At 71.7% G+C, this 54,972-nt stretch carries 54 protein-coding genes and 3 pseudogenes (1 of these 57 running past the window's edge); 28 read left to right on the top strand and 29 right to left on the bottom strand.

What is annotated here, in order from left to right; all coding sequences use genetic code 11:
- Positions 1 to 207 precede the first annotated feature (207 nt).
- The 6 genes from ACIQVL_RS07280 to iolC form a co-directional block, all read right to left on the bottom strand.
- On the bottom strand, positions 208 to 1,605 hold the full coding sequence (locus ACIQVL_RS07280) for an APC family permease (RefSeq protein ID WP_403474669.1): 1,398 nt from the start codon (positions 1,603 to 1,605) through the stop codon (positions 208 to 210).
- A 330-nt stretch (positions 1,606 to 1,935) separates the two neighbouring features.
- Positions 1,936 to 3,438: a CoA-acylating methylmalonate-semialdehyde dehydrogenase gene (gene mmsA, locus ACIQVL_RS07285; RefSeq protein ID WP_403474670.1), complete on the bottom strand. Its 1,503-nt coding sequence runs from the start codon at positions 3,436 to 3,438 to the stop codon at positions 1,936 to 1,938.
- Between the two features lie 14 nt (positions 3,439 to 3,452).
- Entirely contained in the window at positions 3,453 to 5,324 is a 1,872-nt protein-coding gene (gene iolD / locus ACIQVL_RS07290; protein ID WP_403474671.1) for a 3D-(3,5/4)-trihydroxycyclohexane-1,2-dione acylhydrolase (decyclizing), read from the bottom strand.
- Positions 5,321 to 6,136, bottom strand: coding sequence for a 5-deoxy-glucuronate isomerase (iolB, locus tag ACIQVL_RS07295; RefSeq protein WP_403427386.1), 816 nt, complete (start codon positions 6,134 to 6,136; stop codon positions 5,321 to 5,323). The genes iolD and iolB overlap by 4 nt, the downstream gene beginning before the upstream one ends.
- A gap of 10 nt (positions 6,137 to 6,146) precedes the next feature.
- Positions 6,147 to 7,028 carry a deoxyribose-phosphate aldolase gene (locus tag ACIQVL_RS07300; RefSeq protein ID WP_403474801.1) on the bottom strand — a complete coding sequence of 294 codons (882 nt, stop codon included), beginning with the start codon at positions 7,026 to 7,028 and terminating at the stop codon, positions 6,147 to 6,149.
- Between the two features lie 59 nt (positions 7,029 to 7,087).
- Positions 7,088 to 8,038 carry a 5-dehydro-2-deoxygluconokinase gene (gene iolC, locus ACIQVL_RS07305; protein ID WP_403427384.1) on the bottom strand — a complete coding sequence of 317 codons (951 nt, stop codon included), beginning with the start codon at positions 8,036 to 8,038 and terminating at the stop codon, positions 7,088 to 7,090.
- Positions 8,039 to 8,507: 469 nt separating this feature from the next.
- Here iolC and ACIQVL_RS07310 point away from each other — a divergent pair, with 469 nt between their 5' ends.
- On the top strand, positions 8,508 to 8,708 hold the full coding sequence (locus ACIQVL_RS07310) for an AlpA family transcriptional regulator (RefSeq protein ID WP_037649824.1): 201 nt from the start codon (positions 8,508 to 8,510) through the stop codon (positions 8,706 to 8,708).
- Between the two features lie 17 nt (positions 8,709 to 8,725).
- Here the strand turns inward: ACIQVL_RS07310 and ACIQVL_RS07315 are convergent, their stop codons facing one another.
- Both ACIQVL_RS07315 and ACIQVL_RS07320 read right to left on the bottom strand, forming a co-directional pair.
- Positions 8,726 to 9,769, bottom strand: coding sequence for a zinc-dependent alcohol dehydrogenase family protein (locus ACIQVL_RS07315; protein WP_403427383.1), 1,044 nt, complete (start codon positions 9,767 to 9,769; stop codon positions 8,726 to 8,728).
- Positions 9,770 to 9,886: 117 nt separating this feature from the next.
- The gene (locus tag ACIQVL_RS07320) at positions 9,887 to 12,121 is read right to left on the bottom strand and encodes an MMPL family transporter (RefSeq protein ID WP_403427380.1); all 2,235 of its coding nucleotides are present in this window, start codon (positions 12,119 to 12,121) and stop codon (positions 9,887 to 9,889) included.
- Between the two features lie 198 nt (positions 12,122 to 12,319).
- Here ACIQVL_RS07320 and ACIQVL_RS07325 point away from each other — a divergent pair, with 198 nt between their 5' ends.
- The 4 genes from ACIQVL_RS07325 to ACIQVL_RS07340 all read left to right on the top strand — a co-directional run bounded on the left by ACIQVL_RS07325 (position 12,320) and on the right by ACIQVL_RS07340 (position 16,877).
- On the top strand, positions 12,320 to 13,000 hold the full coding sequence (locus ACIQVL_RS07325) for a TetR/AcrR family transcriptional regulator (protein ID WP_403474672.1): 681 nt from the start codon (positions 12,320 to 12,322) through the stop codon (positions 12,998 to 13,000).
- Between the two features lie 205 nt (positions 13,001 to 13,205).
- On the top strand, positions 13,206 to 14,156 hold the full coding sequence (locus tag ACIQVL_RS07330; protein WP_403474673.1) for a PrsW family intramembrane metalloprotease: 951 nt from the start codon (positions 13,206 to 13,208) through the stop codon (positions 14,154 to 14,156).
- A 73-nt stretch (positions 14,157 to 14,229) separates the two neighbouring features.
- Positions 14,230 to 14,469: a heavy-metal-associated domain-containing protein gene (locus ACIQVL_RS07335; RefSeq protein ID WP_403474674.1), complete on the top strand. Its 240-nt coding sequence runs from the start codon at positions 14,230 to 14,232 to the stop codon at positions 14,467 to 14,469.
- A gap of 128 nt (positions 14,470 to 14,597) precedes the next feature.
- Complete coding sequence (locus ACIQVL_RS07340; protein ID WP_403474675.1) at positions 14,598 to 16,877, top strand: heavy metal translocating P-type ATPase; 2,280 nt, start codon at positions 14,598 to 14,600, stop codon at positions 16,875 to 16,877.
- Positions 16,878 to 17,433: 556 nt separating this feature from the next.
- Here the strand turns inward: ACIQVL_RS07340 and ACIQVL_RS07345 are convergent.
- Both ACIQVL_RS07345 and ACIQVL_RS07350 read right to left on the bottom strand, forming a co-directional pair.
- Positions 17,434 to 18,723, bottom strand: a complete 1,290-nt coding sequence (locus tag ACIQVL_RS07345) for a citrate synthase (RefSeq protein ID WP_093502790.1) — start codon at positions 18,721 to 18,723, stop codon at positions 17,434 to 17,436.
- A gap of 178 nt (positions 18,724 to 18,901) precedes the next feature.
- On the bottom strand, positions 18,902 to 21,190 hold the full coding sequence (locus ACIQVL_RS07350) for an ATP-dependent RecD-like DNA helicase (RefSeq protein WP_403427369.1): 2,289 nt from the start codon (positions 21,188 to 21,190) through the stop codon (positions 18,902 to 18,904).
- 74 nt (positions 21,191 to 21,264) lie between these two features.
- Here ACIQVL_RS07350 and ACIQVL_RS07355 point away from each other — a divergent pair, with 74 nt between their 5' ends.
- Positions 21,265 to 21,909 (top strand): CatB-related O-acetyltransferase, encoded by a 645-nt coding sequence (locus ACIQVL_RS07355; RefSeq protein WP_403427367.1) that lies wholly within the window; start codon positions 21,265 to 21,267, stop codon positions 21,907 to 21,909.
- A 121-nt stretch (positions 21,910 to 22,030) separates the two neighbouring features.
- Entirely contained in the window at positions 22,031 to 22,627 is a 597-nt protein-coding gene (locus ACIQVL_RS07360; RefSeq protein WP_403474676.1) for a DUF4328 domain-containing protein, read from the top strand.
- Here the strand turns inward: ACIQVL_RS07360 and ACIQVL_RS07365 are convergent.
- The 3 genes and pseudogenes from ACIQVL_RS07365 to ACIQVL_RS07375 all read right to left on the bottom strand — a co-directional run.
- Positions 22,596 to 22,805, bottom strand: coding sequence for a DUF397 domain-containing protein (locus tag ACIQVL_RS07365; protein ID WP_403474802.1), 210 nt, complete (start codon positions 22,803 to 22,805; stop codon positions 22,596 to 22,598). The two genes, ACIQVL_RS07360 and ACIQVL_RS07365, sit on opposite strands and share 32 nt — an antisense overlap.
- Positions 22,791 to 22,970, bottom strand: a pseudogene (locus ACIQVL_RS07370) (DUF397 domain-containing protein); the annotation flags it as partial. The gene ACIQVL_RS07365 and the pseudogene ACIQVL_RS07370, both read right to left, overlap by 15 nt.
- Positions 22,967 to 23,152: pseudogene (locus tag ACIQVL_RS07375) on the bottom strand (transcriptional regulator); the annotation flags it as partial. The pseudogenes ACIQVL_RS07370 and ACIQVL_RS07375, both read right to left, overlap by 4 nt.
- Here ACIQVL_RS07375 and ACIQVL_RS07380 point away from each other — a divergent pair.
- The 5 genes from ACIQVL_RS07380 to ACIQVL_RS07400 all read left to right on the top strand — a co-directional run bounded on the left by ACIQVL_RS07380 (position 23,118) and on the right by ACIQVL_RS07400 (position 25,777).
- On the top strand, positions 23,118 to 23,534 hold the full coding sequence (locus ACIQVL_RS07380) for an ATP-binding protein (RefSeq protein ID WP_403474677.1): 417 nt from the start codon (positions 23,118 to 23,120) through the stop codon (positions 23,532 to 23,534). The pseudogene ACIQVL_RS07375 and the gene ACIQVL_RS07380 overlap by 35 nt on opposite strands.
- A gap of 91 nt (positions 23,535 to 23,625) precedes the next feature.
- A complete protein-coding gene (locus tag ACIQVL_RS07385) occupies positions 23,626 to 23,949 on the top strand; it encodes a hypothetical protein (protein ID WP_403428145.1) in 324 nt (107 codons plus the stop codon).
- Positions 23,950 to 24,042: 93 nt separating this feature from the next.
- Positions 24,043 to 24,777 (top strand): VOC family protein, encoded by a 735-nt coding sequence (locus ACIQVL_RS07390; protein WP_403474678.1) that lies wholly within the window; start codon positions 24,043 to 24,045, stop codon positions 24,775 to 24,777.
- Positions 24,774 to 24,908, top strand: a complete 135-nt coding sequence (locus tag ACIQVL_RS07395) for a hypothetical protein (protein ID WP_403474679.1) — start codon at positions 24,774 to 24,776, stop codon at positions 24,906 to 24,908. Before ACIQVL_RS07390 ends, ACIQVL_RS07395 begins: the two co-directional genes overlap by 4 nt.
- 86 nt (positions 24,909 to 24,994) lie before the next feature.
- The gene (locus ACIQVL_RS07400; protein ID WP_403474680.1) at positions 24,995 to 25,777 is read left to right on the top strand and encodes a VOC family protein; all 783 of its coding nucleotides are present in this window, start codon (positions 24,995 to 24,997) and stop codon (positions 25,775 to 25,777) included.
- 44 nt (positions 25,778 to 25,821) lie between these two features.
- Here the strand turns inward: ACIQVL_RS07400 and ACIQVL_RS07405 are convergent, their stop codons facing one another.
- Positions 25,822 to 26,391: a TetR/AcrR family transcriptional regulator gene (locus tag ACIQVL_RS07405; RefSeq protein ID WP_403427356.1), complete on the bottom strand. Its 570-nt coding sequence runs from the start codon at positions 26,389 to 26,391 to the stop codon at positions 25,822 to 25,824.
- Positions 26,392 to 26,514: 123 nt separating this feature from the next.
- Here ACIQVL_RS07405 and ACIQVL_RS07410 point away from each other — a divergent pair, with 123 nt between their 5' ends.
- Both ACIQVL_RS07410 and ACIQVL_RS07415 read left to right on the top strand, forming a co-directional pair.
- Entirely contained in the window at positions 26,515 to 27,231 is a 717-nt protein-coding gene (locus ACIQVL_RS07410; protein ID WP_403427353.1) for an alpha/beta fold hydrolase, read from the top strand.
- A 188-nt stretch (positions 27,232 to 27,419) separates the two neighbouring features.
- Positions 27,420 to 28,193 (top strand): DUF5995 family protein, encoded by a 774-nt coding sequence (locus ACIQVL_RS07415; RefSeq protein ID WP_403427352.1) that lies wholly within the window; start codon positions 27,420 to 27,422, stop codon positions 28,191 to 28,193.
- Here the strand turns inward: ACIQVL_RS07415 and ACIQVL_RS07420 are convergent, their stop codons facing one another.
- On the bottom strand, positions 28,194 to 28,451 hold the full coding sequence (locus ACIQVL_RS07420; RefSeq protein WP_403474681.1) for a hypothetical protein: 258 nt from the start codon (positions 28,449 to 28,451) through the stop codon (positions 28,194 to 28,196).
- Between the two features lie 107 nt (positions 28,452 to 28,558).
- Between ACIQVL_RS07420 and ACIQVL_RS07425 the strand changes: the two genes are divergently transcribed.
- From ACIQVL_RS07425 to rbsD, 5 genes are all read left to right on the top strand, one after another.
- Positions 28,559 to 29,677 (top strand): LacI family DNA-binding transcriptional regulator, encoded by a 1,119-nt coding sequence (locus ACIQVL_RS07425; protein WP_403474682.1) that lies wholly within the window; start codon positions 28,559 to 28,561, stop codon positions 29,675 to 29,677.
- Entirely contained in the window at positions 29,674 to 31,200 is a 1,527-nt protein-coding gene (locus ACIQVL_RS07430; RefSeq protein WP_403474683.1) for a sugar ABC transporter ATP-binding protein, read from the top strand. Before ACIQVL_RS07425 ends, ACIQVL_RS07430 begins: the two co-directional genes overlap by 4 nt.
- Positions 31,190 to 33,136, top strand: coding sequence for a substrate-binding domain-containing protein (locus ACIQVL_RS07435; protein WP_403474684.1), 1,947 nt, complete (start codon positions 31,190 to 31,192; stop codon positions 33,134 to 33,136). Before ACIQVL_RS07430 ends, ACIQVL_RS07435 begins: the two co-directional genes overlap by 11 nt.
- Positions 33,137 to 33,210: 74 nt before the next feature.
- Positions 33,211 to 34,113: a ribokinase gene (locus ACIQVL_RS07440; RefSeq protein WP_403427341.1), complete on the top strand. Its 903-nt coding sequence runs from the start codon at positions 33,211 to 33,213 to the stop codon at positions 34,111 to 34,113.
- The gene (gene rbsD, locus ACIQVL_RS07445) at positions 34,110 to 34,499 is read left to right on the top strand and encodes a D-ribose pyranase (protein ID WP_403427339.1); all 390 of its coding nucleotides are present in this window, start codon (positions 34,110 to 34,112) and stop codon (positions 34,497 to 34,499) included. The genes ACIQVL_RS07440 and rbsD overlap by 4 nt, the downstream gene beginning before the upstream one ends.
- 39 nt (positions 34,500 to 34,538) lie before the next feature.
- Here the strand turns inward: rbsD and ACIQVL_RS07450 are convergent, their stop codons facing one another.
- The 7 genes from ACIQVL_RS07450 to ACIQVL_RS07480 all read right to left on the bottom strand — a co-directional run bounded on the left by ACIQVL_RS07450 (position 34,539) and on the right by ACIQVL_RS07480 (position 39,847).
- The gene (locus tag ACIQVL_RS07450; protein ID WP_403427337.1) at positions 34,539 to 35,414 is read right to left on the bottom strand and encodes a hypothetical protein; all 876 of its coding nucleotides are present in this window, start codon (positions 35,412 to 35,414) and stop codon (positions 34,539 to 34,541) included.
- A 130-nt stretch (positions 35,415 to 35,544) separates the two neighbouring features.
- Complete coding sequence (locus tag ACIQVL_RS07455; protein WP_403427335.1) at positions 35,545 to 35,958, bottom strand: hypothetical protein; 414 nt, start codon at positions 35,956 to 35,958, stop codon at positions 35,545 to 35,547.
- Between the two features lie 148 nt (positions 35,959 to 36,106).
- Positions 36,107 to 37,147 carry an ArsR/SmtB family transcription factor gene (locus ACIQVL_RS07460; protein WP_403427334.1) on the bottom strand — a complete coding sequence of 347 codons (1,041 nt, stop codon included), beginning with the start codon at positions 37,145 to 37,147 and terminating at the stop codon, positions 36,107 to 36,109.
- 514 nt (positions 37,148 to 37,661) lie between these two features.
- Positions 37,662 to 38,012, bottom strand: coding sequence for a hypothetical protein (locus ACIQVL_RS07465; RefSeq protein ID WP_403428143.1), 351 nt, complete (start codon positions 38,010 to 38,012; stop codon positions 37,662 to 37,664).
- A gap of 233 nt (positions 38,013 to 38,245) precedes the next feature.
- Complete coding sequence (locus ACIQVL_RS07470) at positions 38,246 to 39,328, bottom strand: MerR family transcriptional regulator (protein WP_403474685.1); 1,083 nt, start codon at positions 39,326 to 39,328, stop codon at positions 38,246 to 38,248.
- Positions 39,329 to 39,374: 46 nt separating this feature from the next.
- The gene (locus tag ACIQVL_RS07475; RefSeq protein ID WP_403427330.1) at positions 39,375 to 39,647 is read right to left on the bottom strand and encodes a hypothetical protein; all 273 of its coding nucleotides are present in this window, start codon (positions 39,645 to 39,647) and stop codon (positions 39,375 to 39,377) included.
- The gene (locus ACIQVL_RS07480) at positions 39,644 to 39,847 is read right to left on the bottom strand and encodes a hypothetical protein (protein ID WP_403427328.1); all 204 of its coding nucleotides are present in this window, start codon (positions 39,845 to 39,847) and stop codon (positions 39,644 to 39,646) included. The genes ACIQVL_RS07475 and ACIQVL_RS07480 overlap by 4 nt, the downstream gene beginning before the upstream one ends.
- Before the next feature lie 129 nt (positions 39,848 to 39,976).
- Here ACIQVL_RS07480 and ACIQVL_RS07485 point away from each other — a divergent pair.
- The 4 genes and pseudogenes from ACIQVL_RS07485 (at position 39,977) to ACIQVL_RS07500 (ending at position 41,867) form a co-directional block, all read left to right on the top strand.
- Positions 39,977 to 40,799: pseudogene (locus ACIQVL_RS07485) on the top strand (Scr1 family TA system antitoxin-like transcriptional regulator).
- The gene (locus ACIQVL_RS07490; RefSeq protein ID WP_403427327.1) at positions 40,786 to 41,013 is read left to right on the top strand and encodes a DUF397 domain-containing protein; all 228 of its coding nucleotides are present in this window, start codon (positions 40,786 to 40,788) and stop codon (positions 41,011 to 41,013) included. Before ACIQVL_RS07485 ends, ACIQVL_RS07490 begins: the two are co-directional and overlap by 14 nt.
- A gap of 108 nt (positions 41,014 to 41,121) precedes the next feature.
- Complete coding sequence (locus tag ACIQVL_RS07495; protein ID WP_403427325.1) at positions 41,122 to 41,544, top strand: hypothetical protein; 423 nt, start codon at positions 41,122 to 41,124, stop codon at positions 41,542 to 41,544.
- A complete protein-coding gene (locus tag ACIQVL_RS07500) occupies positions 41,535 to 41,867 on the top strand; it encodes a hypothetical protein (RefSeq protein ID WP_403427323.1) in 333 nt (110 codons plus the stop codon). The genes ACIQVL_RS07495 and ACIQVL_RS07500 overlap by 10 nt, the downstream gene beginning before the upstream one ends.
- 81 nt (positions 41,868 to 41,948) lie before the next feature.
- Here the strand turns inward: ACIQVL_RS07500 and ACIQVL_RS07505 are convergent, their stop codons facing one another.
- Genes ACIQVL_RS07505 through ACIQVL_RS07515 form a run of 3 tightly spaced genes read right to left on the bottom strand, consistent with a single transcriptional unit; the run spans position 41,949 to position 45,081 of the window.
- Complete coding sequence (locus ACIQVL_RS07505; protein WP_403427321.1) at positions 41,949 to 42,779, bottom strand: sugar phosphate isomerase/epimerase family protein; 831 nt, start codon at positions 42,777 to 42,779, stop codon at positions 41,949 to 41,951.
- Positions 42,776 to 43,927 carry a dihydrodipicolinate synthase family protein gene (locus ACIQVL_RS07510; protein ID WP_403427318.1) on the bottom strand — a complete coding sequence of 384 codons (1,152 nt, stop codon included), beginning with the start codon at positions 43,925 to 43,927 and terminating at the stop codon, positions 42,776 to 42,778. The genes ACIQVL_RS07505 and ACIQVL_RS07510 overlap by 4 nt, the downstream gene beginning before the upstream one ends.
- On the bottom strand, positions 43,924 to 45,081 hold the full coding sequence (locus tag ACIQVL_RS07515; RefSeq protein WP_403427316.1) for a Gfo/Idh/MocA family protein: 1,158 nt from the start codon (positions 45,079 to 45,081) through the stop codon (positions 43,924 to 43,926). Before ACIQVL_RS07515 ends, ACIQVL_RS07510 begins: the two co-directional genes overlap by 4 nt.
- 251 nt (positions 45,082 to 45,332) lie before the next feature.
- Here ACIQVL_RS07515 and ACIQVL_RS07520 point away from each other — a divergent pair, with 251 nt between their 5' ends.
- Entirely contained in the window at positions 45,333 to 46,379 is a 1,047-nt protein-coding gene (locus tag ACIQVL_RS07520) for a LacI family DNA-binding transcriptional regulator (RefSeq protein ID WP_403427314.1), read from the top strand.
- 217 nt (positions 46,380 to 46,596) lie between these two features.
- Here the strand turns inward: ACIQVL_RS07520 and ACIQVL_RS07525 are convergent, their stop codons facing one another.
- On the bottom strand, positions 46,597 to 47,100 hold the full coding sequence (locus tag ACIQVL_RS07525; RefSeq protein ID WP_403427311.1) for a hypothetical protein: 504 nt from the start codon (positions 47,098 to 47,100) through the stop codon (positions 46,597 to 46,599).
- 363 nt (positions 47,101 to 47,463) lie between these two features.
- On the opposite strand from ACIQVL_RS07525, the gene ACIQVL_RS07530 reads away from it, so the two are divergent.
- Positions 47,464 to 48,399 (top strand): GNAT family N-acetyltransferase, encoded by a 936-nt coding sequence (locus ACIQVL_RS07530; RefSeq protein ID WP_403474686.1) that lies wholly within the window; start codon positions 47,464 to 47,466, stop codon positions 48,397 to 48,399.
- Positions 48,400 to 48,416: 17 nt separating this feature from the next.
- Positions 48,417 to 49,217 carry a sugar phosphate isomerase/epimerase family protein gene (locus tag ACIQVL_RS07535; RefSeq protein WP_403427308.1) on the top strand — a complete coding sequence of 267 codons (801 nt, stop codon included), beginning with the start codon at positions 48,417 to 48,419 and terminating at the stop codon, positions 49,215 to 49,217.
- Between the two features lie 37 nt (positions 49,218 to 49,254).
- Here ACIQVL_RS07535 and aroA read toward each other — a convergent pair whose 3' ends face one another.
- A complete protein-coding gene (aroA, locus tag ACIQVL_RS07540) occupies positions 49,255 to 50,505 on the bottom strand; it encodes a 3-phosphoshikimate 1-carboxyvinyltransferase (protein ID WP_403427307.1) in 1,251 nt (416 codons plus the stop codon).
- Between the two features lie 473 nt (positions 50,506 to 50,978).
- Between aroA and ACIQVL_RS07545 the strand changes: the two genes are divergently transcribed.
- Together ACIQVL_RS07545 and ACIQVL_RS07550 are read left to right on the top strand one after the other, a co-directional pair.
- Positions 50,979 to 52,793, top strand: a complete 1,815-nt coding sequence (locus ACIQVL_RS07545; protein ID WP_403427305.1) for a glycoside hydrolase family 3 protein — start codon at positions 50,979 to 50,981, stop codon at positions 52,791 to 52,793.
- 102 nt (positions 52,794 to 52,895) lie between these two features.
- Positions 52,896 to 53,513, top strand: coding sequence for a hypothetical protein (locus ACIQVL_RS07550; protein ID WP_403474687.1), 618 nt, complete (start codon positions 52,896 to 52,898; stop codon positions 53,511 to 53,513).
- Between the two features lie 214 nt (positions 53,514 to 53,727).
- Here the strand turns inward: ACIQVL_RS07550 and ACIQVL_RS07555 are convergent, their stop codons facing one another.
- A complete protein-coding gene (locus ACIQVL_RS07555; RefSeq protein WP_403427302.1) occupies positions 53,728 to 54,120 on the bottom strand; it encodes a hypothetical protein in 393 nt (130 codons plus the stop codon).
- 102 nt (positions 54,121 to 54,222) lie between these two features.
- Positions 54,223 to 54,972, bottom strand: partial view of an ABC transporter ATP-binding protein gene (locus ACIQVL_RS07560; RefSeq protein ID WP_403474688.1) — the 3' end only. The gene runs 3,006 nt beyond the window's last position; the window shows 750 of its 3,756 coding nt (coding positions 3,007–3,756); its start codon lies off the right edge, out of view; its stop codon occupies positions 54,223 to 54,225.

Here is a 54,972-nt window from a genome sequence, read left to right on the forward strand (position 1 = left end):
CCGGCCGGTGGGTCCCCGCGGGCCGGTGGGGGCCGGTCGCGCAGTTCCCCGCGCCCCCTAGGTCGGGCATCCGCCCCGGCGCTCACAACACACCACTGCTCCACCGAACACCACCGCACCACCCCATCCCGCCGCAACGGCGATCAACCGCAGCCGCGGAAATCGGCGGTGCCCAACCGGGCGATGGGTCTCTGCGGACTGGTGGGGTCAGGGCTGGGTGTCGTCCGGGATGGAGACGACCCAGTGGGTTTCCTTGCGGGGGCGGAGGTAGAGGGCCCAGTAGAGGGTGGCGGCGGCGGTGATGCCGCCGGTCCAGAGGAGGTAGGTCGTTTCCTGCTGGGTGAGGATGTAGGCGAGGACGACGATGAGGAGGAGGGGCATGGCGGGCCAGAGGGGCATGCGCCAGGCGGGGGTGTGCTTGTGGTGGCCGCGGCGGGAGAGGAGGGCGGCGACGGCGACGAGGAGGTACATGCCGGTCACCGAGACGCCTGTGACGCCGTAGAGGGTGTCGAGGTTGACGAAGCAGAGCACGGCGCCGGGGACGCCGACGGCGAGGGTGGCGACCCAGGGGGAGCCGAAGCGGCCGAGGCGGGAGAGGGCGCTGTTGACCGGGGCCGGCCAGGCCTTGTCGCGGGCCGAGGCGAACAGGACGCGGGAGTTCTGGATGACCATGACGATGCCCGCGTTGATGATCGCGAGGGCCACGCAGAGGCTGACGAAGGTGCCGACCGCGGAGTTGGACCAGGCGGTGACCATGGAGCTGATGTCGCCGCCGGTGAGGGCCTTGAGGTCGGTCGCGCCCATGGTGATCGCGGCGACCGGGACGAGGATGACCACCGTGGAGATCGCGAGGGTGGCGAGGACCGTGCGGGCGACGTTGCGGCGCGGGTTCTCCAGTTCCTCGGAGAGGTAGACCGCCGTCGAGAAGCCCTGGGTGACGAAGAGGGCGATGGCGAGGCCGGAGACGACGAGCATCGCGGTGACGGTGGTGGTGTGGCCGCCGGTGTCCGCGACCTGCATGGAGGTGAGGCTGCCGACGCCCCGGTGGCTGTGGGAGAAGCCGAGGACCGCGACCACGCCTGCCGCGATGACCTCCAGGACCAGGAAGATGCCGGTGATCCAGGCGTTCGCGCGCAGGTCCAGGAGGCCCGCGAGGGTGGCGAGGAGCATCACGCCGGCGCCGGTCATGGCCGGGTCCAGGTGGACGATCGGGGCGAGGTAGTCGGCCGTGCCCATCGCGATCACCGGCGGCACGATCATCACCACGAGGAGGGAGAGGACGAAGACCAGCCAGCCCGCGAGGCGGCCCGCCATCGTCGAGACCATCGCGTACTCGCCGCCCGCGCTGGGGATGAGGGTGCCCAGCTCGGAGTAGCAGAACGCCACGGCGATACAGAGGAGGGAGCCGATGGCGATCGTGAGGGCGGTGGCGGTCCCGAGGGTGCCGAACAGGTCGGGGACGACCACGAAGAGCGTGGAGGCCGGGGTGACGCAGGAGAGGGTGAGGAGGGTGCCGCCGACCACGCCGATGGAGCGCTTGAGCGTCTTGGGGCTGTCGGACGCCGCTACGACGGCGTTCTCGACAGGGCGGAGCGTGTCGGTCATGCGGCGGTTCCGATCGACTCTGGCGGATGCCTCCGGCGGCTTGGCTGTGCTGCATGGAACCCCGACGAAAACCATTGCGTCAATGGCTGTTTACCTTCGGATTCCGCACTCGTAAAGCGACAGGGGTCACATCGCTTTCGTAGGGTCGAACGGCCTGGTAAGGCAATCATCAAGACTCTGGTTCGCATGACCTTGGTTTCGAAGGTCATGAACGCAAAGAACTTAAGTCACCCGTTTCATCCCGCAGAAACGAGAACCGCAGCATCGCTGACAAAAAAAATCGGGGCCGTCCGGTATCCGGATGGCCCCGACGGGGTCGGGCGGTGGTGCTCAGTGGTTGCGCGGGAAACCCAGGTCGACGCCGGACGGGGCCTCGGACGGGTCCGGCCAGCGGGTGGTGACGACCTTGCCGCGGGTGTAGAAGTGCGTGCCGTCGTTGCCGTAGATGTGGTGGTCGCCGAAGAGCGAGTCCTTCCAGCCACCGAAGGAGTGGTAGCCGACGGGGACCGGGATCGGCACGTTCACGCCGACCATGCCGGCCTCGATCTCCAGCTGGAAGCGGCGGGCGGCGCCGCCGTCCCGGGTGAAGATCGCGGTGCCGTTGCCGAACGGGGAGGAGTTGATCAGCGCCACGCCCTCGTCGTACGTCTCCACGCGCAGGACGCACAGGACCGGGCCGAAGATCTCGTCCTGGTAGGCCTTGGCGGTGGTGGGCACCTTGTCGAGCAGCGAGATGCCGATCCAGTGGCCGTCCTCGAAGCCCTCGACCGTGTAGCCGGTGCCGTCCAGGACGACCTCGGCGCCCTCGGCGGCGGCGCCGGAGACGTAGGAGGCCACCTTGTCGCGGTGGACGGCGGTGATCAGCGGGCCCATCTCGGAGGTGGGGTCGTTGCCGGGGCCGATCTTGATCTTCTCGGCGCGCTCGCGGATCTTCTCCACCAGCTCGTCGCCGATCGCGCCCACGGCGACCACGGCCGAGATGGCCATGCAGCGCTCGCCGGCCGAGCCGTAGGCGGCCGAGACGGCCGCGTCCGCCGCCGCGTCCAGGTCCGCGTCGGGGAGGACCAGCATGTGGTTCTTGGCGCCGCCGAGCGCCTGGACGCGCTTGTGGTTGGCGGAGGCGGTGGTGTGGATGTAGCGGGCGATCGGCGTCGAGCCGACGAAGGAGACCGCCTTGACGTCCGGGTGCTCCAGGAGCCGGTCGACGGCCACCTTGTCACCGTGGACCACGTTGAAGACGCCGTCGGGCAGGCCGGCCTCGGCCAGCAGCTCGGCGAGCTTGATCGAGGCCGACGGGTCCTTCTCGGACGGCTTCAGGATGAAGGTGTTGCCGGTCGCGATGGCGATCGGGAACATCCACATCGGGACCATCGCCGGGAAGTTGAACGGCGTGATGCCCGCGACCACGCCGAGCGGCTGGCGGATCGAGGAGACGTCGACGCGGCTGGCGACCTGCGTGGACAGCTCGCCCTTCAGCTGCACGTTGATGCCGCACGCCAGGTCCACGATCTCCAGACCGCGGGCGACCTCGCCGAGGGCGTCGCTGTGCACCTTGCCGTGCTCGGCCGTGATCAGCTCGGCGATCGCGTCCCGGTTGGCGTCGAGCAGGGCGCGGAAGCGGAACAGGATCTCCGTGCGCTTGGCCAGCGAGGACTGGCCCCAGGTCACGAAGGCGTCCTTGGCGGCGGCGACCGCGGCGTCGACCTCGTCGACCGACGCGAACGCGACCTTCGTGGTGACCGCGCCGGTGGCCGGGTCGGTGACCGGCCCGTAGTTGCCCGACGTGCCGTCGACGGACTTGCCGCCGATCCAGTGGTTGACGATCTTCGTCATGACCGGTTACTCCTTCACAGATGGCGGCGTCGGGTGGAGACGTGCCGTTCGTAGAGCTCACGTGCCTTGACCGCGGAGGATCGGGTCGCGGTCTCGGCCACAGGTACATCCCACCAGGCCTGCGCGGGAGGCGGGCCCGACACTGTGTCGGCCGTTTCGGTCTCCACGTAGACACATGTGGGAGTGTCGGCGGCCCGCGCCTCGGCGAGTGCCGTGCGCAGGTCCCGGACAGTCTTGGCGCGCAGGACGCGCATGCCGAGGCTGGCCGCGTTGGCGGCCAGGTCGACGGGGAGCGGGGCGCCCGTGAAGGTGCCGTCGTCCGAGGTGAAGCGGTACGCGGTGCCGAACCGCTCGCCGCCCACCGACTCGGAGAGCCCGCCGATGGAGGCGTAGCCGTGGTTCTGCACCAGCAGCACCTTGATGGCTATCCCCTCCTGGACGGCGGTGACGATCTCGGTCGGCATCATCAGATACGTGCCGTCGCCGACCAGCGCCCACACGTTCCGCTCCGGCGCCGCGAGTTTCACCCCGATGGCGGCCGGTATCTCGTAGCCCATGCACGAGTAGCCGTACTCCAGGTGGTACTGGTCCCGCGACCGGGCCCGCCACATCCGGTGCAGGTCGCCGGGGAGCGAGCCGGCCGCGTTGACCAGTACGTCGGTGTCGTCGACGAGCGCGTCCAGGGCGCCGAGGACCTGCGGCTGGGTCGGCCGGATGTCCGGCTCGTCGGCCTCGTAGCAGGCGTCGACGCGCTGCTCCCAGCGCTCCTTGTCCTCGGTGTACTCGGTGACGTACGAGTCGGCGGTGCGGTGGCCGTCGAGGGCCTGCCGCAGCTCGGTGAGAGCGCTGCGGGCGTCGGCGACCAGAGGCAGGCCGGCCAGCTTGTGACCGTCGTACGCGGCGATGTTGAGGTTGAGGAAGCGGACGTCCGGGTTCTCGAAGAGGGTGCCGGAGGCCGTGGTGAAGTCGGTGTAGCGGGTGCCGACGCCGATCACCAGGTCGGCGGTGCGGGCGAGTTCGTCGGCGGTGGCGGTGCCGGTGTGGCCGACGCCGCCGACGTCCTGCGGGTGGTCCCAGCGCAGCGAGCCCTTGCCGGCCTGGGTCGAGGCGACCGGGATGCGGGTGGCTTCGGCGAACTCGGCGAGCACGGCCTCGGCGCGGCTGTGGTGGACCCCGCCGCCGGCGATGACCAGAGGCCGGCGCGCGTTCCTGACCGCGGTCACGGCCGCGGCGAGTTCGGCGGGGTCGGCGCCCGGCCGCCGTACGGTCCACACCCGTTCGGCGAAGAACTCCTCCGGCCAGTCGTACGCCTCCGCCTGCACGTCCTGCGGGAGGGCGAGGGTGACGGCGCCGGTCTCGACGGGGTCGGTGAGGACCCGCAGGGCGGCGAGGGCGGAGGGGATCAGCTGTTCGGGGCGGTTGATCCGGTCGAAGAACTTCGAGACGGGGCGGAGGGTGTCGTTGACGGACACGTCGGCCGCGTGCGGGACTTCGAGCTGCTGGAGGACCGGGTCGGCGGGGCGGGTGGCGAAGACGTCGCCGGGCAGGAGCAGGACCGGGAGGTGGTTGACGGTGGCGAGGGCGGCGCCGGTGACCAGGTTGGTGGCGCCCGGACCGATGGACGTCGTCACGGCGTGCGTGGCGAGGCGGTTCGATTGACGCGCGTAGCCGACCGCCGCGTGCACCATGGCCTGTTCGTTGCGGCCCTGGTGGTACGGCATCTCGTCCCGGTGCTCCAGGAGTGCCTGGCCGAGGCCGGCCACGTTGCCGTGGCCGAAGATGCCCCAGGTGGCGCCGATCAGGCGGCGGCGCTCGCCGTCCCGCTCGGTGAACTGGACGGCGAGGAAGCGGACAAGCGCTTGCGCGACGGTCAACCGAATCGTCATCGGTAACCCTCCGTATGGTCCGGGTGGAAGCAGATCCGCCACTCCCGCGTCGCACCGGGCCCCGCCATGACGTTCAGGTAGTACATGTCGTGACCGGGCTGCGCGATCGACGGGCCGTGCCATCCGTCGGGAACGAGCACGGCGTCGCCGGAGCGGACCTCGGCGAGGACGTCCGTACCGCCCTCACGGGAGGGGAATACGCGCTGATACCCGATACCGTTCGGTCCGTCGATCTCGAAGTAGTAGATCTCCTCCAGCTCCGACTCCTCGCCCGGCCGGTGCTCGTCGTGCTTGTGCGGCGGGTACGAGGACCAGTTGCCGCCGGGCGTGATCACCTCGACGGCGATGAGCTTGTCGCAGTCGAAGGCGGACGCGGAGGCGAAGTTGCGCACCCGGCGGGCGCTGGTGCCGCTGCCGCGGTCTTCGACGGGGACCTCCGGCGCGGGGCCGTAGCGGGCGGGGAGTCGTCGCTCGCACTTCGCTCCTGCCAGGGCGAAGCGGCCTCCCGCGCCGGAGGCGATCTGGACCTGGGCGTCCCGGGGCACGTACGCGAAGTCGGAGACTCCGCTGAACACGCTCTCCCGGCCCAGGATCTGGAACTCGTTTCCCTCTGTTTGCACCGTACAACCGCCCTGTAGCGGAAGCACGATCCACTCGCTGTCCCCGGTGGTGAACAAATGCGTTCCGCCCGGGGGCAGTTCGACGATCCTCAGGCTGCTGTGCGCCCAACCGGCCCGCTTGGGGTCGATGTCGAGCGCGTACTGGGCGTTCGCGGTCGAACCCTTGGTGAGGTGCAGCTCGTTGGTCGTCATCTTCTCGCCCTCACAGGAGTCCGACAGCGGTGTCCACGGCGGCGGCCACGTCGCCGTCCGCCGGGTACAACAGCGAGCGGCCGACCACCAGGCCGCGCACGGTGGGGAGTTGCAGGGCGCTGCGCCACTTCTCGTACGCACCGTCCTGGTCATCGCCCACTTCGCCGCCGAGCAGCACGGCGGGGAGCGTGGACGTCTCCATGACCTGGGCCATGTCGTCGGGGTTGTCGGTGACCGGCACCTTCAGCCAGGTGTAGGCCGAACTCCCGCCGAGGCCCGAGGCGATGGCGATGGACTTGGTGACCGCCTCCGGAGAGAGGTCGTTCTTGACCTTGCCCTCGGGGGTGCGCCTGCTGATGAACGGCTCGACGAAGACCGGCAGCCGGCGCGCGGCCATGTCGTCGATGGCGCGGGCGGTGGACTCCAGGGTGGTGAGGGAGCCCGGGTCGTCGTAGTCGATGCGCAGCAGCAGCTTGCCGGCGTCGAACCCGAGGCGCTGTATGTCCTCGCCGCGGTGGCCGGTGAAGCGGTCGTCGAGCTCGAAGGAGGCGCCCTGCAGTCCGCCGCGGTTCATCGAGCCCATGACGACCTTGCCGTCGAGCGCGCCGAGCAGGAGCAGGTCGTCCAGGATGTCGGCGGTGGCGAGGACGCCGTCGACGCCGGGCCGGGACAGCGCAAGGCAGAGCCGTTCGAGCAGCTCGGCCCGGTTGGCCATGGCGAGCTTGTCGCCGCCCACGCCGAGGGCGCCGCGGGCCGGGTGGTCGGCGGCGACGATCATCAGCTTGCCGTCCTCGTTGAGGAGCGGACGGCGGACGCGGCGGGTGGCCGCCTCGGCGATGGCCTCGGGGTGGTGGGTGCGGGTGTGGACGAGGGCGGAGATGTCCACCTTCACCTGCCGGCCGGGGGCGCCGGCGCCGCCCTCGTGGTGCGCGCCCGCGACGCGGCCGGCCCTCACAGCACCGCTCCGGCGGCGAGCGCGGCGTCGATCTCGTCGCCGGTCGGCATCGCGGAGGAGCACTCCAGGCGGGAGGCGACGATCGCGCCGGCCGCGTTGGCGTGGCGCATGGTCTTCTCCAGGTCCCAGCCTTCGAGGAGGCCGTGGCAGAGGGAGCCGCCGAAGGCGTCGCCGGCGCCGAGGCCGTTCAGCACGTTGACGGGCAGTGGCGGGACCTCGGCGGAGTCGCCGTCGCGGCTGACCGCGAGGACGCCCTTGGGGCCCTGCTTGACGACGGCGATCTCGACACCGGCGTCCAGGAGGGCCTGGGCGGCGGCCTGCGGCTCGCGCACGCCGGTCGCGACCTCCACCTCGTCGAGGTTGCCGACGGCGACGGTGGTGTGCTTGAGCGCCTCGGCGTAGAACGGGCGGGCCGCATCCGGGTCCTGCCAGAACATGGGCCGCCAGTCGAGGTCGAAGACGGTCGTGCCGGCCTTGGCGCGGTGGGCGAGGGCCGCGAGGGTCGCGGTGCGGCTGGGCTCCTCGCTCAGGCCGGTGCCGGTGATCCAGAAGATGCGGGCGGACCGGACGGCGTCGAGGTCGAGGTCGTGGGCGTCGATCTCCAGGTCCGGGGCCTTGGGCTGCCGGTAGAAGTACAGCGGGAAGTCGTCCGGCGGGAAGATCTCGCAGAACGTGACCGGGGTGTTCAGGCCGGGGACCGCGGTGACCCAGCGGTCGTCCACGCCGAAGCCCCGGAGTGCCTCGTGCAGGTAGGCGCCGAAGGCGTCCTCGCCGGTGCGGGTGATGACGGCGGTGCTGCGGCCGAGGCGGGCGGCCGCCACGGCCACGTTCGTCGCCGACCCGCCGAGGAACTTGCCGAAGGACGACACCTGGGCGAGCGGGACTCCGGTCTGGAGCGGATAGAGATCCACCCCGATCCGCCCCATGGTGATCAGGTCGTACGCCATCGGCTTCCCTTCGTCATGCTCTCCCGTGGTTTGTAGTCCGGGAGGGGAGGTCGTGTCAATGGTTTGTCCGGACATTCTGACGACAGTATGGGGCGAGGGCACCTACGAGGGTGGGGGTGCGGCGGGTGCGCGGGCGCGGGCCGGGGGGTGGCTGGTCGCGCCCACGCGGCGGAGCCGCACATCGATACAGCCCCGCACCCCTTCGGGGCACTGTCGCTCACGCAGATGTCAACGCGCCCCGCCGATGAGCCGGTATGCGCCTGTGCCCCGGCTGTGTCACAAACTCCCCCCTTGTGTCACACATGTCACGCATACGCGGGCTCTCGGTCACACCAGGTCCACAGGCGCTTGCGCACAGTCACTCTCCGTCGTTCACCGGGCACAGGCTTTGTGATCGCCAGCGCAGCGCCCGGCTCCCCCGACGACCGCCTCCGGTCGCCCCCGCGGTGCGCGCAGGGAGGTGCATCCCATGACCGACCGACGGCTCTGGTCCTACAAGGAGATCGCGGCGCACATCCGGGTGCAGCCGGACACCGTCCGCTCCTACCGCAAGCACGGGCTGCTCCCGCCGCCCGACCATGTCGAGGGCGGCAAGCCCTACTGGTACGCCGACACGGTCCGCGCCTGGGTCGCCTCCCGGCCGGGCAACCGGGGGCGCAGAGACCTCTGAGACGGGGCGCGGCCTGCTCAGGCCCAGGGCTCGACGACCGTCACCCCGGCCGCCGGTGCCGCGTCCATCGCCGCCAGGGCGGCCGGGGCCGCGTCCAGGGTGATCGTCGAGGTGACCAGGAGGTCGGGGCGGAGGGTGCCGGCGCGGACCAGTTCGAGCATGGCGGGGTAGGTGTGGGCCGCCATGCCGTGGCTGCCGAGGAGCTCCAGCTCCAGGGCGATCGCGCGGGCCAGCGGCACGGGGGTGTTGCCGTCCGGGGACGGCAGCAGGCCCACCTGGACGTGACGGCCGCGCCGGCGCAGGGAGTTGACCGAGGCGGCCGAGGTGGCGGGTGAGCCGAGGGCGTCCAGGGAGAGATGGGCGCCGCCGGAGGTCAGGTCGCGGACCGCCGCCGCGGGGTCGGCGGTCTCCGACGCGTTCACGCCGTGGGCCGCGCCGAACTTCCTTGCCAGGTCCAGGGCTTGGGGCGACACGTCCACCGCCGCCACCCGTGCGCCCGCCGCCGCCGCGATCATCACCGCCGACAGGCCCACGCCCCCGCAGCCGTACACCGCCACCCACTCCCCCGCCGCGACCCGGCCCTGCTGGACCACCGCGCGGAAGGCGGTGGCGAAGCGGCAGCCCAGGGAGGCGGCGGTGGCGTACGCCATGTCGTCCGGGACCGCCACCAGGTTCACGTCGGCGTGGTCCAGCGCCACGTACTGGGCGAAGGAGCCCCAGTGCGTGAAGCCGGGCTGGGTCTGGCGTTCGCAGACCTGCTGGTCGCCGGCCGCGCAGGACGGGCAGCTGCCGCAGGCGCAGACGAAGGGGACGGTGACCCGGTCGCCGGGGCGCCAGGCGGTCACCGCGGCACCGGCCTCCTCGACGACCCCGGCCAGTTCGTGGCCGGGGACGTGCGGGAGGGTGATGTCCGGGTCGTGGCCCTGCCAGCCGTGCCAGTCGCTCCGGCACAGGCCGGTGGCCTCCACGCGGACCACCACTCCGTGGGGGGCCGGGCGGGGGTCGGGGACGTCCCGTACCTCGGCGGGGGTGGCGTAGTGGTCGAAGACGACTGCTCGCATCGCGCGGGCTCCTTTCGGGGGCTGTGCGCAGGCTAAGCGCCGCGGGGATCCTGTTGCAGCGCCAGTTCCGGCTCGTCGTGGCCGGTCGCGCCGTTCCCCGCGCCCCTTTGGGGCGCTTCAGCTCGGCGTGGTCACCTTGTGCCGCTCCTCGTCTGCCGGTTGGGGCGCCTCCGGCGCCTGGTGCTCGCCCTCGCTCAACCCGAACCGGTCGTGGAAGCGGCGCAGGGGGGCCGGTGCCCACCAAGTGGCCCTGCCCGTCAGGCGCATGATGGCCGGGACCAGGAGGCTGCGGACGACCATCGCGTCCATCAGGACCGCCAGGGCGATGCCGAGGCCGAGCATCTTGGTGTTGGTGACCCGGGAGGTGCCGATCGCCACCATCACGACCGCCAGGATGATCGCCGCCGCGGTGATCAGGCCTCCGGTGCGCTGCAGGCCGAGCCGGACCGCCCGCTCGTGGTCGCCGGTCCTGTCGTACTCCTCCTTGATGCGGGAGAGGAGGAACACGCCGTAGTCCATCGAGAGGCCGAAGGCCACGCAGAACATCAGGACCGGGAGCGTGGTCTCGATCGAGCCGGAGCTGGTGAAGCCCAGCAGGTCCGAGAGGTGGCCGTCCTGGAAGACCCAGACCACCGCGCCGAACATCGCCGTCAGGCTGAGCGCGTTGAGCAGGACCGCCTGTACGGGGATGAGGACGCTGCCGGTGAGGAGGAAGACCAGCAGCAGGGTGACGACGGCTATGATCGCCGCCGCCCAGGGCAGGCGCTCCCCGATGGCGTGCTTGGAGTCGACCAGGACCGCGGCCGTGCCCGTCACCTTCGTGTCGAAGGGGGTGTTCAGCGCGCGCAGTTCGCCCACCAGGCGCTGTGCGCCGTCGTCCACCGACTCGCCCTTCGGCTGCACCGTGAAGTACGCCGCGTCGCCCTTGACCAGGGGTCCGGCCACCCCGGCCGCCTCCGGCAGGGCCGCCACCCGCTCCTTGTAGGCCGTGTACTGCGCCCGGGTCGCCTTGCCCTCGGCCAGGACTTCGAGGTCGCCGCCGGGGTTGCCCGGGAAGCCGTCCCGGATGTGCTGCTGGACGACGTGGGACTCGGCGCCGGACGGGAGCTGGCGGTCGTCGGCGGTGCCGAACTTCACGCCCAGGAACGGCAGTCCGAGGACGATCAGGAAGGCCGTGGTGGCGACGGCGAAGAGCGGGGCGCGGCGCATCACCAGGGCCGCGGCGCGGGCCCAGGCCGTGCCCTCGGCGCCGGAGGGCCGGGCTTCCCGGCCCCTGCGGAACAGCCGGCGCAGGTCCAGCGCGTTGACCCGGTCGCCCAGCAGGATCAGTGCCGCCGGGAGCAGGATCAGGGCGGCGGCCGCGGCCAGCAGGACCACCGCTATGCCGGCGTAGGCGAACGAACGGAGGAAGTACTGGGGGAAGACGAGCATCGCCGCCAGGGAGACGGCCACCGTCAGGGCCGAGAACAGCACCGTGCGGCCCGCGGTGCGCAGGGTGGTGCCGATCGCCGTCAGCGGATCGGCGCCCGTGGCCAGTTCCTCGCGGAAGCGGCGGACGATGAAGAGCGCGTAGTCGATGGCGAGGCCGAGGCCGAGGGCCGTGGTCAGGTTCATCGCGAAGACCGAGACGTCCGTGAAGGACGTGATGCCGCGCAGGACCGCGTTCGTGCCGAGGATGGCGACGATGCCGATACCCAGCGGGAGCAGGGCCGCGATCGCGCTGCCGAACACCATCACCAGCAGGACCAGGGTGATGGGCAGGGCGATCAGCTCGGCGCGGGCCAGGTCCTCCTTGATGATCGTCTGCATGTCGCTGCGGACCGCCACCATGCCGCCGACCTTGACGGTCACCGGCCCGTGCGCGCCCCGGTAGTGCGGGGCGATGCGGTCCAGGGTGTCGGCCGCCGCCTTCTCGTCACCGGTGATGCGGGCCGCGATCAGGGCCTCGTGGCCGTCCTCGGCGCGCAGGGACGGCGACTTGGTCTGCCAGTACGAGCCGACGCCTATGACGCCCTTCTCGGCGGACAGCCGGCCGGCGAGAGCCTTCGCCTCGGCCGCCACCGCGGGGCTGTCCACCGAGCCGCCCCGCGCGTCCACCAGGAGGAGCAGGTTGGGCTGGGAGTCCGGGAACTCGCGCTCCAGCGCCTTCGTCGCGTACGTCGACTCGGCGGCCGGGTCCTCCCAGCCGCCGCTGCCCAGCCGGTCGGCGACCCCGCTGCCGGCCAGCACGGCGAGCGCGGTGATCACTAGGGCGAGCAGCAGCGAGAGCCGTGGGCGGGCGGTCACGAACCGGGTCCAGCCCCGCGGGCGGGCCCCGCCCCCGGCCGCCGAGGGCTTGTTGACTTCGGTCATCCTGCGGTGTCCCCTTCACCGTGACCACTGCCTGCCGGTACACATCCGCTTCGTGCACAGGGCAGCATGGGTCGGTCATTGCCTTTTAGACTGGCAAACACGAGTCGTCGCTCGCGTTCCACAAGAATGCGAGCGACCGCTCGTGTTTGTCAATCGCGTGCGAAGAGCTGGGGATAACGCGTGCCCGACAAGCCCGACATGCCAGAGCAGCCCGACGGCTCCCACGGCCCCGCCGGCACGGCCACGGCCAAGGAGCAGCCGCGCCGGCGGCAGGCCCGCGGCGAGCGGCGCGTCCAGCAGCTGCTCGAAGCCGCCGCCTCGGTCTTCTGCACCTCGGGCTACACGGCCGCCAGCACCAACGCCATCGCCCGCGAGGCCGGCGTCTCCCCCGGCACGCTCTACCAGTTCTTCCCGAACAAGGAAGCGATCGCGATCGAGCTCGGCGACCGGCTCGTGCACGACCTGCGGAACACCTACGGCGAGGCGCTCGCACCGATCGACCCCGGCACCTCGCTGGCGGACGCGGTCGGCGCCGTCGTGGACCGCCTCACCGCCTTCAACACCGAGCACCCGGTGTTCTTCGCGCTGATGCACGGCCCCGACGTACCCGGCGGGATCACCGAGGCGCACGACGCCCTGCACACCAACCTGATCGGCCGCGTCGAGGGCCTGCTCGCCTCGCTCCTCCCGCCGGACGCCGACCAGGCCCACATCACGCGCACGGCACACGTCAGCCTCGGCATCTACAAGGCGGGGCTCGAACTGGTGCTCAGCCACGAGGGCGCCGAGCGCCAGGCGTACATCCAGGAGATCAAGAACGTGCTCGCCCGCTACCTGGAACCCCTGGTCGGCGACCGCCTCGGCCGCCCCGCCGGCTGACCGGCCGCCGCGCCACCGGCGACCGCCGCACCCACCACCGCGCCGACCACCACTGCACCCACCACCCCCTCGAACCTCCCAGACTGCGGCATACGGCACATCTGCCTAAAGTGCGGGTAAATCACACCGGTCTCGCGCCGGTCTCGCACCGATCCCGAGCCGACGGGCGCCGCCCGCACCCGCAGGAGCACAAGGGGGACCCGCCGTGACCCACTCTCCGCCGCCCGGCCGCCCGCAGGCCCGGATCCCCGGTCCGCAGCAGCCGCCACCGCCGTACCCCCGGATCCGCGCCGGCCTGTGGAGGCGCTGCCTCGGCGGCGGGCTCGCCCTGTGGGCGCTGACCGCGGTGGTCACGTACACGACGAGGAACACCACCCTGCTGCCGACACTGATCCTGCTCGGCAGCTTTCTCGTCCCGGTCGTCTTCGTGCTGTGGGCGTACGAGCGGCACGGCCGCGACCTCGGGGTCAGCGCGATCCTCGGCAGCTTCCTGACCGGCGGCACGCTCGGGGTACTGGGCGCCTCGGTCATGGAGTCCTACCTGGTCCGCCCCTCCTGGGAGATGTTCGTCTGCGTCGGCCTGGTCGAGGAGGCGGTGAAGCTCGCCGCGCTGGTGTTCGTGCTGCGCCGGCTGCCGGGGATCCGGGGCATGCGCGCCGGGCTGGTGCTCGGCGCCGCCGTCGGCTTCGGCTTCGCGGCCCTGGAGAGCGCCGGCTACGCGTTCGACGCGGCCGTCTCCACCGAGGGCGTCGACCTGCGCGCGCTGATCGAGACGGAGATCCTGCGCGGGGTGGCGGCCCCCTTCGGGCACGGCCTGTGGACGGCGATCGCCGGCGGCGTCCTGCTCTCCTTCCGCCGCCCGAACGGCCGCTTCCGCATCACCGCCCCGGTCGTCACCGCCTGCTGCGGGGTCGCCCTGCTGCACGCCCTGTGGGACTCCACCCACGGCATCGCGCTCTGGCTGGTGGCGCACCTGGCGGGTACCGGACTGGACCGGCAGCTGTTCGCCGAGGGGTACATCCCGCGCCCCAGCGCGGCGGAGGAGCACCTCTTCGCGGTGTTCTCGGTGGGCCTGCTGGTACTCGTCTCGCTGCTCGGCGTCGCCTGGGTGCTCTCGCTGGCGCGCCGCGATCCCTCTTGGAGAAATACCCCCTAGGGGTATAGTCTGACGACAGTGGGGTTCTCTCGTGGGCCCCATCGGCCCCACACGCCACGACGAGGAGAACGACATGACCGCCCAGACCGACACCCAGGGCTCCGTGACCGCCGTCTACAAGGTGACGGGCATGAGCTGTGGGCACTGCGAGGGTTCCGTCTCCGCAGAGATCTCCGGACTGCCCGGCGTCAGCTCGGTGACGGCCGTCGCGGCCAGCGGCGAGGTCACGGTCGTCTCCACCGCCCCGCTCGACGAGGAGGCGGTCCGCGCCGCCGTCGACGAGGCGGGCTTCGAGCTCGCCGGCCGCGCCTGAGGGTCCGGCCGCACGCGCCGACCCGCACCACGAGCAGTACCTACGACGGAAACGTATCTCTCCGCCGGGCCGTGCCGACCAGCTGATACTGGCTCCGTACGGTCCGGTCCGTTGTCTGGAGTCCGGACATGACGACCAGCACCACCACCAGCACCACCACCGCACCGACACCGATAGCCCTGCCGCGCCCGGCCGGCGGCGAGTCCGAGGTCGAGCTGCTCATCGGCGGCATGACCTGCGCCTCCTGCGCCGCCCGGGTCGAGAAGAAGCTCAACCGCATGGACGGCGTCACCGCCACCGTGAACTACGCGACCGAGAAGGCGAAGGTCACATACCCCCAGGGGGTTCAGGTCGCCGACCTGATCGCCACGGTCGTGAGGACGGGTTACACCGCCGAGGAGCCCGCGCCCCCGGAGCCGGAGCCGGACCAGGAGGCCGGGGCGGAGCGGGATCCCGAACTCGCCGCCCTGCGCCACCGCCTCCTGGTCTCCGCCCTGCTCGCGGCCCCGGTCGTGCTGCTCGCGATGGTCCCGGCACTGCAGTTCGACAACTGGCAGTGGCTGTCGCTGACGCTCGCCGCCCCGGTGGTCGTCTGGGGCGGCTCGCAGTTCCACCGGGCCGCCTGGACCAACGCCCGGCACGGCGCCGCCACCATGGACACCCTGGTCTCGGTCGGCACGCTGGCCGCGTTCGGCTGGTCGCTGTGGGCGCTGTTCCTCGGCGACGCGGGCATGCCGGGCATGCACGACGAGTTCCGGTTCACCGTCTCCCGGATGGACAGCGCGTCCACGATCTACCTGGAGGTGGCCTCCGGGGTCGTCGCGCTGATCCTGCTCGGCCGCTATCTGGAGGCACGCTCCAAGCGGCGCGCGGGGGCGGCCCTGCGGGCGCTGATGGAACTGGGCGCCAGGGACGTGGCGGTACTGCGGGACGGGCGCGAGGTGCGGGTCCCGGTGGCGTCGCTCGCGGTCGGCGACCGGTTCGTCGTACGGCCCGGGGAGAAGGTGGCCACCGACGGGACCGTGGTCGAGGGGGCGTCCGCGGTGGACGCGTCGATGCTGACCGGCGAGTCCGTGCCGGTGGACGTGACCGTCGGCGACGCCGTCACGGGCGCGACCGTCAACGCCGGCGGGCGGCTGGTCGTCGCGGCGACCCGGGTCGGCGCCGACACCCAGCTCGCGCGGATGGCCCGGCTGGTGGAGGACGCGCAGAACGGCAAGGCCGAGGTGCAGCGGCTCGCGGACCGGATCTCCGCCGTCTTCGTCCCGGTCGTCATCCTGATCGCGCTCGGCACCTTCGGGGTCTGGCTGGGCGTCACCGGGGACACGGCCGCCGCGTTCACGGCCGCCGTCGCCGTCCTGATCATCGCCTGCCCGTGCGCCCTGGGCCTGGCCACGCCGACCGCGCTGATGGTCGGCACCGGGCGGGGCGCGCAGCTCGGCATCCTCATCAAGGGCCCGGAGGTGCTGGAGTCCACGCGCCGGGTGGACACCGTCGTCCTCGACAAGACCGGGACGGTGACCACCGGGCGGATGAGCCTCCAGGAGGTGTACGTCACCGAGGGCGCCGGGGAGGACGCGGACGAGGTGCTGCGGCTCGCAGGCGCCCTCGAACACGCCTCCGAGCATCCGGTGGCAAGGGCGATCGCCACGGGCGCGGCGGAGAAGGTCGGGGCGCTGCCCGCGGTCGAGCACTTCGAGAACGTCCCCGGGCGGGGTGCACGCGGGCGCGTGGAGGGCCGCGAGGTGGCCGTGGGGCGCCTCTTCGACGCCGTACCGGAGGACTTGGCCCTGGCCCGCTCCCGGGCCGAGCAGGAGGGCCGTACCGCCGTCCTGGCCGGCTGGGACGGGAAGGCACGGGGTGTCCTCGCCGTCGCCGACGCGGTCAAGGAGACCAGCGTCGAGGCGGTCCGGGAGCTGCGTGCGCTCGGGCTGACGCCGGTGCTGCTGACCGGGGACAACCGGACGGTGGCCGAATCGGTCGCGAGGGCGGTCGGGATCACCGAGGTCGTCGCCGAGGTGCTGCCCGAGGACAAGGTGGACGTCGTACGGCGGCTGCAGCGCGAGGGGCGGACGGTCGCCATGGTCGGCGACGGCGTCAACGACGCGGCGGCGCTGGCCACCGCGGATCTGGGGCTGGCCATGGGCACCGGGACGGACGCGGCAATCGAGGCCGGCGACCTGACCCTGGTGCGCGGGGACCTGCGGGTGGCAGCGGACGCGATCCGGCTGTCCCGGCGGACCCTCGCCACCATCAAGGGCAACCTCGTGTGGGCCTTCGGCTACAACGTGGCCGCGCTCCCACTGGCCGCCGCCGGCCTCCTCAACCCGATGATCGCGGGGGCCGCGATGGCCTTCTCGTCGGTCTTCGTGGTGACCAACAGTCTGCGGCTGCGCACCTTCCGCTGAAAGTTACCGGCGGTTCGGCCCAGTGGATGTATGAGTCCCCCTAGAGTCCAACGCGCACCTCACATAAGCTCTTCACAAGGCTCGCGCATCATCCTTACGCTTGAGCTCCGGTCACCGTATCGGGGCTCTTGCGCATCTATCGGACAGATGCAAGAGACGCAGATCACAGTGATGTGAACGTAACCATCGAAGGGGTTCGAAGGTCTAAGTTGGCGGTGTCAGAGATGCGTCTTGGGGGGCGCTGACCTGGCATCTGGGGATGTCTTGGGGGACTTCCTCAGAGATGCGTTGCCGGGGCACGTACGACGGGAAGCTTTGAGCGGCCCTCCCGTGCCGTACGGGTCCCGGCAGATCGCACCGCATCACTGGATCAAGTACGGCGAGTTCTGCTCGTTGTGCTCAAAGCAGCGATTCAGGCGCTGCCGTACCGAGCGCCCGGCCGGATCCCGTGGGGGGAATCCGTACCGGGACACGGGAAGGCGCCCTGGTCGCCGGCCCGTGGGGGGACCGGCGCTCCAGGGCGCCTTCTGTTATGCCGGTACGGCCGCTAGCGCGTTCAGCGCTCTTCGACCGGCACGAAGTCGCGCTCGACGACGCCCGTGTAGATCTGGCGCGGGCGGCCGATGCGGGAGCCGGGCTCCTTGATCATTTCCTGCCACTGGGCGATCCAGCCGGGCAGCCGGCCGAGCGCGAACAGGACCGTGAACATCTCGGTCGGGAAGCCCATGGCGCGGTAGATCAGGCCGGTGTAGAAGTCGACGTTCGGGTAGAGGTTGCGCGAGACGAAGTAGTCGTCGGAGAGCGCGTGCTCCTCCAGCTTCAGCGCGATGTCCAGCAGCTCGTCGGACTTGCCGAGAGCCGAGAGGACGTCGTGCGCCGCGGCCTTGATGATCTTCGCGCGCGGGTCGAAGGACTTGTACACCCGGTGGCCGAAGCCCATCAGGCGGACGCCGTCCTCCTTGTTCTTCACCTTGCGGATGAAGGAGTCGACGTCGCCGCCGTTGGCCTGGATGCCCTCCAGCATCTCCAGGACCGACTGGTTGGCGCCGCCGTGCAGGGGACCCCACAGCGCGGAGATGCCGGCGGAGATCGACGCGAACATGTTCGCCTGCGACGAGCCGACCAGGCGGACCGTCGACGTCGAGCAGTTCTGCTCGTGGTCCGCGTGCAGGATCAGCAGCTTGTCGAGCGCCGAGACGACGACCGGGTCCAGCTCGTAGTCCTGCGCCGGGACCGAGAACGTCATGCGCAGGAAGTTCTCCACGTAGGAGAGGTCGTTGCGCGGGTAGACGAACGGGTGGCCGACCGACTTCTTGTACGCGTACGCGGCGATCGTCGGAAGCTTGGCGAGCAGCCGGATGGTGGAGAGGTCGCGCTGCTGCGCGTCGAACGGGTTGTGGCTGTCCTGGTAGAAGGTGGACAGCGCGGAGACCACCGACGACAGCATGGCCATCGGGTGGGCGTCACGCGGGAAGCCCCGGTAGAAGTTCTTGACGTCCTCGTGCAGCAGCGTGTGCCGCGTGATCTCGTTCTTGAACGTGGTGAGCTCGTCCACGGTCGGCAGCTCACCGTTGATCAGCAGGTAGGCCACCTCCAGGAAGGTGGAGCGCTCCGCCAGCTGCTCGATCGGGTAACCGCGGTAGCGGAGGATGCCCGCCTCGCCGTCGAGGTAGGTGATGGCGGATTTATAGGCAGCGGTGTTGCCGTAGCCGCTGTCCAGGGTCACGAGGCCGGTCTGGGCCCGGAGCTTCCCGATGTCGAAGCCCTTGTCGCCGACGGTGCTGTCGACCACCGGGTAGGTGTACTCGCCGTCGCCGTACCGCAGTACTACAGAGTTGTCGCTCACGTCTTCCCTCACCGACGTAGTGCCTCATCTTCGAGGTGCCCTGACTGTCTCTACCATCCCCCATTTGGCTCAGGAGAGTGCACTCGGGGTCGACCGTTGGGCCTATCGGCGGCACTGAGTGCCGCCAACCTGCTCATCCTGCCCCCTTGTCTCGCCATCTGGAAGAGCTCTGTGACCTTCACGACTCATTTGATCGATCATTTTTCCGGAGATCGCTCCGGCCGAGCCGGAAGTCCAGTGCCGTACACCGTCTGCCTGCCGACACCGTGCGCACCGCCTGGCCGATCGCCTTGCGCGAACCGACGAGGACGACCAGCTTCCTGGCCCGGGTGACCGCCGTGTAGAGCAGGTTCCGTTGGAGCATCATCCAGGCTCCGGTGGTGACCGGGATCACCACCGCGGGATATTCACTCCCCTGTGAACGGTGGATGGTCACCGCGTAGGCGTGCGCCAGTTCGTCCAGTTCGTCGAACTCGTACGGCACCTCCTCGTCCTCGTCGGTCAGCACCGTGAGGCGCTGGTCGACCGGGTCGAGCGAGGTGACCACGCCCACGGTGCCGTTGAAGACGCCGTTCTCGCCCTTCTCGTAGTTGTTGCGGATCTGGGTGACCTTGTCGCCGACCCGGAACACCCGCCCGCCGAACCGCTTTTCGGGCAGCTCGGGCCGGGCCGGGGTGATGACCTGCTGGAGCAGGCCGTTGAGCACGCCGGCCCCGGCCGGTCCGCGGTGCATGGGGGCGAGCACCTGTACGTCCCGTCGCGGATCGAGCCCGAACCTGGCCGGAATGCGCCGGGCGGCGACGTCCACGGCGAGCTTGCCCGCCTCCTCCGTCTCGTCCTCCACGAAGAGGAAGAAGTCCGTCATGCCGTCGGTGACGGGGTGCTGCCCCGCGTTGATCCGGTGGGCGTTGGTCACCACCCCCGACTGCTGGGCCTGCCGGAAGACCTGGGTGAGCCGGACGGCGGGGATCGGGCTGCCGTCGGCGAGCAGGTCCCGCAGCACCTCCCCCGCCCCGACGCTGGGCAACTGGTCGACATCCCCCACGAAGAGGAGGTGCGCACCGGGCGGCACGGCCTTGACCAGCTTGTTGGCGAGGAGCAGATCGAGCATCGACGCCTCGTCCACCACCACCAGGTCGGCGTCGAGCGGCCGGTCCCGGTCGTAGGCCGCGTCCCCGCCGGGCTTCAGCTCAAGGAGCCGGTGCACGGTCGACGCCTCGGCGCCGGTCAGCTCGGCCAGCCGCTTGGCGGCCCGCCCGGTCGGCGCGGCGAGCACCACCTTCGCCTTCTTCGCCCGCGCCAGCTCCACGATCGACCTGACGGTGAACGACTTGCCGCAGCCGGGCCCGCCGGTCAGCACCGCGACCTTCTCGGTCAGCGCCAGCCGGACGGCGGCCTCCTGCTCGGGGGCGAGTTCGACGCCGGTACGGCCCTTCAGCCAGCCGAGCGCCTTGTCCCAGACGACGTCCCGGAACGACGGCATCCGGTCCTCGTCGGTGCGCAGCAGGCGCAGCAGCTGGGAGGCGAGGGCGACTTCGGCCCGGTGGAAGGGGACGAGGTAGACGGCGGTGACGGGTTCGGCGTCCGGGTCCGGACCGGGGAGCTTCTCCCGTACGACGCCCGGGTCCGCCCCGTCCTCGGGCGGCGCCGCCAGCTCGGCGAGGCACTCGATGACCAGGCCGGTGTCGACCTGGAGGAGTTTCACGGCGTCCGCGATGAGCCGCTCCTCGGGGAGGTAGCAGTGCCCCTGGTCGGCGGACTGGGACAGGGCGTACTGCAGCCCCGCCTTCACCCGCTCCGGGCTGTCGTGCGGAATCCCCACCGACTGGGCGATCTTGTCGGCGGTCAGGAACCCGATGCCCCACACGTCGGCCGCAAGCCGGTACGGCTGGTTCTTCACGACGGAGATCGACGCGTCCCCGTACTTCTTGTAGATCCGCACGGCGATCGACGTCGACACCTCGACGGTCTGGAGGAAGAGCATCACCTCCTTGATCGCCTTCTGCTCCTCCCAGGCGTCGGCGATCTTCTTCGTCCGCTTCGGGCCGAGCCCCGGCACCTCGACGAGCCGCTTCGGCTCCTCCTCGATGATCCGGAGGGTGTCCACCCCGAAGTGCTGGGTGATCCGGTCGGCGAACACCGGCCCGATGCCCTTGACCAGCCCCGAGCCGAGATAACGCCGTATCCCCTGCACGGTGGCGGGCAGCACGGTCGTGTAGTTCTCGACGGTGAACTGCTTCCCGTACTGCGGATGCGACCCCCACCGCCCCTCCATCCGCAGCGACTCCCCCACCTGGGCGCCGAGCAGCGCACCGACGACGGTGAGGAGATCACCGGCACCTCTGCCGGTGTCGACGCGGGCGACGGTGTACCCGTTCTCCTCATTGGCGTACGTGATGCGTTCGAGCACGCCTTCGACGGTGGCGAGTCGTCGTTCGCCTGTGGGGGTCCCCGCCTGCTGAGCCATGATCCGACGGTACCGGTGCGGTCTGACAGCGATCATGGCCTTGGTCACGGATCCGCTACCGACAAGGACGCCCCATGCCCGTACCCGCCGACCCGACGGTCCTCCACCCGATGCCCGAACACCCCCGGGTGGTCCTGCTCAAACCGCTGGTGACATCCCCGCTGATCGAGGTCGGGGAGTACTCCTACTACGACGACCCCGACCACGCGACCGCCTTCGAGACCCGCAACGTGCTGTACCACTACGGGCCGGAGAAACTCGTCATCGGCAAGTTCTGCGCGCTCGGCACGGGCGTGCGGTTCATCATGAACGGCGCCAACCACCGTATGGACGGCCCGTCGACGTTCCCCTTCCCGATCATGGGTGGGCCGTGGGCCGAGCACTTCGACCTGGTCACCGGGCTGCCGGGCCGGGGGGACACCGTGGTCGGGCACGACGTGTGGTTCGGCCACGGGGCCATGGTGATGCCGGGCGTACGGATCGGAACCGGCGCGATCATCGCCTCCGGCGCCGTGGTGGTGGACGACGTCCCCGACTACGGCATCGCCGGCGGCAACCCGGCCCGCCTGATCCGCACCCGCTACGACGAGCAGGACGTCGCCCGACTGCTGGCGGTGTCCTGGTGGGACTGGCCCGCGGAACACATCACCGAGCACGTCCGGACGATCATGTCGGGCAGCATCGCCGAACTGGAGGCGGCCGCGCCGAGAGCGCGGTGACCGGCGGCGAGGGCCTGCTGACGGGGCGCCAAAAGTCGTACACCTGTACGGCAATCAGACCCTATGATCACTCAGCCTCGGCGTCCGCCGCCGCACACACCTCCGAGACAGGTCGAAGACGATGACGAGCGTCACCCGCACAGCTCCCCGACGGCTTGCCCGCGCCACGCAGACCGCGGTCGCTGCGGCGGCCGTGGCGGACGTGTTCCGCACGGTGGCGCTCCGGGACCACTATCTGCACCCCACGGACGAGTCCCTGCGGAGGTCAGGCCTCATCTCCATGGTCTTCGTCTATCTGATGACCCTCGCGACCGTGCTGTTCCTCGTATGGCTCGCCCGGTCCCGGCGCAACGCCCAGGAGTTGTCCCCCGAGGCGACGGTTCCGGGTCCGGGCTGGACGATCGGCGCGTGGTTCATACCGGTGGTCAACCTCTTCGTCCCGCGCCGTTCCGTCCTCGACATCGGGCGCGCCGGCTCCGCGTCTTGGGAGAACCGAGACACGGCGCTGGTGAATCTGTGGTGGGCCGCCTGGGTCGGGCACGCGCTGGTGCTCACGGCAGCGAACCTGGCGGCCCCCGGCTCGCTGGCCCTCCTCGTGGTGACCGAGGCGCTCTTCCTCGCGGCAGCCGTGCTGGTGGGGCTGGTCATCGAGCGGATCACGGCACTTCAGGGCGCCGCGCTCCGTGTCACGGTTCCTGTCGCCAGCCCGCAGCCTTGATCCCCTCGACGAAGGCGGCGAAGGCTTCCACCGGGAAAGCGAGGGTGCGAGCGGCCGGGGCCTTGGAGTCGCGGACGGCTGTGCGGGTGGGGGTGGTGGCTATCTCGACGCAGTTGTTGCCGTCGCCCTCGCCGGAGTGGGACGACTTCCGCCAGCCGGTGTTTTTGAGGTCGCCGATGAAGGCGGTGAAGACTTCGGCAGGGAAGGTGAGGGTGGCACGGGCGGGGGCTTTGGAGTCGCGGACGGCTGTACAGGTGGGGGTGACGGCTATCTCCACGCACTCGTTGCCGTCGTCCGGGCCCGAGTAGGACGACTTCCGCCAGTTGTCCGTGGGGTGCCTCACAGCTCTTTCGCCAGCCGGTTGATGAAGTCACGCGATTGTTCGGGAGCGAGCGATACGGCTTCCACCTTACGGAAGCGCGTTCGAAAGGCGACGAGTTGTGACTCGGAATCGATAAACGCCGACCCGTGCGGTACGTCACGCACAATCGTGTCCAGCTTCGGCAAGGCACCGCCCACGTACACCCTCACCATCCCCAACGACCTGCGCGCGGTCACCGTCAGCCGGCACACCCTCAGACTCGTGCTCACGGCGCACGAACTCGGCGACTTTCTGGACGTCGCCGAACTGCTCGCGACCGAGCTGGTCTCCAACGCCGTACGGCATACGAAGGGGCCCGCCGCGCTACGGGTCCGCTGGTCGCCTCCCGGGACGCTCCGGATCGGTGCCTGGGACGCGGATCCGGAACCGCCGGAGCCGCCCGTGCCGTTGGAGCGGCTCGGGGAGGTGGAGGACGGGCGGGGGCTGGCGCTGGTGCGGGCCTGTTCGGATCTGTGGGGGTGGCAGCCGCTGCCGAGGTTCGGGAACCGGGGGAAGTACGTGTGGTGCGAGCTGGCCGCGGCCTAGCCCGGATAACGCGTTGTGGGGCCGGAGGCGCCGCCATAAGGTCACCGGCATGTCTGTGCGTCTCCGTATGCGTCAAGCCCTGCCCGAAGCGATGCGTGCCCGTGACAAGGTCACGGTGAGCGCCCTGCGCTCGACACTCGCCGCCCTGGACAACGCGGAGGCGGTGCCCGTGGCCGAGACGGAGCTGCGCGGCCTGGCCCTTGAGGCGTCACCGGTCGGGGCCGGTGCCACCGAGGCGGCGCGGCGGGAGCTGAGCGAGCGCGACGTGGTGGATGTCGTGCGCGCCGAGGCCGCCGAACGCCTGGAGGCCGCGGCGCTGTTGACCGCGCCCGCGCACGCCGACCGGGCCGCGCGGCTGCGCGCGGAGGCCGCCGTACTGCTGCGCTTCGCCGACGGGACCGCAGGGGACCACTGAGCGCTCGCGGCGGGACCGACGACGCTTCGCTGACATGGGCCCGCGAGAGCACGGCGCTGTATCGGCCGCCAACGGATCGGAGACCCACCGGATATGACGAGTCACCTGTTCGCCGTCTGCTTCAACGCCACCCGGCCGTCGGACCTGGCGCGGTTCTGGTCCGGGGTCCTGGGCTGGGAGTCCGTCGACGGTCCGGACGACGGCTCGGCGATCCGGCCCCCCGACGCCGCCGGGTTCCGCATCCGTTTCCTGCCGAGTCAGGAGCCGAAGACCGGTCAGAACCGGGCGCACTTCGACCTGACGAGCGCCTCGCCGGAGGAACAGCAGCGGACGGTGGCAAGGGTGCTGGAGCTGGGCGGGAGACACATCGACGTGGGTCAGCTCCCGGAAGAGGAACACGTCGTGCTCGCCGATCCGGACGGCAACGAGTTCTGCGTCATCGAGGCGGGCAACAAGTTCCTCGCCGGCACCGGCTTCATCGGGGCGCTGGCCTGCGACGGCAGTCAGGAGGTCGGTTACTTCTGGAGCGAGGCGCTGCGGTGGCCGCTGGTCTGGGACCAGGACCAGGAGACCGCGATCCAGTCACCCGACGGCGGTACGAAGATCACGTGGGGTGGTCCGCCGGTAGCGCCGAAGACGGGGAGGAACAGGCTGTTCCTCGATCTGGAGCTGCCCGCCCACGAGGACTGGGAGACGGAGGTCGGCCGTCTGATCTCGCTCGGCGCGACGCGCGCGGACGGCGGCGGCGGCGGCGAGGGTGACGACGGCAACCGGGTGCCGATGCTCGACCCCGACGGCAACGAATTCGTCGTACACAGGCACCGGTGAGCGACCGGGGCGGCGCGGGTCCGCCGGAGTTCGTGGTCACCGCGCTCACCTCCCCGGGCGCCTCGGTGCCGGCGGCGGCCCAGGGCCCGGCGGGGGCCGTCGGCCGACCCGCGCCGGTGAGCCGACCGTAAAACTCCGGCCGTTCCGGTGGCGAGAACCGGCCAGGACCGTGAAGGTGGGCGGCGGGGAAATTTTTCGCGCGCAGGGAGAACCCGAGATGCCCGAAGTCACTACTCCGTACCCGACCGGAACCCCTTGCTGGGTCGATCTGATGGCGCAGGACCAGCAGGCCGCGCTGGACTTCTACCGTGACCTGTTCGGCTGGCAGGGCGAGGTCGGCGGGGCCGACTTCGGCGGCTACGCGGTCTGCACGCTGAACGGCAAGCCGGTGGCCGGCATCGGCTCCGCCATGGCACCCGAGGGACAGCCGGAACCGCCGACCGTCTGGACCACCTACCTGGCCAGCACCGACGCACAGGCCACCCAGGACACGATCGTCTCGGCGGGCGGCACGCTGATCGCCCCGGTGATGGACGTCGGCGACATCGGCCGGATGCTGATCGCGGCCGATCCGCAGGGCGCGGTGTTCGGGGTGTGGCAGCCGGGCGACTTCCACGGCGCGGGGATCGTCAACGAGCCGGGCGCGCTGATCTGGAACGAGCTGAACACCAGCGACGTACCCGCCGCCACCGGCTTCTACGGCGAGTCCTTCGGGATCGAGATCCAGCCGATGGAGGGCGCCGACGGGACCTACTGGTCGCTGAACGTCGGCGGCCGTGGCGTCGGCGGCGCCGCCCAGCTCGGCGACGACCGTCCCGGCGTCCCGCCGCACTGGCTCACCTACTTCGCGGTCGACGACGTCGACTCCACCGTGGACGCCCTGGTCAAGCGCAACGGCACCGTGTTCGCACCGCCGTTCGAGATGATGGCCGGCCGCATGTCCGTGGTCGCCGACCCGCAGGGCGCGACCTTCGCGGTGTTCAAGCCCAAGGAGATGTGAGCCGCCGGCGGCGGAGCAGAGCCTTCCAGGCCGGCGGGACGCCGTCAGGTGTCCTGGACCGGGAACGCGTCGTCGACGGCGCGGCGCAGTGTTTCGCGGACGGCCTTGGCGTTGTCGAGTTCCGCGGCCTGGAAGGCGCCGTCGTGGAGCAGGACGAGGACGCGTGCGGCGTGGTCGGGGTCGGGATGGCCCATGTCCGCGGAGAGGTCGCGCAGCACGCCGAAGAGCCAGGTCCGCTGGTCGTCGATGACCGCGCGGACCGGGTGGGTGCGGTCGGGGTACTCGGCGGCCGCGTTGAGGAACTGACAGCCGCGGAAGCCGTCTTCGAGAGTGGCGTCGCCGAGCACGGCCATGACCGCACGTAGCGCCTCGCGCGGCGCCTTGCCCTGCCGTGCCCGGCCGACGGCGTCGCGGATCTGTTCGGCGGTGGCTGTGAGGTAGGCGGAGACGAGGTCGTCCTTGCTGGGGTAGTGCCGGTAGAAGGTGGCGCGCGTGACCTTGGCCTCGGTGACCAGACGGTCGATCCCCACGGCCTGGATGCCCTCCGCGTAGAAGAGGCGGGACGCGGTGCGCAGCAGCCTGTCCTTGGGGTGGAGCGGTGAGGCGGTCGTCATGCGGCCATTGTAAAGAAAGACCAGTCGTTCTCGGTGCCCCCCCGGGCGCGTTGCGGCCTCCAAGTAGAACGACTAGTCTTTCTGCCAGAAAGACCGATCGTTCTCCCTGAGAGGTACCGAGCCATGAGCACCACCCCCACCACCCCCACCGTCGTTCTCGTCCACGGCGCCTTCGGCGACTCCGGCATGTGGAAGGGGGTCATCGCCAGGCTCCAGGAGCAGGGCTACACCACGGTCGCCGCCGCGAACCCGCTGCGCGGGCTGGAGTCCGACGCGCAGTACGTCGCCACCGTCACCGCCGCCGTGGACGGCCCGGTCGTCCTGGTCGGCCACTCCTATGCCGGGGCGGTCATCACCCGCGCAGCCCGCGACGCGTCGAACGTCGAGGCCCTGGTCTACGTCGCGGCGTTCCAGCCCGCCGAGGGCGAGAGCGCCCTGGAGAACGCCTCCCGCTTCCCCGGCGCCAAGATGGGCCCGGACACCACCGTCGCCACCGAGTACGAGGGCGAGCCGGAGCTGCGGATCCTCCCCGAGCACTACCGGGACGTCATCGCCGGCGACCTGCCCACCGGGACCACCGGCATCCTGGCGGTCACCCAGCGCCCGGTGCGCGTGCAGGCCCTGACGGCCGAACTGGCCGGCACCCCTGCCTGGCGCACCCTGCCCTCGTGGGCCGTGGTCGCCACCCGGGACAACGCCATCCCCGTCCGGGCCCAGGAGTTCATGGCCGAGCGCGCCGGGTCCCACGTCGTACGCCTGGAAGCCTCCCACGCGGTGTCCATCTCGCAGCCCGACGCGGTGGCGGACCTGATCGTCGAAGCCGCCAAGGCCACTCGCTGACCTGCAGCAGCGGTCACCGGGGGACTTGGCGCCCGCGCCCGCGAACTCCGGGTCCGCCCGGTGGAGCCCACCGGAGGGTGCGGGCGCGTCTCCTCGTCCGGCCCCTCAGTCCGCGCACCCGGTCCCCTTCCCGGGCGCGCAGTGGTAGGACGGGGCTGCAACGAGGCGAACGGGAAGGGGAGTTGGGCATGGCGGCACAGAACATCGACGATGTCGTGGACGGGCTTGCCGGGATCGTGCGGGAGGCCGAGCGCACGGGTGACCGGATCGGGTACTTCGCGGCGCTGTACCGGCAGGTGACCGTCGAGATCCGCGCCGCGATACACGCCGGGCAGTTCGAAGACGGCCCCCGCATGGACCGTTTCGACACGCTCTTCGGCAACCGTTACTTCGACGCGCATGACGCCTGGCTCCGGGACCGGAGCGGGCCGCGCTGCTGGCGCGAGACGTTCGGGCTGCTGGACGACGCCGACACGGTCATCGTCCAGCACCTGGTACTCGGCGTGAACGCGCACATCAACCTCGACCTGGCCGTCGCCGCCGCGCGGACCGCCCAGGGCGGCGACATCCAGGCCCTGCACCACGACTTCCTGCTGATCAACGACATCCTCGCGCGAGTGGTGCTGGCGGTGCAGGACTCCGTCGACGCCGTGTCGCCCCTCCTGTCGCTGCTGGACAAGGTCGGGGGCCGCACCGACGAGCGGATCCTCGACTTCAGCATCCGCGAGTCCCGCGCGGAGGCCTGGTACAACGCCGTCCTGCTGGCCGGGCAGAACGAGGCCGAACAAGCGGTCACCATCGAACGGCTCGACACCCGGGCCACCGTCCTCGCCCGGCTGATCGCACGACCGGGCGGCGTCGTCCGGCCGGCCCTGGAGCTGATCCGGCACACCGAGAGCGACGACGTGCCGGCCGTGATCACCCACCTGGACGGCGCCGTGCAGGGAGCCGCCGCCCGGTGATCAGCCCTCGCCGTCGGCGGCCCCGGGCCGCCGACGGCGCACGAGGCCCCGGGCACAGGCCGACAGGAACACCAGGTAGACGACGGCGACACCGAGCGCCCAGGCCGCGGAGAGCCCGCCGCCCATGATCACGGCCACCTCCAGCGCGGCGACGAACAACAGCAGCGAACCGTCGCGTATCTCCGTCCGGGTCATGCCCGGAATTCCACAGGTCAGGCCGTCCATGAGCCAGTCCCGTCCGGCTGTCTCTTCGGTCACGATTGGATGTCGGCCATCTCCGGGCCCTTGCACCATCGCCATGTAATCGATTCCAATCCTCGGTACACGAAGTCGTGTAATCGATTCCACGAGGAGGTGGAGCGGCGATGGCGAGCATCAAGGACGTCGCCGCCGAGGCGGGCGTTTCCGTCGCCACGGTGTCCCGGGTCCTGAACGACCATCCGTCGGTCAGCGCCGACGCCCGTACCCGCGTACTGGCCGCCGTCGCGGCGCTGGGCTACCGCCCGAACGCCGTCGCCCGCTCCCTGCGCACCGACCAGACCCGCACCCTCGGCCTGGTCATCAGCGACGTGATGAACCCCTACTTCACCGAGCTGGCCCGCTCGGTCGAGGAGGCGGCCCGCGCCCTCGGCTACAGCGTCATCATCGGCAACGCCGACGAGCGGCCGGAACTCCAGGACCACCACGTACGGACGCTGCTCGACCGCCGGATCGACGGACTGCTCGTCTCCCCCACCGACGGCGGCTCGCCGCTGATGCTGGAGGCGGCGCGGGCCGGGACGCCCATGGTCTTCGTCGACCGGTGGATCCCGGGCGTCGACGTGCCGGTGGTGCGGGCGGACGGGCGGGCCGCGATCCGCGATCTCGTCGCCCACCTGTGCGGGCTCGGTCACCGGCGGGTCGCGATCATCGCCGGACCGGCGGCCACCACCACCGGCAGCGAGCGCGTCCAGGCCTTCCGCGAGGCCCTCGCCGAGTACGGCGTGCCCCTCCCCGACGCCTACATCGGCCAGGGCGACTTCCAGGCGGAGAGCGGGCGCCGGGTCACCGAGGGGTTCCTCGACCTGCCCGAGCCGCCCGAGGTCGTGTTCGCCACCGACAACCTGATGGCGCTGGGGGCGCTGGACGCGGTGCGGGCGCGGGGGCTGCGGGTGCCATGTGACATAGCACTGGCCGCCTTCGACGACATCCCGTGGTTCGTGCACACCGACCCCCCGGTCACCGCCATCGCCCAGCCCACCCGCGAACTCGGCCGCGCCGCCGTACGCGCGCTGGTCGACCGCATCGAGGGACGGCCCCCGCAGTCCGTCACCCTCCCCGCCCGGCTCGTCGTCCGCCGCTCGTGCGGCGAGGAGTCCGGCAGGAACCCGGGCGCCGCCCGCGACGTCGCCGCCCCCGGCGAGAACCGCGGCGACAACCCCGGCGAGATCCCCGCCCCCCACCCCCCGCAGTCCCCCACCCCTGTGCAAAGGAGCACGTCGTGAGCAACCCGGACGAGTTGCTGCGTATCGAGGGCATACGGAAGTCCTTCCCCGGCGTGGTCGCGCTCGACGGCGTCGACTTCGACCTGCGCCGGGGCGAGGTGCACGTACTCCTCGGTGAGAACGGCGCGGGCAAGAGCACCCTCATCAAGATGCTCTCCGGCGCCTACACCCCCGACGCGGGCCGGATCCTGGCCGGTGGCGAGGAGGTGCGCATCCATGGTGCGCAGGACTCCGAGCGGCTCGGGATCGCCACCATCTACCAGGAGTTCAACCTCGTACCCGACCTCACGGTCGCCGAGAACATCTTCCTGGGGCGGCAGCCGCGCCGCTTCGGGATGATCGACCGGAAGCGGATGGAGGCCGACGCCGAGGTCCTGCTGACGCGGGTCGGCGTGACCGTGTCGCCACGCGCGCGGGTCCGTGAACTCGGTATCGCCCGCCTCCAGATGGTCGAGATCGCCAAGGCGCTCAGCCTGGACGCGCGCGTGCTGATCATGGACGAGCCGACCGCCGTCCTCACCTCGGAGGAGGTGGAGAAGCTCTTCGCGATCGTCCGGCAGCTGCGGGACGACGGCGTCGGGATCGTCTTCATCACGCACCATCTGGAGGAGATCGCCGCTCTCGGGGACCGGGTCACCGTCATCCGGGACGGGAAGAGCGTGGGCCAGGTGCCCGCCGCCACCCCGCAGGAGGAGCTGGTACGCCTCATGGTCGGGCGGTCCATCGAGCAGCAGTACCCGCGCGAACGCACCGAGACCGGGGCCGCGCTGCTCTCCGTCCAGGGGCTGACCCGGGACGGCGTCTTCCACGACGTGAGCTTCGAGGTGCACGCCGGGGAGGTCGTCGGGATCGCGGGCCTGGTGGGTGCGGGCCGTACGGAGGTCGTACGGGCCGTGTTCGGGGCCGATCCGTACGACGAGGGGGCCGTGCGGGTCGCCGGTACGGCGCTCAGGCGGTACGACGTCAACGCGGCCATGGCGGCCGGGATCGGGCTGGTCCCCGAGGACCGCAAGGGGCAGGGGCTGGTCCTGGGCGCCTCCGTCGAGGAGAACCTCGGGCTGGTGACGATGCGGAAGGCCACCCGGGCCGGGATCGTCGACCTCAGGGGCCAGCATGTGGCCGCCGAGCGGATCGCCGGGCAGCTGGGCGTGCGGATGGCCGGGCTCGGCCAGCAGGTGCGGACGCTCTCCGGCGGCAACCAGCAGAAGGTCGTCATCGGCAAGTGGCTGCTCGCCGACACCAAGGTGCTGATCCTCGACGAGCCGACGCGCGGCATCGACGTCGGCGCCAAGGTCGAGATCTACCAGCTGATCAACGAACTCACGGCAGCCGGGGCCGCCGTACTGATGATCTCCAGCGACCTGCCGGAGGTCCTCGGGATGAGCGACCGGGTGCTGGTGATGGCCCAGGGGCGGATCGCGGGCGAACTGACCGCGGACGAGGCCACCCAGGACTCCGTGATGGCACTCGCCGTCAGCACCCCCACCACCACAACCGACAAGGAGGCCGGACGTGGCCACTGACACGCTCAAGAGCGGGAGCGCGGGCGCCGGTGGCGTCTCCGGCGTGCGCCGGCTGCTCCTCGACAACGGCGCCCTCACCGCGCTGATCGTTCTCGTCATCGCCATGTCGGCGCTGTCCGGGGACTTCCTCACCACCGACAACCTGCTCAACGTCGGCGTCCAGGCGGCCGTGACCGCCGTCCTCGCCTTCGGCGCGACCTTCGTGATCGTCGCGGCGGGCATCGACCTGTCGGTCGGCTCGGTGGCGGCCCTGTCGGCCACCGTGCTGGCGTGGAGCGCCACCTCGCACGGGGTGCCGGTGTTCCTGGCCGTCGTCCTCGCCGTCGCCACCGGCATCGCGGCGGGTCTCGTCAACGGCTTCCTCATCGCCTACGGCAAGCTGCCGCCGTTCATCGCGACGCTCGCGATGCTGTCGGTGGCCCGCGGCCTGGCGCTGGTGATCTCGGCGGGCTCCCCCATCGCCTTCCCGGACTCGGTCTCGCACCTCGGTGACACCCTCGGCGGCTGGCTGCCGGTACCGGTGCTGGTCATGGTCCTCATGGGGCTGATCGCGGCCTTCGTGCTCGGCCGGACCTACATCGGGCGCTCGATGTACGCGATCGGCGGCAACGAGGAGGCCGCCCGGCTCTCCGGGCTGCGGGTGAACAAGCAGAAGCTCGCCATCTACGCGCTGTCCGGGCTGTTCGCGGCCGTCGCCGGCATCGTGCTGGCCGCCCGGCTGTCCTCCGCGCAGCCGCAGGCCGCCAACGGCTACGAGCTGGACGCCATCGCGGCCGTCGTGATCGGCGGCGCCTCGCTGGCCGGCGGCACCGGCAAGGCGTCCGGCACGCTGATCGGCGCGCTGATCCTCGCGGTGCTGCGCAACGGCCTCAACCTGCTCAACGTGTCCGCGTTCTGGCAGCAGGTCGTCATCGGCGTCGTCATCGCGCTGGCCGTCCTCCTGGACACCCTGCGCCGCAAGGCCGGGGCCACCCCGCTCGCCGCCGGCACCGGGGGCAACAAGGGCAGGCAGGCCGGGACGTACGCGCTGGCCGCGGTCGTCACGGTGGCCCTGGTGGCCGCGACCTCGCTGCTGCACACGGGTTCGTCGTCGGGCAGCACGAAGATCGGCCTGTCCCTGTCCACCCTCAACAACCCCTTCTTCGTGCAGATCCGGGCCGGTGCCCAGGCCGAGGCCAAGAAGCAGGGCGTGGACCTGACCGTCACCGACGCCCAGAACGACGCCTCGCAGCAGGCCAACCAGCTGCAGAACTTCACCAGTTCCGGGCTCGGCGCGATCATCGTCAACCCGGTCGACTCGGACGCGGCGAGCAACTCCGTGAAGGCCGCCGACAAGGCGGACATCCCGGTGATCGCCGTCGACCGCGGTGTGAACAACGCGAAGACGGCGACGCTGGTCGCCTCCGACAACGTCGCCGGCGGCGAGCTGGCCGCGAAGACGATCGCGGAGAAGCTGGGCGGCCAGGGCAGGATCGTGATCCTGCAGGGCCAGGCCGGCACCTCCGCGGCCCGGGAGCGGGCGCAGGGCTTCGCCAACGGCCTGAAGGCCTACCCCGGCATCCAGGTGGTGGCCCAGCAGCCGGCCGACTTCGACCGCACCAAGGGCCTCGACGTGATGTCGAACCTGCTCCAGGCCCACCCGGACGTCCAGGGTGTCATCGCGGCCAACGACGAGATGGCCCTCGGCGCGATCAAGGCACTGGGTTCCAAGGCCGGTTCGTCGGTCTCGGTGATCGGCTTCGACGGCACGCCCGACGGCCTGGCCGCGGTCAAGAACGGCACGCTCTACGCGTCGGTGGCCCAGCAGCCCAGCCAGCTCGGGAAGATCGCCGTGGACAACGCCCTCAAGGCCGTCAAGGACCAGAAGATCCCCGCGGCGATCAAGGTGCCGGTGAAGGTGGTCACGAAGGACAACGTGGCCGGTTTCACGGGCTGAGACACCAGGGAGGCGGCCGGGCGCTTGAATGAAGCCCCGGCCGCCTCCACCCAGTTCGCTTAGGGAGTCAACTGATGTACGACTACGACCTCCTGGTCGTGGGTTCGGCCAACGCCGACCTGGTGATCGATGTCGAGCGGCGGCCGGGCGCGGGTGAGACCGTGCTCGGCGGCGACCTCGCCACGCATCCCGGCGGCAAGGGCGCCAACCAGGCGGTCGCGGCCGCCCGGCTCGGAGCCCGGACCGCCCTGCTGGCCCGGGTCGGCGACGACGCGCACGGAAGGCTGCTGCTCGACTCGCAGCGGGCGGCGGGTGCGGACACGGTGGGCGTGCTGGTGGGCGGGGCGCCGACGGGGGTCGCCCTGATCACCGTGGATCCTTCCGGCGACAACAGCATCGTGGTCTCGCCGGGCGCGAACGCCCGTCTGACGCCTGCGGACGTGCAGGCCGCGGTCTGCCTCTTCCACGCCTCCCGGGTGGTGTCCACGCAGCTGGAGATCCCGCTGGAGACGGTGCTGGAGGTCGTACGGAACCTGGCCCCCGGCAGCCGCTTCGTCCTCAACCCCTCCCCGCCGCGGCCCCTCCCCGGCGAGGTCCTGGCGGCCTGCGACCCGCTGATCGTGAACGAGCACGAGGCGCGGGTGATCCTCGGCGAGGCGTGCGTGAGCGAGGAACCGGCCGACTGGGCGCGGCTCCTGCTCGCCAAGGGCCCGAAGTCGGTGGTGGTGACGCTGGGCGCGGAGGGTGCGCTGGTCGCCGACGGCGACGGGGTCTCGCACGTCCCCTCCGTGAAGGTGGACGCGGTGGACACGACCGGCGCCGGGGACGCGTTCACGGCGGCCCTCGCGGTACGGCTCGGGGCGGGCGCCCCGCTCCCGGAGGCGGCGGCGTACGCGGCCCGGGTCGGCGCGGCGGCGGTGACGAGACGGGGTGCGCAGGAGTCGTACCCGACGGCGGCGGAGGTCGACGCGCTGTGAAGCGGGCGGGGATACTCAACCGTCATCTCGCGGGCGCGCTGGCCGAGTTGGGACACGGGCACGAGGTGCTGGTGTGCGACGCCGGGATGCCGATCCCGAAGGGGCCGCGGGTCGTGGACCTCGCGTTCCGGGCCGGGGTGCCGTCCTTCGCGGAGGTGCTGGAGGGGCTGCTGGCGGAGCTGGTCGTGGAGGGTGCGACGGCGGCGACGGAGATACGCGGGGCCAACCCGGCCGCCGCCCGGCTGCTGGACGACCGCTTCCCCGGCCTGGCCCTGGTCCCGCACGAGCGGCTGAAGGAGCTGTCGGCTCAGGCGCGGCTGGTGGTCAGGACCGGGGAGGCCCGGCCGTACGCGAACGTGCTGCTGCGGTGCGGGGTTTTCTTCTAGGCGGGTCCGGCAGCGCGCCCCGAAGTGCCGCGATCCCGGTCAGGGCTCGGGGAACACCAGGGGCACGCCGTACTGCTTCTCCGCCGCCTGCAGGGCCGGGAGGAGTTTCCGGCGCAGGGTGCGGACCTCGGCGGCGTGGTCCGCGAGGAAGCCGGTGCGCAGGCTCAGCCGGGCCGGGTCGCGGACGGCCTCGACGGGGCGCATGCAGTCCGCGTAGACGCGGCCCATGGCGCGCTCGGTGGCGGGCAGGTCGGCGGGCGCGGCGGCCTGCTGGCGGGCGTCGGCCGCCCCCATGAAGGCCCTCTCGTCCTTGGCCGGAACCCCGTGCCCGGCCAGGCAGCCGGGCAGGCCGCGCCGGGCCCGGACCGTGGCGGGGGCGCTGTCCACGGCGCCGAGTTCGCCGAACCACCGCTGTTCGAGGGGCAGGTAGAGGTCGCTCAGCGCGGCCGCGGCCTTCGTGCCCCGGGCCCGGCAGCGGCGCACCTGTGCCGCGCTGCCGGCGCGGGCGGTGGTGGGGGCGCCGACGCCGGCCGCCGCGGGTACCTCCGCGCTGGTGCTCAGGCCGTGCCGGGCGACGAAGTCCAGGTCGGGCAGGGCGAAGAAGCGGATGAACGCGAGGGGTGGCTCGGTGGGCAGGGTGAACCCGCCCGTGCGGGCGCAGTCGGCGGCGGCGACCCGGGTCACCTGCTGCCCGAACACGTACAGGCCCTGGGTCCACCGGGTCTCGGCCCCCGTCGCCGGCAGGACCATGCGCACCGGGTCGGCCGGCAGGGTGCGGCCGAGGCGGGCCGGGGTCACGTTCGCGGCCACGGCCGACGGGCCGGAGTGCGGGACGGCATCCGTGGAGCACGCGGTGCCGAGCAGGGCGACGGCCGCCGCGAGCGCCGCGCGCACCAGGACCGGGCGCCGGAACATCCGCACCACTCCCTTCCCTTGCCTGTCCTGCCTGTCCTGCCTGTCCTGCGTGTCCTGCCTGTCCTTGCGTGTCCCGCACGTGGCGGACAGGGCCTCCGGACCCACCGGGGGCGGAGGCCCTGGAACCGGGTCAGTGAACGACGTGGACGGTGTCGCCGCCGTTCGCCGCACTCGCCACGGTGAACGTGGTGTTGTCGGAGACGTCGGTGCACAGCAGCTCGCTGTCGACGGCGTAGGAGCCGTCGTAGAGCCAGATGTAGCCCGCGTCGCACGTCTTCCAGGTGGCGGTGGAGCTGTGGTAGAGGCGGCCGGCGTAACCGTCGTAGCCGTAGACCGTCGTGTCGTTGACGTAGGTCAGGTTGAGGTCGCTGCAGCTGCTGCTGGCCGACTTCTTGACGTGGGTGCCGCCGGTGCCTTCGTACGCCGAGGTGGTGAGCGTGGACGTCACGCAGGCGTCCGGGGCGGCGGACGCGGCGGGCGCGAACACCAGACAGCCGGCGGCGGCGACGAGCGCGAACGCGCCGGCGGTGATGGCCTTCCTCATGGTTTCCCCCATCTGGTTCGGATGTGAGGTGGATCGGGCACCGGAAACGCTCGCAGAGCACGTGTCCCGCGGACCACACCCTTCGACAGGGGTCTAAAGTCCCGCACCGGTCGGCGGAGTTCACCGCTCCAGCGGTACGGGGGCACACTCATGTGGCCCGTGGGGAGAGAGGGGACTGTGCGGGGTCGGCGGGCTGCCGGGAGGCGTGCGCCGCGCGCGAGGCCGACCCGAGCAGCGCGGCCCCGAGCGGTGTCAGGGTGTGCAGCACGGTGTTGTGGCGGCGCCGGCTGACGACCAGGCCGGCGTCGCGCAGCACGGTGGTGTGGTGGGTGGCCGTGGGCATCGAGACGCCCAGCAGGCGGGCCAGTTCGGAGGTGGTCGCGCCGAGCGCGAGGAACCGCAGGGCGGCGGCGCGGGTACGGCCGAGCAGTGCGGCGAGCCTGGCGTCGGGCGGGAGTTCGGGGACGGCCTGGCGGACCCCGTGCACGGGGTAGATCAGGACGGGCCGCAGGGTGTCGTCCGCCATCGAGACCGGTGACTGCCAGCAGAAGTACGAGGGGACCAGGCGCAGTCCGCGGCCGGCGAGATGCAGGTCCCGGTCCTCGACGTAGTCGACCTGCAGTACCGGCGGACACCAGCGGACGGCGGGTGACAGGCCGCGGAGCAGTCCGTCGGCCCCGGTGTCGAGGGCGTCGCGCGCCAGCAGGGCGCGCTCCCCGGCGACGGCGGCGGCGATGCGGCTCTCGTGGGGTGCGATCACCGCTTCGTGGTAGGCGCGCAGAAGTTTGGCCAGTTCTTCCCTGGTCTGGCGTTCCACCAGCCGGGGCGCCCAGTCGGGGGCGCCGCTGAACCGGTCCAGCATCCGGATCTCGTGGGCGACCCGCTCGGCCGGCGTGTCGACGACGGTCGCGAGCCCGCGGTCCAGGCCGTCGGCGGCCTCGTGCGGGGTGAGGAAGTCGGGCAGGTAGCGGGCCCGGGGCAGGATCGGGACCAGGAGCCGGCTCACGGCCGCGCCGAGCGGGGTGTTGGCGAGGGTGGTCCTGGTCTCGCGGTACCAGTCGGCGTACGCCCAGCGGCCCCGCGAGGTCTGTAACCGGTGCAGGCTGCAGGCGATCTCCCAGAGCGGGTCCGGTTCGCTCGCCACCCGGACCCGGGTCAGATCCTGCGGCGTGAAGTGGATGCGCAGCACGGGAACCGCCCCCCGAGTCGAACAATCGTCCGGTCAGGAGCAGCCTGGGGCACACGGCACCCGGGAACAACTCGGGAATCGGCCGCAACGGCGCCGGGGCCCGCCCGGTGCCCGCCGGGACATGTTTCGAGGGGGCCCGGTCTGTCGACCGAACCCCCTCGGCTTTTCCCCTCCGTGCCAGAACCCCCGCGATCCCCCCGGATCCCCCTCCGAAAGCCCTGACGCCAAGTAGACCGGCGGGGTGGGGGGAGGGTTGTACGCGGTTCCAAGATTTTTCCGCCCGGGGCCCGGCGGCCGGGGCCCTGGGTGCCCGAGGCTGCCGTGAGCGCGTCAATTAACGACAATCTAAGACGACCGCAAAGACAGGTGACCCATAGCTTCCATAGGATTCGGCGAGCGCGCAGGCGCCCCGACGACACCTGCCCCACCCCGGATCGGACGGGGTGGGGCAGGATCTCAGGGCAGCCGGTCAGGGGAAACCGACGTATTCAGCTCCGTCGCGCTGCGGCCGGATTCAGCGGACCGTGACGGACACGTTCTTGGAGACGGCGCTGCCGTCCTTGACGCGCAGGACCTCGACGCCCTTCTTGTCGAACTTGTCGGTGAGCTTGTAGGACGCCTTGGCGACCTTCGCGGTCGCGGGCAGCGACACCCACTTCTTGCCGTCCTTGACCTGGAGGGTCACCTTGCTGCCCTCCTTGATGCCGTCGACCTTGCCGGTGAAGGTGACGACATCGCCCAGACGGACGGTGGTGGCGCTCGCCTTGACGGTGATCGAGGGAGCCGGGGCCGGAGCGGCAACGGCGGCGGTGGCACCGGCGGCGACGAGGGCGGCGGAGGCCACGGCGACGGTGGCGATACGCATGTTCACAGAGAACTCCTTGGTTATCGACTACCTTTTCCAACCGCAATCCAGGGCCATTTGCTCGCCCATGCGGCTGACTCGAATCCTATAGACACGAGCAGGCAGGACGCGGTTCCAGCAGAATGGAAAAAACCTGAACTGACAGGTGAAACACAGCAAATCGAAAAGGGCAGTCGACCGTGAACAGGGAATATAAAAAAGACCTGTGTGAAGAAGTCCTCACACAGGCGCCGTCAGCCCTCCAGCCGGACCGGCATCAGGAGCGAGAAGGCACCCTCGTCGTCGGGACGGCGGATCGCGATCGGCGCGGTGGGCACGCCGATCTCCAGCACCAGCCGGTCACGGGCCCCGACGGCGAGCGCGGCCAGCAGGAACTCCCGGTTGACGGCGACAAGGTTCGGGTCCTCACCCACATGGGCTCCGTCGGCGTCGGCGCAGAGGGCCACCGCGCCGTCGTCCGCCACCCTGAGCACGCTGAGGTCGGGCGCCCCGGCCTCCCCGGAGCGGACGGGGCCGGTCTCCAGTGCGTGCCGGAAGGCCGCCACCTCGACGACGGCGCGGCGTCCGCCGGACCGGGGCAGGAGCCGCCGGTAGTCGGGGAAGTCGTGGCCGAGGCACCGGCCGGCCGCCTGCCGGTCCCCGACCTCCAGCGTCACGCGGTCACCGTCGAGCGAGAGCCGCACCGGCCCCTCACCGTCCGACAGCGCTCGCATCGCGTCGGCGAGCGGGCCGGGCACGACGGCCTGCACCCGGCCCCCGTCATGCCCGGCGACGCCGGCCCGTGCGCACGCCATTCGGTACCGGTCGGTGGCCACGACACGCAGGCTCTCGCCCTCGATGTCGAACAGCACACCGCCGAGCATCGGCAGTTCGGGATCGGTGCTCGCCGCGAAACGGACCGCGTCCAGCGCGGCTGCCAGTTCCGGCGCGGCCACGGACAGCCGGACGACGGGGATACGGAGCGGGGTCATGACGTTCTCCCGGTGATCGAGTAGTGCGCGGAGTGCGGAGAACTCACCGCGGGCGTCGGACAGCCCCTGTTCCAGACGGCGCAGGTGCGCCTTGAAGAGCTCCCGGACCAGATCGGTGTCCGCGCCGGACCAGCCGGCCAGCACCAGCCGGACGTCCGCCAGCGGCATCCCGGCCCGGCGCAGGCGGGCCAGCAGCCGGGCCTCCTCCAACTGCGCGGGCTCGTACCAGCGATAACCGCTCACCGGATCCACCCAGGCCGGGACCAGCACACCGGCCCGGTCGTAGAACCGCAGGGCACTCACGCCCAGGCCGCTGTCACGGGCCAGCTCCCCGATGCTGCGCATGTCGTTCTCCACACCCCGCACTCTGGGCCCTGTACAAGGTCGAGGGTCAACCACGCGGCAACCGCGCACCCCTGCTCTCGGCGACACGCTTCACGTCCCGCAGCGATTCGCTCAGCCGCCGGGCCAGGTAACGGAGTTCTTCGGCGGTCAGCCGCTGCTCGGCGAGGAGTTCGGCCGCATGGTCGAGCAGGTCGTCCGCCATAGCGAGGTGCACGCCCTCGATCCGGTCGGCGAGCCGGGAGACGTATCCCGTCGCGTCGCCCATGAGATACCCCGGCTTGCCGTCCGCACCGGTCCACGGAAGCAGACGCCCGTTCACGCGCAGGTCTCCACGTGGTCGGGACAGGGGCGGACGAGCGGGCTGCCCTCACCGCGCAAGGGCGTTTCACGGCCGACGTAGGGGCACGAGTACGGGTACGTGTACGCGAGCGGTACGACCGTCCTGCGGCGCCGTCGCCCGCGAGCGGGCAGGAGGAGCCGGAGCAACGGCTCGACCAGCCGGGCCAGAAGATGCGTCATGCCGACCTGCTTTCTCACCTGCGGTGACTTCACTGTGTGGTGATTCCCTCACAGAGTGACGTCGGGAGTGGCTACGCTTCTAGGGGCGGGGACTTGACAGCGCCTTTGTCAGGAACGGGAGTTGGCCGCATGAGCGAGCGTCAGAAGCCTCGGACGCAACGGGAGAAGTACGGGGAGGAGCTCAGGCTGCGGCGGACGACTGCCGGTCTCACCCAGGAGGAACTGGGTGAGCTGGTCGTGTGCTCGCCCACGCTGATCAGCCACTTCGAGGCGGGAAGACGGCTGCCGAAGCCGGATGACGCGCGCCGGATCGACCGGGCCCTGAAGACGGACGGGTTCTTCGAACGGTGGCTGCAGGACCTGGAGTCGAAGTACGTCGACCACTTCGCGGCAGTGGCCGAACTGGAGCAGCAGGCCACGCTGATCCAGCAGTTCGCGCTCTCGCTGGTGCCAGGCGTGTTGCAGACCGACGGCTACGCGCGTGCCGTCTTCCGCTCCTACCGGCCCAACTACACCGCCGAGGAACTTGACGAGCTCGTTGTCATCCGAACAAAACGCCGCCGCCTCCTCGACGGTCGGTCTCAGCCTGTCCTCTGGACGTTGCTCGACGAATCCGTGCTGCGCCGCCGCGTTGGTGGCCCGCAGGTCATGGCCGAGCAACTGCACAAGATCGCGGACCTCGCCGAGGCTGGGCGACTGCGACTGCACGTACTGCCGTACGGCGTCGGGGCACACGCGCTCCAGCAGAGCTACCTCATTGATGAGCTTTGCGGACGCGGCTCCAGTGGCCTATGTCGAGGCCTTTCTCACCGGCCATCTGATGGACGACCCAGCGCTGGTGACCGCCAGTCAGGCCGCCTACGCTCTTGCACTGAGCGACGCCTTGTCGCAGCAGGAGTCACTTGCCGTCGTCAGAGCGGCAGCGGAGGAACACGCACATGGTCAGCAGTGAGCACATGGTCTCCGACTCGTCCACGCTCACCGGGTGGTACAAGTCCAGCCACAGCGGAGGCGACCAGGGCGACTGCCTCGAAGTAGCCCGCGACCACGCCACCGTCCCCGTCCGCGACAGCAAGGCCGGTTCCACCGGCCCCGCGCTGGTCTTCTCGGCGGACGGCTGGGCCGCCTTCGTAGGGGCCGTGCGGGACGGGCGTTTCAGTAGCTGACGCCCAGGAAGTATGGCCGGACCGGTGGGAAACGATCCCACGGTCGGGCGGCGCTCAGCGGTTCAGGTCCCTGCCCATTACCTTCCTCGTAGAGCCCGGTTCGGGTTCGTGGCCTACGAGTGGGCCGACGGCAAGCGTTGGTACTACTACCCCACGCGGATCACGCTGAGCAGCGTCGGACCGGGCACGACCCCAGTGGCCGCGTCCTTCTCCGTCGCGCTGGACGCCCAGGTCGTCTCGGATGTCAAGATCGTCGGCGCGCGGCTCAACGACAGGGCGCACGACGCGGGAGTGCGGCTCCTCTCGGACACCCGGACTGCGTCCCTGTTCGAGACCCGCTGGGTCACGAGGGTGAAGCTCAAGGCCGGCGACCGGCTCGACCTGGAACTGAAGGTGAAGGCCCGCAAGCCGACGGGCGACCTGCCGACCGTCAAACACCCGACGGTAAACTTGATCGACATGGGCAACCACGTCGCCCAGCGGCTGACCGGCCGCACCACCATGTCGCGGAGCGATTCCATATGGGCGTAGTCCCCGACTATGTGTTCATCCTGCCGGCGGTGATCCTCGTGGGATGGATCGCGTCCTGGTGGGCAACCCGGCGCATCCGGTGGGTCGGGTTGTCCAGTGCGGCCGTGGTCTCCGTGCTCTGCCTCGTCATCGGCTGGAACGCGATGGGGCCACGGACGGACCCGCGGACCCCCGGCTGCTCACCGGCCTTCGAGTGCACGGACCTGCGCTCGGTCTACGTCATCGCGGCCGGCCTGCTCGGCGTCCTGTGCTGCCTGGCGTTGGTGGTCCTGACGCTCGTGGGCGAGCTCATCCTCCACGTCAGCCGGAGGGCCTCGGCCTGACCAGGGCTGTCCAGCGGAGACGGACCGAGGCAGGACGCGCGGCCGGAGAACGGGTTTCGCTTCTCCGGCCGCCCCGCCGGACTACGCCGTGTGGGTCAGGAAGCGGTCCGCCGTCTCCGCCAGCACCTCCCGCCCGTCCCGCGCCCACAGTCCGTCGTTGAAGAGTTCGACCTCGATGGGGCCGGTGTAGCCGGCCGCCTCCACGTAGCCCTGCCACTCGCGCATGTCGATCGCGCCGTCGCCGATCTGGCCGCGGCCGTTGAGGACGCCCTCGGGCAGCGGGGTGGTCCAGTCGGCGAGCTGGAAGGTGTGGATGCGGCCGCCCGCGCCGGCCCGGGCGATCTGGGCGGGCGCCCGGTCGTCCCACCAGATGTGGTACGTGTCGACGGTGACGCCGACCTGGTGGGCCGGGAAGCGTTCCGCGAGGTCCAGGGCCTGGGCGAGGGTGGAGACCACGCAGCGGTCCGAGGCGAACATGGGGTGCAGGGGCTCGATGGCGAGGCGGACGCCGTGCTGTTCGGCGTAGGGGCCGAGTTCGCCGAGGGCGTCGGCGATGCGCTCACGGGCGCCGTGCAGGTCCTTGGACCCGGCAGGCAGGCCGCCGGAGACCAGGACCAGCACCTCGGTGCCGAGGGTCGCGGCCTCCTCGACCGCCCGGCGGTTGTCGGCGAGCGCGGCGGCCCGCTCCGCCGGGTCGATCGCCGTGAGGAAGCCGCCCCGGCACAGGGTGGTGACCGTCAGGCCGGCCTCGCGGACCAGCTTGGCGGTCGCGTCGAGGCCGTACGCCTGCACCGGCTCGCGCCACAGGCCGACGCCCGGTACGCCCAGCTCCCGGCAGGCGTCGGCCAGTTCGGGCAGCGAGAGCTGCTTGACGGTCATCTGGTTGATCGAGAAGCGGTCCAGGGACGTCATCGCGCGGCTCCGTACAGGGCGAGGAGGGTCTTCATCCGTTCCTCGGCCAGCTTCGGGTCCGGGAACAGGCCCAGGCCGTCGGCGAGTTCGTAGGCGCGCGCGAAGTGCGGCAGGGAGCGCGCCGACTGGAAGCCGCCGACCATCGTGAAGTGGGTCTGGTGGCCGGCCAGCCAGGCCAGGAAGACCACGCCCGTCTTGTAGAAGCGGGTGGGGGTCTGGAAGAGGTGGCGGGAGAGTTCGACGGAGGGGTCGAGGAGGGCACGGAAGCCCGCCGTGTCGCCCGTGTCCAGGATCCGGACCGCCTCGGCCGCCAGCGGCCCCAGCGGGTCGAAGATGCCGAGCAGGGCGTGGCTGAAGCCCTCCTCGTCGCCCGCGATCAGCTCGGGGTAGTTGAAGTCGTCGCCGGTGTAGCAGCGGACGCCCTGCGGCAGGCGGCGGCGCAGGTCGATCTCGCGCTGCGCGTCGAGCAGGGAGACCTTGATGCCGTCGACCTTGTCGGGGTGGGCGGCGATGACCTCCAGGAAGGTGTCGGTGGCCGTGTCGAGGTCGACCGAGCCCCAGTAGCCAGCCAGCGCGGGGTCGAACATCGGGCCGAGCCAGTGCAGGACCACCGGCTCGGCGGCCTGGCGCAGCAGGTGGCCGTAGACGTCGAGGTAGTCCTCGGGGCCGGTGGCGGCCGCCGCGAGCGCCCGGGAGGCCATCAGGACGGCCTGGGCGCCGGACTCCTCGACGAGCGCGAGCTGCTCCTCGTACGCGGCCCTGATCTCGGCGAGGGAGCCGCCCGTGATCTGGTCCGTCCCCACCCCGCAGGCGATCCGGCCGCCTACGGCACGGGCCTCGGCGGCGCTGCGGCGGATCAGCTCGGCCGCGCCCGCCCAGTCCAGGCCCATGCCGCGCTGGGCGGTGTCCATCGCCTCGGCGACGCCCAGGCCGTGCGCCCACAGGTGGCGGCGGAAGGCGAGGGTGGCGTCCCAGTCGACGGCGGCGGGCGCGTCGGGGTTGGTGTCGGCGAACGGGTCGGCGACGACGTGCGCCGCCGAGAAGACCGTACGGGAGGTGAAGGGGGTGCCCGGGGCGGGCGCGAGCGGCTCGGTGCGCGGCTCGTAGGCCCGCAACGAGCCGTCCGGGGAGGGCAGATGAATGGTCACAGCTCGATCTCCGGTACGTCGATGCGGCGGCCCTCCGCCGACGACTTCAGGCCCAGCTCGGCGAGCTGCACGCCGCGGGCGCCGGCCAGCAGGTCCCAGTGGTAGGGGGCGTCGGCGTACACGTGCTTGAGGAAGAGCTCCCACTGGGCCTTGAAGCCGTTGTCGAACTCGGTGTTGTCGGGGATCTCCTGCCACTGCTCGCGGAAGGCGTAGGTGGCCGGGATGTCCGGGTTCCAGACCGGCTTGGGGGTCGCGCTGCGGTGCTGGGCACGGCAGTTGCGCAGGCCGGCGACCGCTGAGCCTTCGGTGCCGTCCACCTGGAACTCGACCAGTTCGTCGCGGTTGACGCGGACCGCCCAGGAGGAGTTGATCTGGGCGACGGCGCCGCCGTCGAGCTCGAAGATGCCGTACGCGGCGTCGTCGGCCGTCGCGTCGTAGGGCTTGCCGCTCTCGTCCCAGCGCTGCGGGATGTGGGTGGCGGTGAGGGCCTGGACGGACTTCACGCGGCCGAACAGCTCGTGCAGGACGTACTCCCAGTGCGGGAACATGTCGACGACGATGCCGCCGCCGTCCTCCGCGCGGTAGTTCCAGGACGGGCGCTGCGCCTCCTGCCAGTCGCCCTCGAAGACCCAGTAGCCGAACTCGCCGCGGACCGAGAGGATCCGGCCGAAGAAGCCGCCGTCGATGAGCCGCTTCAGCTTCAGCAGGCCGGGCAGGAAGATCTTGTCCTGGACGACGCCGGACTTGACGCCCTTGGCGTGCGCGAGCCGGGCCAGCTCCAGGGCGCCCTCCAGGCCGGTGGCCGTCGGCTTCTCGGTGTAGATGTGCTTTCCGGCGGCGATGGCCTGCTGGAGGGCCTCCTCGCGGGCGGAGGTGACCTGGGAGTCGAAGTAGATGTCGATGGTGGGGTCGGCGAGCACGGCCGCCAGGTCCGTGGAGATGTGCTCGTCCGACAGGCCGTGGCGGTCGGCGATCTCGCGGAGCGCGTACTCGCGGCGGCCGACGAGGACCGGTTCCGGCCACAGCACCGTGCCGTCGCCGAGGTCGAGTCCGCCCTGCTCGCGCAGGGCGAGGATCGAGCGGACGAGGTGCTGGCGGTAGCCCATGCGCCCGGTGACGCCGTTCATGGCGATACGCACCGTCTTGCGGTTCACGTGTTTCCCTTCGTCCGCGTGCGTCTCAGCAACGCAGCAAGCGCTTTCTACATGGTCTGAAGTTAGCCTTTGACCCCTGGTCTGTACAAGACCGTGATGGGGTCGAGTTGTTCGAGGGGGCGAACGACAGGAGTGAATGGCCTTATGGTCTGCACGGCAAGGGGGCTTCCTATGAGCAAGCTGTTGATCGGACTGCCGATCAGGCTGCGTACGACGACGTACGACGAGATGCGTGACCGGAGGACGACGAGATGACGGTGACCCTGGCGGACGTGGCGGCCCGCGCCCAGGTCTCGCCCGCGACGGTGTCGCGCGTACTGAACGGCAACTACCCCGTGGCGGCGTCCACGCGGGAACGGGTGCTGCGGGCGGTGGACGAGCTGGACTACGTCCTCAACGGGCCGGCGAGCGCGCTCGCGGCGGCCACCTCCGACCTGGTCGGCATCCTCGTCAACGACATCGCCGACCCGTTCTTCGGGATCATGGCGAGCGCGATCCAGGGCGAGATCGGCGGTCCGGGCGGGCGTGCGGGCGGCGAACGACTGGCGGTGACCTGCAACACCGGGGGGTCGCCGGAGCGGGAGCTGACGTACCTGACCCTGCTGCAGCGGCAGCGGGCGGCCGCGGTGATCCTGACCGGCGGGGCCATGGAGAACGCGCCGCACGCGGCGGCGGTGGCGGCGAAGCTGCGCAAGCTGGCGGACGCGGGGACCCGGGTGGTGCTGTGCGGGCGGCCGCCGGCACCGGACACCGACGCGGTGGCGCTGACCTTCGACAACCGCGGCGGCGGCAAGCAGCTGACCGAGCACCTCATCGGGCTCGGCCACCGGCGCCTCGGCTACATCGCGGGTCCCGAGGAGCGGACGACCACCCGGCACCGCCTGGAGGGCCACCGGGCCGCGCTGGCCGAGGCCGGCATCGAGGAGGACCCGCGCTGGACCGTGCACGGGCGGTACGACCGGCGGGCGGGGTACGAGGCGACGCTGGAGCTGCTGCGCCGGGACCCGACGCTCACCGCGGTGGTGGCGGCGAACGACTCGGTCGCGCTGGGCGCGTGCGCGGCGCTGCGGGAGTCGGGGCTGCGGATCCCGGCGGACGTGTCGGTGGCCGGCTTCGACGACCTGCCGTTCAGCATCGACGCGGTGCCGTCGCTGACGACGGTCCGGCTGCCGCTCGCGGAGGCGGGGGCGCGGGCCGGCCGCATCGCGATGGGCCGTGAGGAGCCGCCGCCGGGCGGGATCGCGACGGTGCGGGGCGAGCTGATGGTGCGGGGGTCGTCGGGGGTGCCGCGCACCTGACCGCCCACCGGCGACGAGAACCCCGACAGCGGGGGCGCGGCTCAGGTGCCCCCGACCTCCCCTCGTCCCGACGGTCGCGGTCCGGCTGCGGGCCTTCGGGGGCTGCTCGCGCAGTTCCCCGCGCCCCTGAGGGGCGCGGGGAACTGTTTCGACGCACGGATCCGGGTGCCCGAGGGTCGGGCACCCGGATCCGTCCTTTGCTGTCAGGGAGTGTCACTCACCGGCCGCCGCCGCCACCGCCGTGACCGCCGCCACCGCCACCGCCGTGGCCGCCGCCACCGCCGCCGTGACCGCCGCCACCGTAGCCGCCGCCACCGTGACCGCCGCCGCCGTAGCCGCCGCCGCCATAGCCACCGCCGCCATAGCCGCCGTGACCGCCGTAGCCGCCGTAGCCGTCGTCACCCCAGCCGCCCCAGCCGTAGCCGCCGCCACCGTGACCGCCGTAGCCGCCGCCGCCATAGCCGCCGCCACCGTGACCGCCGCCGTAGCCGCCGCCACCATGACCGCCGCCACCATGGCCGCCGCCACCGCCGCCGTGGCCTCCGCCACCGCCGCCGTGGCCTCCGCCGCCACCGCCGTTGTCCTGGAAGGAAACAACATGGTCAGGCGCCGACGAGTGGGTTGCCGCGCTGGCGACTCCGGCACCGGCGGCCAGCGCCAGGATCGGTGCCGAGATCGCAGCGATGGCGACCCTCTTCATACGTGTGGTGTGCGCGCGCATGATCGCCCCTCTCCGAGGGTGTGGTTGTGTTACGACGGCCGCTTTCGCGCCGCCTTGCGTGCACTCCAGAGCCTGCGCGCAGCTCCGAGCACGTCCGCCGCCCTCCGTGCTGGTCGTTCCACACCGGCCGGGCCTTTCGGCGGACCACGTCATATCCGACGTTGAAACGGACATTAGTGACGTTCGTGTATAAACCTACGACTCGGGCGCGACGAAGTCAAAAGCAGGAACGGGACCAGCCGAAGAAGAACAAGTGCGGCCCGGCAGACCGCCGTTCGGGCCGACGCCTTCCGGCCGGGCGGGGTGGCGGGCTAGCCTCTGAGGCACGGTATCTCTGACTCAGTCAACCATCGGGGTCCAGCCATGACCGTCCAGGACATCCGTGCCTTCAACCGCTTCTACACCAACCTCATCGGCGCCCTCGACTACGGCCGCCACCTCTACGCCCCGTACACCCTCACCGAGGCCCGGGTGCTGTACGAGCTCGCGCACGCCGCCGACACCGACGCGGCCGACCTGCGCGCCGATCTCGCGCTGGACGCCGGGTACTTGAGCCGGATCCTCAACAAGTTCGAGGAGGCCGGGCTGGTCGAGCGGGCACCCTCGGAGAAGGACCCGCGGCGGCGGCGCGTCTCCCTCACGGCGGGCGGCCGGGACGCCGCCGGGCTGCTGGACGAGCGGGCCCGGGAATCGGTCGGCTCGCTGCTGGGCGCCGTCGACCCGGGCGAGCGGGCCCGCCTAGCCGAGGCGATGCGCACCATCCGCACGATCCTCGGCGACGGGCACGCCCCGGAGGGCTCCGGCGAGGTCGTGCTGCGCGAGCCGCACCCCGGCGACCTGGGCTGGATCGTGCAGCGCAACGCCGCCCTGTACGCGGCCGAGTACGGCTTCAACGCCGACTACGAGGGTCTCGTCGCCCGGATCGTCGCCGACTACGCCGAGGACCACGACCCGCACCTGGAGCGGACCTGGATCGCCGAACGGGCCGGGCGGCCGACGGGCTGCGTGATGTGCGTACGGGACGACGCCCCGGGCACCGCGCGGCTGCGGCTGCTGCTCGTGGAGCCGGAGGCCCGCGGGCTCGGCATCGGCGACCGGCTGGTCACCGCCGTGACCGACTTCGCGCGCGGGGTCGGCTACCGGGAGCTGGTCCTGTGGACCAACGACGTGCTGTCCGCCGCCCGTCGCCTCTACCAGCGGCACGGTTTCGTCCTCACCGCCGAGAAACCGCACCGCTCCTTCGGCACGGACCTGGTCGGCCAGGACTGGCGGCTGGACCTGCACGGAACCGGTGAGTGAGAAGTAGGTTGGTGAGCATGAAGTTCGCCTTCTCCACCCTCGGGGTTCCCGGCCTGCCGGTGCCCGACGTGCTGGCGCTCGCCACGGCCAACGGCTACCACGGCGTGGAGCTGCGCGCCCATCCGGAGGAGCCCGTCCATCCCGGGCTCGGCCCGGCCGCACGGTCCGACGTGGCCGCCGAGTTCAAGGCGGTCGGGGTGGAGGTCCTGGGCGTCGCCGGGTACGCGCGCCTCGCGGCGCCGGGCGACGACGCCCCGGTGCTCGACGAGACGCGCCAACTCCTCCAGCTCGCCCACGACCTGGGCGCCTCCCACGTCCGCGTCTTCCCGGGCGCCGACCCGGACCTGCCGGCCGCCGAGTCCGACGCGATCGCCGCCCGGCGGCTCGGCACGGTCGCCGAGGACGCCGCCGCGCTCGGCGTCCGGGTCCTCCTGGAGACCCACGACTCGCACCGCACCGGCGCCGCCGCGATCCGCGTCCTCGGCCCGGTCGGGCACCGCATGGTCGGCTCGCTCTGGGACGTCATGCACACCTGGCTGGGCGGCGAGCAGCCCGCCGAGACCTACGCGGCGCTCGCCCCGCACCTCGGCTACGTCCAGGTCAAGGACATCGCCTCGGCCGACGACACCACCCCGCTGCCGCTCGGCGCCGGGGTCCTCCCCCTGTCCGAGTGCGTGGAGGTGCTCTCCCGGCACGGCTGGGACGGCTGGCTGTGCTGGGAGTACGAGAAGCGCTGGTACGAGGCGGCGGCCCCGCTGCCCGGACTGCTGGCGGCGGGGCGGGAGCACCTGGCCCGGCTGCTCAACGAGTCGGCCTGACCCCGGCAGTCAGGCGCCGGCGACCGGGAACCCCGGATCACACCCCGGCGGCCGGGAGCCCCCACCCGGCGGCCAGCTCCCCGAACGCCTCGTGGAAGCCGGGGAACGTCTTCTTCACGCACCCCGGGTCGTCGAAGGAGATCCCGGGCGTGCGCAGCCCGGTCACCGCGAAGGACATCACGACACGGTGGTCGCCGTAGGTCTTGATCTCGGCCGGGGCCGGTGTGCCGGGCCGGATCTCGATCCAGTCCTCGCCGGTGGCGGCCTCGATCCCCAGCCGGCGCAGGTTCTCCGCACAGGCGTCGAGCCGGTCGCACTCCTTCAGCCGGGTGTTGGCCACGTCCTCGATCCGGACGGGACCGCTCGCGAAGGGGGCGATCGCCGCGAGGGTGGGCATGGTGTCGGAGATGTCCCGCATGGCGACGGTGATGCCGCGCAGCTCGCCGGTGCCCCGGACGGTCGTCCGGTCGTCGGCGGTCTCCACGTCCGCGCCCATCCGCCGCAGGACGTCCACGAACCCCAGGTCGCCCTGGAGCGCGCCGCGCCCCAGCCCCGGGACGGTGACCTCACGGCCCGTCACGGCCGCCGCCGCGAAGAAGTAGCTGGCGGTGGAGGCGTCGGGCTCGACCGCGTAGGTGGTGGCCCGGTAGCCGCCCGGCGGGACGACGAAGACCTCGCCCTCCCGCGCCACCTCCACCCCGAACGACCGCATCATCGCGATCGTGATCTCCACGTACGGCGCGGAGACCAGGTCCGTCACCCGGATCCGCAGGCCCTTGCGGGTGAGCGGGCCGAGCATCAGCAGGGCGGTGAGGTACTGCGAGGACTGCCCGGCGTCGAGGGTCACCTCGCCGCCGTCGACCCCGGCCGCCTCGATGCGCAGCGGGTGGTGGCCCTCGGCCGCCTCGTGGCGCAGGTCGACGCCGAGGTCGCGCAGGGCGCGGCTGAGCGGGGCGAGGGGGCGGCGGCGCATCTGCTCGGAGGCGTCGAAGCGGTAGCTGCCGTGGCCGGCCGCGGCGAGGGTGGGCAGGAAGCGGGCGGTGGTGGCACCGTCCCGGCAGTAGACCTCGGCCTCGGGGACGGCGGGGCCCTGCGGGCGGCCGTCCACCTGCCAGGTGTCGGGGGTGCGGCCGACGCGGTAGCCGAGCCGGGCCAGGCCCTCGGCGAAGCCCTCGGTGTCGTCGGAGCGGAGGGGGCGGACGAGGGTGGTGACTCCGTCGGCGGCGGCCGCTAGGAAGAGGGCGCGGGCGGTGACGGACTTGGAACCGGGGATGTCGACGAGGGGCATGCTGCCATGATCGCCGCTCGGGGGTTTCGAGTGCGGGGGGTTTCCACAAGGTGGTACAGGTCGTTCGGCGGGTGCGGGCCGGCGGGTGCTTGTCGCGCGGTTCCGCCCCCGGCCCCGGCCGGGGGTACCCGCGGCGCCCCGGAAGGGGCGCTTCACCTGCGTATCTGCAACACCTCTGGCCCCGACTTCGGGAACTCGGGAACCCGGGCCCCGCCCCGTCCGTCGAACCCGCAGGCTGTCGGAAGAGTCTCCGTGGTGCGGTGTCGGCCCTCGCTGCTGGCTGCGAGGGCCGGCCCACCCTCTCCGCCGCACCACGGCCGCCGGCCCGCCGCCATCGACGTGCCCCCCTCCAATGCGCCGATGGCGGCCCCTCTCCGGTTACCGTGCTTTCCCTTGACGGAAAGAAACTTCCCGCATATTGGTGACCCCACGGAAGTTTCCTTCAGCCGGTTGATCCACCGGAAGGAGCGCACGTGCCCTCCAGACGCACCGTCCTCACCGCGACCGCGGGCGTCACCGCGGGACTGGCCGTCGGCACCGGCGCGAACGCCCTCGGCTCCGACGACAACACCCTCGGCTCCGACGACAAGAGGCTCCGCGCGATCGTCTCCCGGATGACGGTCGAGGAGAAGGTCGGGCAGCTGTTCGTGATGCGGGTCTACGGGCATTCGGCCACCGACCCGGACCAGGCCGACATCGACGCCAACCTCAAGGAGATCGGCGTCCGCACCGCCGCCGAGCTGATCGCGAAGTACCGGGTCGGCGGGATCATCTACTTCTCCTGGACACACAACACCCGCGACCCGCGGCAGATCGCCGAACTGTCCAACGGGATCCAGCGGGCCTCGCTGACCCGGCCGCGCGGCCTGCCCGTGCTGATCGCCACCGACCAGGAGCACGGCGCCGTCTGCCGGATCGGCAAACCCGCCACCCTCTTCCCGGGCGCCATGGCCATGGGGGCCGGCGGCTCCCTGGCCGACGCCCGCACCCTCGGCCGGATCTCCGGCGCGGAGCTGCGGGCGATGGGCGTCCGGCAGGACTACTCCCCCGACGCCGACGTGAACGTGAACCCGGCCAACCCGATCATCGGCGTGCGGTCCTTCGGGGCCGGTCCGGACGCGGCCGGGGCGCTGGCCGCCGCCGAGGCGCAGGGGTACCAGGAGGCGGGGGTGGCGGCCACCGCCAAGCACTTCCCGGGGCACGGCGACACCGCCGTGGACAGCCACACCGGCTTCCCGGTGATCACGCACAGCCGGGAGCTGTGGGAGAAGCTGGACGCGGTCCCCTTCCGGGCGGCGATCGGGGCCGGCATCGACTCGATCATGACCGCGCACATCCAGTTCCCGGCCCTGGACGGCTCCGGCGACCCGGCCACCCTCTCGCACCCGGTCCTCACCGGCATCCTGCGCGGCGAACTCGGCTACGACGGCGTCGTGGTGACCGACTCCCTGGGCATGGAGGGGGTCCGGACGAAGTACGGCGACGACCGGGTACCCGTGCTCGCCCTGAAGGCCGGTGCCGACCAGCTCCTCAACCCGCCCACTCTGGACGTCGCCTGGCACGCCGTCCTGAAGGCCGTACAGGACGGCGAGCTGACCGGGGCCCGGCTGGACGAGTCGGTCCTGCGGATCCTCAGGCTGAAGTCCCGGCTGGGGCTGCTCGACCGGCCCTACGTCGACACGAAGGACGTCGGCCGGGTGGTCGGCACGGCGCAGCACCTCGCCGCCGCCGACCTCATCGCCGAGCGCACCACCACCCTGCTGGTCAACGAGGGCGGGCTGCTGCCCCTCTCGCGCCGCACGCACGGCAAGGTGCTGGTCGTCGGCGCCGACCCGGACTCGCCGTCCGGCACCACGGGCCCGCCGACCGGCGTGCTCGCCGCCGCCCTCACCGCACTGGGCTTCACGGCGACCGCGTTGCCCACGGGTACGGCGCCCTCCCCCGCGACCGTGGACCAGGCCGTCGCGGCGGCCCGGTCGGCGGACGCGGTGGTCGTCGGGACGTACAACGTGACGGCGGGCAGCGGACAGCAGCAGCTGGTGGAACGGCTGGTCGCGACCGGCGTCCCCGTGGTGGCGGTGGCGGTGCGCAATCCGTACGACGTCGCCCGGCTCCCCACCGTCAAGGCCTGCTTGGCGACCTACTCCTGGACCGACGTCGAACTGCGGGCCGCCGCGCGGGTGATCGCGGGCGAGGTGGCACCGCGCGGCAGCCTGCCGGTGCCGGTGCAGCGGGCGGACGATCCGGCCCGGGTGCTGTATCCGATCGGCCACGGGCTGACGTACTAGACGTACGCCACGGAACCGGGCGTAACACCCCCAACGGGCGGAAAGCCTCCCGTACAGCTGACGCGGACCGTGATCGCGGGCCACGCTGGCAGGGGGGTCGGTATGCGGAACAGGCGCTTTGCGGGGGTTCTGGTGGCGGTGGCCGTCGTGCTGCTGCCGGCCGGCTGCCGGACGTCGTCGTCCGGGGCGCCGGCGGGCAGCGCCCGGTCGACGGCGAGCCCGGCGCCGGCCGGGTACGGCGCGCAGTTCCTCGCGGTCGGCGAGTGCAGTTCGTTCGGGACCGCCAGCTTCACCGAGGTGCCCTGCGCCGGTGAACGCGCGGCGGCCCGGGTGGTCGCCCGGTACGACGGCACCGTGGCCGACGGGCCGCTGTGCCCGGCCACCACCGACTTCGTGCTCCACATAGGCGCCCAGCACACGGGCGGCGGCGAGGACGGCGACGGAACGATCCCGCAGGGCTACGCCTGCATGCGCAACCTGGAGCCGCCGCACCCCGGTGACCCGGGCGGGGGCGGCGGGCCGCGCACCGTCGTCGGCGACTGCGTCTACGGGTCGGGCCACGGCCAGGTCCGCGAGACCGCCTGCGACGGCTCGGGGAAGCGGCAGCCGCAGTACCGGGTGGTCCGGGCGGTCACCTCGCGCGACGCCTGCCCGGCGTCGACCGCCCTGTACGTCCAGCTGGGCGGGGAGCGTCCGGTGGGCTGCGCCCGGCGGGTGTGAACGCTCGACGCAGCCGGCCGTCAGCCGGCCTGGCGTGACGCCGCTCCCGCTTGTCCTTCCACACCTTGCCGGCCCGTCACCACGACTCGGCCTGCCGGAACAGCGCGACCGCCGTCACGAGGAACCAGAGGCAGAACACCAGACACGCGCCCCACAGCCCCCACAGGACCCACCGGACCTCTCGTCGTACGCGCACAGGCGGTTCCGTCCCCTCTCAGCAGAGGATCCAGCCCGAGCTCACCGAGCTCCGCCCCACCGTGCCGCGCACCCATACGCAGCGGTGTCCCGCATGGACCGTGACCGGGCCCGCGCGGTGGCTGTACTCGCCCTTGTCGACGACCGGGCGGTTGCCGCGGGCCTGGACGCTGACGGACATCAGCCGCCTGCCGCCGGACTCCTTGGGGAGGGTGATCGCGCAGACGTAGCCGCCCTGCCGGTAGACGTGCACGGTGCCGCCGGCGAAGGACAGGGTCCGCACCTCGCGTCCGGCGCAGTTGGCGGCCGTCACCGCCTGGGCCTCGGCCGGTGCCACGAGCGCGAACACCCCGGAGGCGGCCAGCACGGCCACACCGAGCGCGAGCCGCCGGCGTATCGCACCACTGTCCACAGTCGTCCCCTCCCGTACCGCAGCTGCACCCCACCATGACCGTACTGATGTACGGACGCCCGACGTATGTCGGATGGTTGCACGGCGGTCCGAGAGCCGGGGTCAGCGGGTCGCGCCCACCGGCTCCCCCGGTTCCTCCTCCTCGGGCCGGCCGATGAAGGTGCGCCACAGTTCGGCGTACCGGCCGTCGCGGGCCAGCAGTTCGTCGTGGGTGCCGTCCTCGGCGACCCGGCCGTGGTCCATGACCACCACCCGGTCGGCACGGGCCGCGGTGGTCAGCCGGTGGGCGACCACGAGGGTCGTACGACGGCCCGTCAGCCGGTCGGTGGCCAGGTTGACCTGGGCCTCGGTCGCCAGGTCGAGGGCGGCCGTCGCCTCGTCGAGGAGCAGCACGTCGGGGTCGACGAGTTCCGCGCGGGCGAGGGCGATGAGCTGGCGCTGGCCCGCGGAGAGGTTGCGGCCGCGCTCGGCCACCTCGTGGAGGTAGCCGCCGTCGAGGGTGGCGATCATCTCGTGGGCGCCGACCGCGCGGGCCGCCGCCTCCACCCGGGCGTCGGTCGCGTCCGGGCGTCCGTAGGCGATGGCGTCCCGGACGGTCCCGGGGAAGAGGTACGCCTCCTGCGGGACGACCCCGAGCCGGTGCCGGTACGAGGTGAGGTCCAGGTCGCGCAGGTCCGCGCCGTCGACCGTCACCCGGCCGCCCGTCGGGTCGTAGAACCGCGCGACCAGCTTGACCAGGGTCGACTTGCCCGCGCCGGTCTCGCCGACGAAGGCGACGGTCTGCCCGGCGGGGATGGTCAGGTCGATGCCGCCCAGGGCCGCGTCACCCCCGTCGGCGGCACCGTACGCGAA

The sequence above is a fragment of the Streptomyces sp. NPDC090499 genome, assembly GCF_044769305.1.
GTDB lineage: Bacteria > Actinomycetota > Actinomycetes > Streptomycetales > Streptomycetaceae > Streptomyces.

Excerpts from the sequence above, each read along its gene's own strand:
- ACIQVL_RS07280 (WP_403474669.1), bottom strand. The coding sequence starts at position 1,605 with ATGACCGACACGCTCCGCCCTGTCGAGAACGCCGTCGTAGCGGCGTCC.
- mmsA (WP_403474670.1), bottom strand. The coding sequence starts at position 3,438 with ATGACGAAGATCGTCAACCACTGGATCGGCGGCAAGTCCGTCGACGGC.
- iolD (WP_403474671.1), bottom strand. The coding sequence starts at position 5,324 with ATGACGATTCGGTTGACCGTCGCGCAAGCGCTTGTCCGCTTCCTCGCC.
- iolB (WP_403427386.1), bottom strand. The coding sequence starts at position 6,136 with ATGACGACCAACGAGCTGCACCTCACCAAGGGTTCGACCGCGAACGCC.
- iolC (WP_403427384.1), bottom strand. The coding sequence starts at position 8,038 with ATGGCGTACGACCTGATCACCATGGGGCGGATCGGGGTGGATCTCTAT.
- ACIQVL_RS07310 (WP_037649824.1), top strand. The coding sequence starts at position 8,508 with ATGACCGACCGACGGCTCTGGTCCTACAAGGAGATCGCGGCGCACATC.
- ACIQVL_RS07315 (WP_403427383.1), bottom strand. The coding sequence starts at position 9,769 with ATGCGAGCAGTCGTCTTCGACCACTACGCCACCCCCGCCGAGGTACGG.
- ACIQVL_RS07320 (WP_403427380.1), bottom strand. The coding sequence starts at position 12,121 with ATGACCGAAGTCAACAAGCCCTCGGCGGCCGGGGGCGGGGCCCGCCCG.
- ACIQVL_RS07325 (WP_403474672.1), top strand. The coding sequence starts at position 12,320 with ATGCCAGAGCAGCCCGACGGCTCCCACGGCCCCGCCGGCACGGCCACG.
- ACIQVL_RS07335 (WP_403474674.1), top strand. The coding sequence starts at position 14,230 with ATGACCGCCCAGACCGACACCCAGGGCTCCGTGACCGCCGTCTACAAG.
- ACIQVL_RS07340 (WP_403474675.1), top strand. The coding sequence starts at position 14,598 with ATGACGACCAGCACCACCACCAGCACCACCACCGCACCGACACCGATA.
- ACIQVL_RS07350 (WP_403427369.1), bottom strand. The coding sequence starts at position 21,190 with ATGGCTCAGCAGGCGGGGACCCCCACAGGCGAACGACGACTCGCCACC.
- ACIQVL_RS07355 (WP_403427367.1), top strand. The coding sequence starts at position 21,265 with ATGCCCGTACCCGCCGACCCGACGGTCCTCCACCCGATGCCCGAACAC.
- ACIQVL_RS07360 (WP_403474676.1), top strand. The coding sequence starts at position 22,031 with ATGACGAGCGTCACCCGCACAGCTCCCCGACGGCTTGCCCGCGCCACG.
- ACIQVL_RS07385 (WP_403428145.1), top strand. The coding sequence starts at position 23,626 with ATGCGTGCCCGTGACAAGGTCACGGTGAGCGCCCTGCGCTCGACACTC.
- ACIQVL_RS07390 (WP_403474678.1), top strand. The coding sequence starts at position 24,043 with ATGACGAGTCACCTGTTCGCCGTCTGCTTCAACGCCACCCGGCCGTCG.
- ACIQVL_RS07400 (WP_403474680.1), top strand. The coding sequence starts at position 24,995 with ATGCCCGAAGTCACTACTCCGTACCCGACCGGAACCCCTTGCTGGGTC.
- ACIQVL_RS07405 (WP_403427356.1), bottom strand. The coding sequence starts at position 26,391 with ATGACGACCGCCTCACCGCTCCACCCCAAGGACAGGCTGCTGCGCACC.
- ACIQVL_RS07410 (WP_403427353.1), top strand. The coding sequence starts at position 26,515 with ATGAGCACCACCCCCACCACCCCCACCGTCGTTCTCGTCCACGGCGCC.
- ACIQVL_RS07415 (WP_403427352.1), top strand. The coding sequence starts at position 27,420 with ATGGCGGCACAGAACATCGACGATGTCGTGGACGGGCTTGCCGGGATC.
- ACIQVL_RS07425 (WP_403474682.1), top strand. The coding sequence starts at position 28,559 with ATGGCGAGCATCAAGGACGTCGCCGCCGAGGCGGGCGTTTCCGTCGCC.
- ACIQVL_RS07440 (WP_403427341.1), top strand. The coding sequence starts at position 33,211 with ATGTACGACTACGACCTCCTGGTCGTGGGTTCGGCCAACGCCGACCTG.
- ACIQVL_RS07450 (WP_403427337.1), bottom strand. The coding sequence starts at position 35,414 with ATGTTCCGGCGCCCGGTCCTGGTGCGCGCGGCGCTCGCGGCGGCCGTC.
- ACIQVL_RS07455 (WP_403427335.1), bottom strand. The coding sequence starts at position 35,958 with ATGAGGAAGGCCATCACCGCCGGCGCGTTCGCGCTCGTCGCCGCCGCC.
- ACIQVL_RS07465 (WP_403428143.1), bottom strand. The coding sequence starts at position 38,012 with ATGCGTATCGCCACCGTCGCCGTGGCCTCCGCCGCCCTCGTCGCCGCC.
- ACIQVL_RS07470 (WP_403474685.1), bottom strand. The coding sequence starts at position 39,328 with ATGCGCAGCATCGGGGAGCTGGCCCGTGACAGCGGCCTGGGCGTGAGT.
- ACIQVL_RS07480 (WP_403427328.1), bottom strand. The coding sequence starts at position 39,847 with ATGACGCATCTTCTGGCCCGGCTGGTCGAGCCGTTGCTCCGGCTCCTC.
- ACIQVL_RS07490 (WP_403427327.1), top strand. The coding sequence starts at position 40,786 with ATGGTCAGCAGTGAGCACATGGTCTCCGACTCGTCCACGCTCACCGGG.
- ACIQVL_RS07500 (WP_403427323.1), top strand. The coding sequence starts at position 41,535 with ATGGGCGTAGTCCCCGACTATGTGTTCATCCTGCCGGCGGTGATCCTC.
- ACIQVL_RS07505 (WP_403427321.1), bottom strand. The coding sequence starts at position 42,779 with ATGACGTCCCTGGACCGCTTCTCGATCAACCAGATGACCGTCAAGCAG.
- ACIQVL_RS07520 (WP_403427314.1), top strand. The coding sequence starts at position 45,333 with ATGACGGTGACCCTGGCGGACGTGGCGGCCCGCGCCCAGGTCTCGCCC.
- ACIQVL_RS07525 (WP_403427311.1), bottom strand. The coding sequence starts at position 47,100 with ATGCGCGCGCACACCACACGTATGAAGAGGGTCGCCATCGCTGCGATC.
- ACIQVL_RS07530 (WP_403474686.1), top strand. The coding sequence starts at position 47,464 with ATGACCGTCCAGGACATCCGTGCCTTCAACCGCTTCTACACCAACCTC.
- ACIQVL_RS07535 (WP_403427308.1), top strand. The coding sequence starts at position 48,417 with ATGAAGTTCGCCTTCTCCACCCTCGGGGTTCCCGGCCTGCCGGTGCCC.
- aroA (WP_403427307.1), bottom strand. The coding sequence starts at position 50,505 with ATGCCCCTCGTCGACATCCCCGGTTCCAAGTCCGTCACCGCCCGCGCC.
- ACIQVL_RS07550 (WP_403474687.1), top strand. The coding sequence starts at position 52,896 with ATGCGGAACAGGCGCTTTGCGGGGGTTCTGGTGGCGGTGGCCGTCGTG.